Raw genomic sequence first — 57,426 nt, forward strand, 5'->3', positions numbered from 1 at the left:
GCGGGTCAGGCTTCGCGCGACTCCCACCAGGCGCGCAGCTCCGCCGTGGCTCGCTCCTCGCCCAGCGGGCCGTGCTCCATGCGCAGCTCGAGCAGGTGCTTGTACGCCTGACCCACCTCGCGGCCCGGCGCGATGCCGAGGATCGCCATGATCTGCGTGCCGTCGAGGTCCGGGCGGATCGCGTCGACCTCCTCCTGCTCGCGCAGCTCGGCGATGCGGTGCTCGAGGTCGTCGTAGGCGAAGGACAGCCGCTCGGCCTTGCGGCGGTTGCGGGTGGTGACGTCCGCCCGCGTGAGCCGGTGAAGCCGCTCGAGCTCCGCTCCCGCGTCGACCACGTACCGCCGCACGGCCGAGTCCGACCACCGGGCGTCCGCGTAGCCGTGGAAGCGCAGGTGCAGGAACACCAGGTGCTCGACCGCCTTGACCGTGTCCTTGTCGAAGCGCAGCGCCTTGAGCCGCTTGGCCGCCATCTTCGCGCCGACCACCTCGTGGTGGTGGAAGGAGACCCCGCCGCCCGGCTCGAGGCGCTTGGTGGGCGGCTTGCCGATGTCGTGGAGCAGCGCGGCGAGGCGCAGCACCAGGTCCGGGCCGGGCACCGGCCCTTCCGCCGGAGTCTCGAGCGCGATGGCCTGCTCGACCACCGTAAGGGTGTGCTCGTAGACGTCCTTGTGATGGTGGTGCTCGTCCACCTCGAGCTTGAGGGCGGGCAGCTCGGGCAGCACATGGGCGGACAGCCCCGAGTCGACGAGCGCCGCGAGTCCCTCCCGAACCGACCTGCCGAGCATGAGCTTGACCAGCTCGTCCCGCACGCGCTCCGCCGAGACGATCGCGAGCCGGTCCGCCATCTCCGCCATCGCGGAGAACGTGCCCGGCTCGATCTCGAAGCCCAGCTGCGAGGCGAAGCGCGCGGCGCGCATCATGCGCAGCGGGTCGTCGCCGAAGGACACCGCGGGGTCGATGGGCGTGCGCAGCAGGCCCCCCGCGAGGTCGGAGAGCCCGTCGAACGGATCGACGAACTCCATCGACGGCAGGCGCACCGCCATCGAGTTGACGGTGAAGTCGCGGCGGGCGAGGTCTCCCTCGAGCGAGTCGCCGAAGGCCACCACGGGCTTGCGGGTCTCGCCGTCGTACTCGTCGGCGCGGTAGGTGGTGATCTCGACCACCAGGTCGCCCCGCCGTCCGCCGATGGTCCCGAACTCGCGCCCCATGTCCCAGGTCGCCCTGGTCCAGCGCTTGAGGAGGCGTTCGATCTCGTCCGGACGCGCGGACGAGGCGAAGTCGAGGTCCGCGCTCGAGCGGCCGAGGAACGCGTCGCGCACCGGTCCGCCGACGAGCGCAAGCTCGTGCCCGGCGTCGGCGAAGGACTGCGCGAGCGCACCGATCTCCGGCGGCAGCGCGGCCCACAGTCCGGCGGCGCGACGGCGCAGCACGTCGAGCGTGGGCGGGGTGGCGGAAGCGGCGGTCACCGCACCAGTGTCCCAGACGGGGAGCGCCCGGACCCGGTCCTGCCTCCCTGCACGCACCCGCGGGGTCGTTAGAGTTGCCCCATGCCCACGCCCCCCGTCCCGCGTCCCGGCCCCATGCCGATGCCTCCGCAGGGAGCCGGCGTCCGGCCTCGTCGCGACGGGGTGGCACACCGTGCCCCGCACCTTCCGGTGAGCAACGAGACCTCGGCGGGCGGCATCGCCGTGCGCGTCGAGGACGGCGTCGCGTACGCCGCGTGCATCGGCCGCCGCAACCGCGCGGGACGCCTCGAGTGGTGCCTGCCCAAGGGCCACATCGAGGAGGGCGAGACCCCCGAGATCGCGGCCGTGCGCGAGGTCGCGGAGGAGACGGGGATCACGGCGGAGATCATCCAGCCCCTCGGGATCATCGACTACTGGTTCACCGGCGACGACCGCCGCGTCCACAAGGTGGTGCATCACTACCTGCTCGAGGCGAAGGGCGGGATCATCACCACCGAGAACGATCCCGATCACGAGGCCGAGGTCGCCCGATGGATCGCGGTGAACGAGCTCACCCGCGAGCTCGCTTACCCCAACGAGCGGAAGATGGCGCAGGCGGCCGCGCGCCTCCTCGCGATCGCGCCGTGACCGCTCGGACGATGCGCGGCACCCGCGCGCGTCCCGCGACGCGGCGGACGCTCGCCGCCGTCGCGACGCTCGCGCTGGCGATGCTCGGCACCTCCGCGGCCGCAGGCGCGCCTGGCCCTACCGAGGTTCCCGACGAGCTCGGTCTCGAGGCCGAGGTGCTCGCCGCACCCGCCGCGCTGCTCGAGGACGGCGACGACGTCTCCGCCACGGTCGCGGTCGAGAATCTCGGCACCACCGACGTCGACGACGCGCTCGTGGTGCTGCGGCTCACCCGGCAGCCGTTCGCGGACCGCGCCGCGCTCGCCCAGTTCCTGGCAGGCGAGCCCGCGGCCATGAAGGACGTCGGCCGGCAGGAGCTGGGCCTTGAGGTCACCCTCGAGCCGGCGACCGACGAGACCGAGGCCGAGACGGTCACGCGCTTCCACGCGGGCTCGTCGACCACGGTCGAGGTGGACGCCAACCCCGAGCGCCTGCCCTTCGAGACCGACGCCTGGGGCGTCCACGGCGTCCAGGTCGAGCTCCGCACCGAGACTGACACGTCGGTCGTCTTCACCGGCGCCGTCACCTGGAGCGACGCCGAGGTCCCCGAGCTCGAGCTCGCGACCCTGGCCACGGCCTCGGGGCTCAGCACCCGCGCCCGCGCGGTGGCGTCCGCCTCGAACATCGACGGTGTGACCCTCGCGGTCGACGGCACGGCGTTGTCGGTCCTCGGGACCAGCACGTTCGACGCCAAGGCTCGCGACATCCTCACGCTCCCCGCTCAGGATCCCGACCTCGTCTCGCTCGCTCATGCGGAGGACTCCGCGCTGCTCGAGTACTCCCTGGAGCGCTCCGCCGAGGCCGGCTCGGGCGCGCTCGCCGGCCTGCCGTGGCTCGGCATCGTCGGCACGGTCGATCGCGACACGATCGCCCTGGCCGCGGCGCAGGGCGCTCGTGCGCTGCTCGTGACCGAGGACGCCGTGGACGGCCAGGCGGGCGACGTGACGCCCGCGGCTCGGCTCGGGCGCGGAGGAGGCAGCCGGCTCCCGCTGCTCTCTCCCGACTCCTTCCTGTCCGGCTACGCGGTCGCGGACGCCTCGCTCTCCCCCGGCGCGGTGGGGCTCTCGGTGGCCGCCGGCGCGCTCACCGCCGCGGGCGCGGACGGTCCGGTGCTCGTGTGGACGGGCGACACCTGGACACCGGGCGATGCTGGGGCCACCGAAGCCCTGACCGCGCTCCTCTCCGCGCCCTTCGTCGCGCCGGTGAGCGTGACAGCGCTGGCGCGCGAGGAGGACCTGGCCACGTACCGACCCGAGCAGACGCTCGACGCCGGCGACGATCTCGGCGCACCCGCGATCGCGGGGCTCCGCACCAGGCTCGCCGACCTCATCGAGCTGAGCGCGGTGGCCGAGGACCCCGACGCGATCATGGGGCCCGGCGGGCAGGCCGTGCTCTCTCCGCTCACGCGCTCCCTGCGCGGCGACGAGGTGGCACGCGACCTTCGCCTGACCGAGGCGACCACCTCGATCGACGAGACGCTCGACGCGCTGCACGTCGCGGCGGGCTCCGACATCAACTTCATCGCGGACAAGGGCGCGCTCCCCGTCACGGTGGTCAACGACCTCGACGTCGAGGCGACCGTGGTGGTCGACATGACCTCGTTCTCCCCGAACCTGCAGATCCGGGACGCGCCGACCGTTACGGTCCCGCCGCGCTCGACCACGACGGTCCCCGTCGAGGTGTCGGCGGTGTCGACCGCGAACGTGCGCGCCCGCACCGTCCTGCGCAACGTCGAGGGAGCCGCCATCGCGGCGCCGGTGACGATGTCGGTCCGCGTCCGCGCGGACTGGGGCACCGCGGTCACGGCGGTCTTCACCGTCGGGCTGATCGCGATGCTCGTGCTCGGCGTGATCCGCACGATCCGCCGCGGCCGCAAGGACACCCGCACGGCGCAGACGGGCGACGGGGAGGCCTGACATGACCGAGGACAACGCCGTGGCCCCCGGGACCGAGGAGCCGCCGCGCCCCGCCTCGCTCCGCCGCAACACCCTGGTGATGGCCTCGGGCACGTTCGTGTCCCGCGCCCTCGGCTTCGTACGCAACGCGATGCTCGCCGGGGCGATCGGCGTCAACACCATCGCGGCCAACGCCTACGACGTCGCCAACAAGATCCCCAACGCCCTCTACGCCGTCATCGCGGCGGGCGTCCTCAACGCGGTGCTCGTCCCGCAGATCGTGCGGGCGTTCCGGCGTCCGGACGGCAAGCGCACGGTCGACCGCCTGGTCACGCTCGGCGTCTTCGGCTCGCTGGGCCTCACGGCCGTGCTCACCCTCGCGGCCCCCGTGTTCGTCGCCCTCTACACGCAGGACTGGAGCGCGGAGCAGCGCCAGCTCGCGGTGGGCTTCGCCTTCTGGGTCATCCCCCAGCTGTTCTTCTACAGCCTCTACACGATCCTCGGGCAGGTGCTCAACGCGCGCGAGCAGTTCGGGCCGTACATGTGGGCGCCGGTACTCAACAACATCGTGTCGATCGTCGGCCTCGCCGTGTACCTGGTGGCCTACGGCGGGTACCTGGCGGACGATGCGTTCGTCGCGGGCGCGGAGTTCGGCGGGTGGGGACCGACGCAGATCGCGATCCTCGCCGGCACCGCCACGCTCGGCATCGCGGCCCAGTCGCTCATCCTCATCTGGCCGCTCATGCGGGGCGGGTACCGCTGGAAGCCGGTGTGGACGGGCCCGAAGGGGGAGCTCCGCGGCGTCACCTCGGTCGCGGGATGGGCGCTCGGCGCCGTGCTGCTCGACCAGGTGGGCGTCATCATGGCGACCCGCATCGCGTCCTCCGCGAACGCGGGCGGCGCCGATGTCGACATCGCCGGGAACGCCGCCTACTTCAACGCGATGATGCTGTACCTGGTGCCGCACTCGCTGGTGACGGTGTCGCTCGTCACCGCGCTCGCCACCCCCATGGCTCGGCACGCCGCGGCGAAGGACACGGATGCGCTGCGCGAGACCACGGTGCGCGGCATGCGCATCGTCACGGTGTTCTCGCTGTGGTCGACCGCGGTCCTCTTCGCCCTCGCCCCCGCCATCGTCCGCATCGCGCTGCCGGTGCAGCCCAACGCCGAGGTCATGTCCGTCGCGTACGTGCTCATGGGCCTCTCGCTCGGCGCGGTGCCGCTCGCGCTGCTGTCGGTGTTCAAGCGCGTGTTCTTCGCGCTCGAGGACGGTCGCGCGGTCTTCTACATCCAGATCCCCGTCACCGTGGCCTGGCTGGCCGGAATGATCCTCGCGCAGGATCTGTTGGCGCGGGAGTGGTGGACGGCCGGGGTTGCGCTGACGTTGAGCCTGTCGAACGTGGTCGGCGTGGCGCTGCGCGCGGCAGGCGTCCGGCGTCGCATCGGCGGTCTCGACGGGCGCCGCACCGCCTCGGTGATGCTGCGCGCCACGCTCGGGGCTGTGGTCACGGGTCTGGTCGGCTGGTCGCTGCTGCGCTTCATCCCCGCACCGGACCCGGACGACAGGATGGGCAGCCTGCTCGTCGCGTTCGGCGCCCTCGCGGTGCTCATCCCGCTCATGGGCTTCGTCTACTGGCTGCTGCTGCGGCTGCTGCGGGTCCCCGAGGCGGGCGAGCTGTTCGCCCCCCTCACCCGCCGTCTGAAGCGCACCGTACGATAGTGACCGAAACGACCAGAGGGGTACGACGCAGGTGAAACCGGGCACGATTCTGGGCGCGCGTCTCACGCTGCTCGAGCAAGTCGACCACGACATCCCCGGCATCCAGCGGTACCTGGCCCAGGACTCGCGGCTCGGTCGACGCACCCTCGTCGACATCGTCGACGGAGAGCTCGCGGGAGACGTCCGTACCGAGGCGGCCCGTGCCTCGCGGCTGCGCGACCCCCGCCTCGCCCGCATCGTCTCCGCGGGCCAGGAGGACGCACCCGACGGACCCGTGACGTACGTCGCTGTCGAGCACGTCCCCGGCGCACGCCTCTCGGACGTGCTCGCGCGGCATCGGGTGGAGCCGCGCCGCGCCCTCGCGATCGCCGCGGGTGCCGCTCGCGCCCTCACCGTCGCCCGCGCCACCGGCATGTCGCACGGATTCGTCCGTCCCGCCTGCGTGACCGTGTCGCCGCGTGGACGCGTGGTGATCGCCGGCCTCGGCGTCGACGGTCACGTGGCGGCGCATGCCGGCCTGGTCCCGGCGCCCTCCGAGAAGGCCGATGCGCGCGCCGTCGCGGCCATCCTCGTCCGCGCGCTCACCGGCATCGACGTCGGCGAGGCCACCGCGGACGACCTTCCCGACGGGATCCCCGCCTCCGCACGCGGTCTCGTGCTCGAGACGCTCCAGGGCACCGGCCCCGACACGTTGGCGGAGCTGGTCTCAGCGCTCTCGGGCGCCGATTCGCGCGCGCTCGTCGACTTCGCCTCGACGGTCGACACGCTCCCCCTCACCCCGCGCCTCGAGCGCGAGGCCGCCGAACGCGCGCAGCGGGAGGCCGAGGAGGCCGCACGGCGCGAGGAGGAGGCACGCGCCGCCGCACGCGCGCTGGTGGCCGCGGAGACGCTCGTGGTCGCGCAGCGGTCCGCCGACGAGGCGATCGCGGAGGCGCGGTCGGAGCCCGGCCTTCACGAGGGTCTGCGCACCGTCGTCGCGACGGTGGTCGGGCCCGCCGAACCGGAGCAGGAGGTCGAGGAGGAGCCGCTCCCGCTCGACGAGCCTGAGCCCGTGACGGAGTCGATCCCCGAGGTCGCCCGGCCCGCGGACCGCCACGAGGCGGCCTTCGACACCCTCGAGATCATGGTCGCGGAGCAGAACCGGACGCGCGAGCCCGGCACCTGGGAGTCGGTGCTCGCCGCGCTCCATCGGCGCTGGCCCGGCAATCCGCTGGTCGCCCGGAGCCTGCGCCGCGCTCGGGAGCGCGCCATCCATGGCGGACCGCTCAACGGCGCGCGCGTGGTGATCGCGATCGCGCTCTTCTCGCTCGTGCTCGCGGTGCTGCTCGCCTTCGGGTGGCTCGACTCGCCGCTGGACCCTGCCATCGTGATCGAGCAGGACCCGTCCAGCATCCCCAATCCGGCCGTGACGGCGACCCTCACGCCCTCGCCCGACCCATCCGCCTGATCACCCGCGGCGAACGCCATGGGGAACGGGAACATCGTCCGCCTACCATCTGTTCTGAGAACGCCGCCTCGCCGTCACCGGTGAGGCCCCATCGAACGAGGAATCATCGTGAGCGACATCCGCAACGTCATCATCGTCGGGTCCGGTCCTGCCGGGTACACGGCTGCCATCTATGCCGCGCGTGCGGGTCTGTCGCCGTTGGTGGTGGCGGGGTCGGTCACGGCGGGTGGGGCGTTGATGAACACCACGGAGGTGGAGAACTTCCCGGGCTTCGTCGAGGGCGTTCAGGGTCCGGAGCTGATGGAGACCCTGCAGGCGCAGGCGGAGCGTTTCGGTGCCGAGGTGATCTTCGACGATGCGACGTCCCTGGACCTGGAGGGGGATGTGAAGTCGGTGGTGACGGGCATGTCGGGCACGTTCACCGCGAAGGCGGTCATCCTGGCCACGGGGTCGGCCTACCGTGAGCTGGGGTTGGACGATGAGAAGCGTCTGTCGGGCAAGGGTGTGTCGTGGTGCGCGACGTGCGACGGGTTCTTCTTCCGTGATCAGGAGGTCGTGGTCGTCGGCGGTGGCGACAGCGCGGTCGAGGAGGCCACGTTCCTGACCCGGTTCGCGTCCAAGGTGTACCTGGTGCATCGTCGGGACGAGCTGCGGGCGTCGAAGATCATGGCCGACCGTGCCTTCGCGGATCCGAAGATCGAGTTCGTGTGGAACTCCGAGGTGACCGGCCTGGACGGCGAGGACAAGCTGTCCGGCGTGCGGGTGCGCAACCGGGTCACCGGCGAGGAGTCGACGCTGGCCGCGACGGGCCTGTTCGTCGCGATCGGTCATGAGCCGCGCTCGGAGCTGGTCAAGGGCGTCATCGACACCGACGCCGAGGGGTACGTGCAGGTCCTGGGACGCACCACCGCGACCAACATCTCCGGTGTGTTCGCGTGCGGCGACCTGGTCGACAACCGCTACCGCCAGGCCATCACCGCCGCAGGCTCGGGCTGCGCCGCGGCGCTGGACGCCCAGCACCACCTCGACACGCTCACCGACGTCACGACCGAGACCGTCGAGGTCGCGAAGGAGGCCGCCGCCGAGGCCGAGCTGCCCACCGCGCCTGTCGACGCGACCGTCGACTCGTTCCCGGCCGAGGTGCTGCAGTCCTCCGTGCCCGTGGTGGTCGACTTCTGGGCCACGTGGTGCGGTCCGTGCCGCGCCGTCGCACCGCTCCTCGACGAGCTCGCGCAGGAGTACGCCGGCCGGCTCAAGGTGGTCAAGGTCGACACGGACGCGAACCCCGAGCTCGCGATGGCCTACGGCGTGACCTCGATCCCGACCATGAGCTTCTTCAAGGACGGCCAGGTGGTGAAGTCCGTCGTCGGCGCGCGTCCCAAGCCCGCGCTGATCCAGCTCTTCGACGAGGTCCTGGGCGCGCCCGTCTCCTCGTAGCCGGCGTCGCCGGGGTCCACCCGCCTGCGGGCTGGACCCCGGCGTCCGTGCCAGACTTGCGCCATGAGCGACGGCACTCCCACCCCTCGTGAGGGCACCCGCCTCGACCCCTGGTACGGGTCGTACGCGCAGCGCGCGCACCAGATGCGCGCCTCGGAGATCCGAGCGCTCTTCGCGGTGGCGAGCCGCCCCGAGGTCGTCTCCCTCGCCGGCGGCATGCCGTTCATCGGCGGCCTCCCGCTCGAGGAGCTCGGCGAGATGACCCGACGGCTCATCGTCGAGCAGGGCGAGGTCGCGCTGCAGTACGGCTCCGGCCAGGGCGATCCCCTGCTCCGCGAGAAGATCCTCGACGTCATGGCCCTCGAGGGCATCTCCGCGCATCCGGACGATGTCGTGGTCACCACCGGCTCCCAGCAGGCGCTCGACCTGGTGACCACCGTCTTCATCGACCCGGGCGACGTGATCGTCGCCGAGGCGCCGTCATACGTCGGTGCGCTCGGGGTGTTCCGGGCGCACGAGGCCGAGGTGGTGCACGTGCCCATGGACGCGCACGGGCTCGTTCCCGAGGCGCTCGAGGAGACGCTCGGCCGCCTCGCCGCCGCAGGCAAGCGCGTGAAGTTCCTCTACACGGTCCCCAACTTCCACAACCCCGGCGGCGTCACGCTGTCCCTGGAGCGCCGCCCGCGGGTGCTCGAGATCTGCCAGCGTTACGGCGTCCTCGTGCTCGAGGACAACCCCTACGGACTGCTCGGATTCGATACGGAGCCGCTGCCGGCGATGCGCTCGATGAGCACCGAAGGTGTGATCTACCTGGGGTCTTTCTCGAAGACCTTCGCACCCGGGTACCGCGTCGGCTGGGCCGTCGCCCCGCACGCGGTTCGCGAGAAGCTGGTGCTGGCCTCCGAGGCCGCCATCCTCTCGCCCTCCAACGCGTCCCAGATGGCGATCGCCTCGTACCTCGAGCACTTCGACTGGCAGGGCCAGATCAAGAAGTTCCAGGTCCAGTACCGCGAGCGTCGCGACGCCATGATCTCCTCGCTCGGCGAGCACATCCCCGAGGCGTCGTGGAACGTGCCTGACGGCGGCTTCTACGTCTGGGTGAAGCTCCCGGAGGGCCTCGACGCCAAGTCCATGCTCCCCCGCGCCATCACCGCGCGCGTCGCGTACGTGTCGGGCAGCGCGTTCTACATCGACGGCTCGGGCACCGACCACCTGCGGCTGTCGTACTGCTTCCCCACCCCGGACCGCATCCGCGAGGGCGTGCGTCGCCTCGCCACCGTGGTCGACGCCGAGCTCGAGACGGTCCAGATCTTCGGCACCGCCGGCGGCGGCCGCGCGGATGCCGTCGATTTCCCGTCACCCGACCTCTTCTGAGCACGAAGGGACATTCATGCATGCCTTGATCCTCGCTGGGGGGCTCTCACACGAGCGGGACGTGTCCATCAGGTCCGGCCGTCGCGTCATGGAGGCGCTGCGCACCACGGTGGACAAGGTGACGATGGTCGACGTCGACACCGAGCTCATCCCCACGCTCCGCCACGGCGACATCGACGTCGTCTGGCCCCTTGTTCATGGTGCCACCGGCGAGGATGGGTCGCTTCAGGCGCTCCTCGAGCTGGTCGGCGTGCCTTTCGTCGGCACCGCCTCGCCCTCGGCGCGCGTCGCCTGGAACAAGGCGGTCTCCAAGGCCGTGATGGCCCGGAGCGGCATCTCCACGCCCGATCACGTGACGCTGCCGCAGTCCCTGTTCCGGGAGGTCGGAGCCGAGCAGGTGCTCGACACCGTGGTCGCGCGTTTCGGACTGCCCGTGGTGGTGAAGCCGGTCCGCGGCGGCTCCGCGCTGGGCGTCTCCATCGTCCACGACCGCGGCGACCTCGCACGCGCGATGGTGCACTGCTTCGCCTACGGCGACACCGCGCTGGTCGAGAAGCACATCCCCGGCACCGAGGTCGCGATGAGCGTGCTGGGCACCGGGGACGATGCGCGGGTCCTGCCGGCCGTCGAGACCGTCACCGACGGCGCCTACGACTACGACGCCCGCTACAACCCGGGACGCGTCGAGTACTTCGCTCCCGCGCGCCTCACCGAGTCGCAGGCCGCCGAAGCCGCGACGACCGCGCTCGCCGTGCATCGTTCGATGGACCTCCGCGACCTCTCGAGGATCGATCTCATCCTCGACGAGACCGGCGTCGCCCAGGTCATCGATATCAACATCACCCCTGGTATGACCGAGACTTCGCTCTTCCCGCAGGCCGCGGAGGCCGCGGGCCTCGACCTCGGTCGCGTGTACCGCGAGGTGGTCGACACGGCGGCGGCGCGCGGCGCGACCCGCTGAATCGGGCACGAAGAAGCCCCCGGCGCCGTTGGCACCGGGGGCTTCTTCTCTGCTGTGCGGGTCAGCCCTGCGCGAGGACGCCTGGGTCCTGAGGGTCGATCATGTTGACGATCCTGTTGAGGTCGTCGACGGTCGCGAAGTCGATGGTGATCGATCCCTTCGAGCGGCCCAGCTTGATCTTCACGCGGGTGTCGAAGCGATCGCCCAGCCGGCCCCCGAGCTCGTCGAGCGCCTCGGTCCTGCCCCCCGGTCGCGTCGCGCCCCGGCGCGCCTTCGGCGCCTCGACGCCGAGAGCGACGGCCTCCTCCGTCGCGCGAACGGAGAGGCCCTCGGCCACGATGCGGTTCGCGAGGTGCTCCATCGCCTCGTGAGAGTCGAGTCCGAGCAGCGCGCGGGCGTGGCCGGCGCTCAGCACACCGGCGGCGACACGTCGCTGCACCGTCGCGGGCAGCTTGAGCAGGCGCAGCGTGTTCGAGATCTGCGGACGCGACCGGGAGATCCGCGTCGCGAGCTCCTCATGCGTGATGCCGAAGTCCTCGAGAAGCTGCTGGTAGGCGGCCGCCTCCTCGAGAGGGTTGAGCTGGCTGCGGTGCAGGTTCTCCACGAGCGCGTCACGGAGCATGTCCGTGTCGTCCGTCGAGCGGATGATGGCAGGGATCTCGGTGAGCCCGGCCTCCTTGGTCGCGCGCAGACGGCGCTCACCCATGATGAGCTCGTAGCCCTCCCCCGCGGGGTTGGGGCGCACCACGATGGGCTGCAGGACGCCGATCTCCTGGATCGACGCGACCAGCTCGGCGAGGGCGTCCTCGTCGAAGACCGTGCGCGGCTGACGAGGATTCGGCACCACGGCGTGAGGATCGATGTGAGCGAACGACGCACCCGGGACCGGCACCAGCTCCCCGTCCTCCGAGACCTCGGTGATCGTGGGGATCTGCGAGGTCGACGTGTCGGAGAAGAAGACGTCGCGCGGACGCTCGCGCGCCGGCGGCGCCGCCGGATCCGCTGTCGCGACCGCAGAGGACTCCGCTTCCGTCGGGATCAGTGCGCCCAGACCGCGTCCGAGACCGCGCTTCGCCTTGCTCACTTGCTCTCCGCTCCCGCGGCGCCCCGCACCGCGATGTCCCGTGCGATCGACGTGTAGGCGACCGCCCCCGAGGAATGGGGGTCATGTGTGATGACAGTCTGGCCGAAGCCGGGCGCCTCCGAGACGCGCACCGAACGCGGCACGGTCTGCTCGAGCGTCTCGGTCGGGAAGTGCGAGCGCACCTCGTTCGCGACCTCGCGCGCGAGGTTGGTGCGGCCGTCGTACATCGTGAGGACGATGGTCGACACATGGATGCCCTGATTGAGGTGCTTACGCACCATCTCGACGGTACGCATGAGCTGGGTCAGCCCCTCGAGCGCGTAGTACTCGCACTGGATGGGGATCATCACCTCGGTGGCGACGACCATGGCGTTGAGCGTGAGGAGCCCCAGGCTCGGAGGGCAGTCGATGAAGACGTAGTCGAGATCCTTGCCGTGACCCTCGAGCAGCTCCTTGAGCGCATCGTGGAGCCTGAACTCGCGCCGCACCACCGACACGAGCTCGATGTCCGCGCCCGCGAGATCGATCGTGGCCGGCACGCACCACAGGGTGTCGATGTCGGGGCATCGCTGCGCGACCTTGTGCATGGGGGTGTCGTCGAGCAGCACCTCGTAGATCGAGGGGGTGCCGGAGCGGTGCTCGACACCCAGCGCCGTCGAGGCGTTGCCCTGCGGGTCGGCATCGACCACGAGCACGTTCGCGCCGCGCTTGGCCAGCGCCGCAGCCACGTTGACGGAGGTGGTGGTCTTCCCTACCCCGCCCTTCTGGTTGGACACGGCGATGATGCGGGTGCGAGGGGGCTTCGGGAAGTCGGCCGCCTCCAGCTCGCGCCTGTGCCGCTCGGTGGCCATCATCTCGGCTGCCAAGGGGCTGCCGGCATCGTCCGCGAGGCCATCGAACGGATCTCCCGTTTCACGTGAAACAGCGGTGGCGCTGCCGCCCAGTGGGTCACCTGACACGATCGGATCGTGCATGTTGTCGCTGGACACCCAGTTCCCTTCTGCGTACGGCGGTACTGACATGCGTGGCGTTGTTCGTTTCACGTGAAACACGAGCCCCATTCGAGACGTAGAAGAGCCGCGTCGGAATCGTGGACGAGCCTGCCGGAGTCCCCGACTCTACCCCAGCGGTGCGCGTGGGAACAGGCCTCCACGCCGCGGGTCGGAGCGGTGTCGGAGCGCCTCCGAGCCGACGCCTCACCTGTGGAGAAAACGGTCAGGAAGCGCGATTCCCCGCACAGATGACTGTGGAGAGCGCTGTGGAGACCCCTTGTGGAGATCACGCGCGCGAGAGCACCACGACGGTCGTCGCCTCGACACCCGGCACCGTGCCGGCGCGATGCACCTCGCCCGTGAACCGGTGCTTGCGGAGCGTGTACTTCGCGCGCTCGAGCTCGTCGGGAGCGCTGCGTCCCTTGAGGAGCACCATGCGTCCGCCCTCGGACAGCAACGGGGTGCACCACTTCACGAGCTTGTCGATGGCAGCCACCGCACGTGCGGTCACCACCTCGACCTCGACCGACTCCGCGACCTCCTCGGCGCGACCGCGCACGACGATCGCGTTGTCGATCCCGCACTCGCGCGCGGCCTCGAAGAGCCACTGCGTGCGGCGCTCCATCGGCTCCACGAGGACGTAGTCGCGCTGCGGGTCCATCGCGGCGAGCACCAGACCAGGAAGACCGGCACCGGAGCCCACATCCGCCACCCTCCCCTCGCCGAGGTAGGGCAGCAAGGCGGCGGAGTTGAGGATGTGACGCTCCCAGAGCCGCGCCACCTCGCGCGGTCCGATGAGCCCCCGCTCGACCCCCTGCTCGGCGAGCATCTCCGCGAACGCGAGCACGCGGGGATACGTGTCCCCGAAGTACTCGCGGACATCCGCGCTGCCGTGCAGCGGGTCGTCGCTCAGATTCGCCTCGGTCATCGCTGTTTCACGTGAAACGTCAGGAGGGCAGCACCACGACGTAGCGCTGCGGGTCCTCGCCCTCGGACTCCGAGGACAGGCCGGCCTCGAGCACGACGTCGTGGACGACCTTGCGCTCGAACGCGTTCATGGCGGGCAGGGAGACCTTCGCGCCGGACTCGCGCACCTGGGCGACGGCCTCGCGGGCCTGCTCCGCGAGACGCTCACGGCGTCCCGCACGGAAGTCGGCGATGTCGAGCATGAGGCGGCTGACCTCGCCCGTCTCCGACTGCACGGCGAGGCGCGTCAGATCCTGGAGAGCCTCGAGCACCTCTCCCTCGGGCCCGACCAGGCGCTTGAGGTCCTGGCTGGGACCGTCAGCGACGATCGCCACCTTCGCACGACCGGCCTCGACGGAGATGTCGATGTCCCCGTCCATGTCGAGGATGTCGAGCAGCTCCTCGAGGAAGTCGGCTGCGACGTCGCCCTCGGCGTCCAGCTTCTTGATGTTGTCGGTCATGACGGGTCCTTGTCGTCGTTGGCGGGCAGCGCCTGAGGCTTGCCTCCGCCGCGGTTCTTCCGCTTGGGCTGTTGACGCTGGCCGGAGCGCTTGGTCTCGGTGGCGTCCTCCTCGGAGGCCTCGATCTCGGGCTTCGCGTACGGGTCCTCACCCTTGCGCAGCGCACGCTTCACGCGCTTCGCCTCCATGCGCTCCTTGTAGGCGCGGTCCGCCTCGGAACCCGGCGTCGGGTTGTTGCGGATCACGTACCACTGCTGCCCGAACGTCCACACGTTGGTCGTGGTCCAGTAGATGAGCACGCCGACCGGGAAGTTCGGGCCGGTGATGACGAAGATGAACGGCAGCGCGTACATGAGGATCTTCTGCTGCTGCGCCATCGGACCCTCGAGAGCCGAGGCCGGCAGGTTCCTGCGCGTGAGCTGGTGCTGCGTGAGGAACGTGGTCGCGACCATTGCGACGATGAGCACCACCGAGAGGACCTTGGCGGCCGCGCCCTCGGAGTTGAAGAAGCTGTCGGACAGCTGCGCTCCGAAGAGCGTCGCGTTCTGCGCCTGCTCGGCGAGCTGGTCGGTCAGCAGACCGATGCCAGCGGACTGCTCCGCGGTGCCTCCGCCCTCGAGGCGATAGTTGAGCACGCGGAAGAGCGCGAAGAAGATCGGCGCCTGGACCAGCATCGGAAGGCACGAGGCGAACGGGTTCGTCTTGTGCTTGGAGTAGAGCTCCATGGTCTCGCGGCTCATCGCCTCGCGGGACGCCTGGTCCTTCTTGCCCTTGTACTTGTCCTGGATCTTCTTGAGGTCCGGTGCGATCACCTGCATCGCGCGCGAGGCGTTGATCTGCTTGACGAAGAGCGGGATCAGCGCCGCGCGGATCGTGACCACCAGGCCGACGATGGCGAGGGCCCAGGTGATGCCGGAGGCCGGATCCAGACCGATGAAGGTCCAGATCTGGTGCCAGATCACCATGACATTGGCGACGACCCACTCGAGCGGGTAGAGGATGGTGTCAAGCATGGAGGCGCTGTTCCTTAGATCGGACGTGCAGAGGTCTGGTCGGTAAGCATCGCGGCATTATTGCGCGTCAGGCGGAACAGGCGCTCCCCCTTCGCCGGCACGTCGTCGACGCCGCCGTTGCTCCACGGGTTGCAGCGCAGCAGCCGCCAACCCGCGAGACCCGCGCCCACGAACGCGCCGTGCACCTGGATCGCCTCGATGGCGAAGTGCGAGCACGACGGGTGGTACTTGCAGCGGGGGCCGGTGAGCGGGGAGACGGTGAGCTGGTAGCCACGGATCGCTCCGGTCAAGGCCCTGCTCGCGACGCTCATCGGGCCGTCTTCGACATCGCGTGCCGCAAAGCACCTGCGACATCGCTCTCGAGCTCGGCGTAGGACGCGTCGGCCGCAGGCGGCAGCGCGCGCACGACGACGATCGCACCGTCCGGAAGCGCGTCGAGGCGCGTGGACATGATCGCGCGCAGGCGTCGCTTGACGCGATTGCGGACCACCGCACCTCCTACGGCCTTAGAAACAGCGAAACCGGCCATGCGTCGAGCATCGCCGGTCAGCGCCATGTGCACCACGACGGTGCGCCGGCCGCTTCTCGCCCCCGATCGCATCGCGGAGCGGAACTCCGCGGACGATCGCAGGCGTGCGTCGGCCGGCAGCAACCTCAGGCCGAGAGCTTGCCGCGGCCCTTGCGACGGCGCGACGCCATGATGGAGCGTCCGGCGCGCGTGCGCATACGCAGACGGAAGCCGTGCGTCTTAGCACGCTTGCGGTTGTTCGGCTGGAAAGTCCGCTTGCTCACGGGTAACTCCAAGTTTCAGGGCATGGTCAAATCAGCGCACTCACGTTACGCGACGGCACCACGGTGGTCAAATCGCGGCGCGCCCTTGGGACGTGCCACCCGAACAGGATAGGCTCCACCATCACGGCCCCGCACCATGTGAGCGACACGCGTCATCGCGGTAACGAGCAGGTGACGGGCCATGCACCGACTGTGAGCAACTCTGTGGAAACAACTTGGGGGTGACGCCAGTGGCGGCAGAGCCTGCCCCGGAATCGATCGACGCGGTGTGGCGAGGAGCACTCGACTTCCTGACGGAGGACGGGTCGCTGAGCGCACAGGCGCGATCGTTCCTTCGGCTCGTGAAGCCGCTGGCGGTGGTCGAGGACAACGTGTTCCTCGCCGTCGCCGAGGACTTCACCAAGAACTATGTCGAGACGACCCTGCGCGGCCCGGTCACCGAGGCGCTGAGCGAGGTCATCGGCCGCGACGTGCGCATCGCCGTGACCGTCGACGCGTCGGTCACCCCTCCGGCCCCGGCCGAGGACGGTGCCGCAGCTGAGGATGTCCCGCGTCCGCCGATGCGTCGCCCCGAGCCGGCGCCAGCGCCTGTGGTCGAGGACCCGCACCTCAACCCGAGGTACACCTTCGACACGTTCGTCATCGGTCCCTCGAACCGCTTCGCGCACGCAGCCGCTCTGGCCGTGGCCGAATCGCCTGGTAAGACCTACAACCCCCTGTTCATCTACGGAGGGTCCGGGCTGGGCAAGACGCACCTGCTGCACGCGATCGGGCACTACACGCGGCACCTCAAGCCGCAGACCCGGGTGCGCTACGTGAACTCCGAGGAGTTCACCAACGACTTCATCAACTCGATCCGTGACGACCGTTCGCTCAGCTTCAAGCGCACGTACCGCGAGGTCGACGTCCTCCTCATCGACGACATCCAGTTCCTTCAGGGCAAGGAGCAGACGCTCGAGGAGTTCTTCCACACCTTCAACGCGCTTCACAACGCCGGCAAGCACGTGGTCATCACCTCGGACGTGAGCCCGCGCTATCTCGACGGCATCGAGGAGCGCATGCGGACCCGCTTCGAGTGGGGCCTCATGACCGATGTCCAGCCCCCGGACCTCGAGACCCGCGTCGCGATCCTCCGGAAGAAGGCCGCAGCCGATGCCGTCCAGGCGCCGTCGGACGTGCTCGAGTACATCGCCTCGAACATCACGAGCAACATCCGCGAGCTCGAGGGCGCCCTGATCCGTGTCACGGCCTTCGCCGCCCTCAACCGCCAGCCGGTCGATCTCTCGCTGGCCCAGGTGGTGCTCAAGGACCTCATCTCCGACGACGACTCCGAGATCACGGCGGCCGCGATCATCGGCAAGACGGCCGAGTACTTCGACATCTCGCTCGAGGAGCTCACCGGCACCAGCCGATCCCGTGTCTTCGTGACCGCGCGACAGATCGCCATGTACCTGTGCCGGCAGCTCACCGACCTCTCTCTTCCCAAGATCGGCGAGCACTTCGGCGGCAAGGACCACACCACGGTCATGTATGCGGTCAAGAAGGTCGAGGACCAGATCGCGCAGCGTCGCCAGATGTACAACCAGGTCAACGAGATCCACGCCCGCATCAAGCAGTCGCGCGCGTAACCTCCCCACCTTCCCTCTCGATCGTTCCTGACGAACGTTTCGAGCGCTTCGGCGCGCCCGCGAGGCACCGCGCGGCTCCCGAGCGCCCGAAACGGTGCTCAGGAGCGATCCTCCCGGGCGCCCCGGCGCATCGTCCCCGCGGCCCCGCCGCGACGTCGCCTTGAGGACGTTCGCGCATCGTCGCTGTGGTGCCGTCCTGACGCACGAATCGGGGAGCCGGCGGGCCGGGACGATGCCCGGAGCCCCGGAACGGCCCGAAACGTGCGTCAGAACGGGTTCTGCGGGCGATAGACCCGTCCCCGCCTCGCTCGGCCCGACCCGTACGGCTCGTCGCCCCCGGCGTCGCCGGCTGTCGACGCATGCGGGAGCGCCTCCCACCCCACCGGCCACGTCGCCCGACCCGAGCTGCCCGCGCGTTCCCTGGTCGCTCGCCACGGCGCCTTCCGTCCTGCCGCTGCGCCGGGCCCGCGCCGCGCCGTGCGCGCCTCAGGAGAACGGTTCCCCACGGAGGATTCGCGGCACTCGGGCTGCGCGACGCGTCGCGCGCGCCCGACGGGGTCGAAACCGTCGTCAGGAGCGGTCCTCAGCGTGCTCAGGGACCACCGTCGACGCGACCGCCCCTGAGCACGCCGCATGCGCGCGCACCGTGCCCTCGTACGCCGGAGAGGCCTTCCACCGACGACATCGCTCAGAGCGGCTCCTGACGAACGTTTCGGGGGCTCCGACGGATGAAGGGGCCGAGGAGCGCGCCGAGGACCCGGATTCGTTCGTCAGAAAGCGATATGACGCGACCTATCGCCCGAGGGCGCACGCCGATGGTCGAGGCGACGGGCGCGAGCTCCCGCGGCCGGGCATTCCTGAGGCGTCCTGACGAAGGAATCAGGCCGTCTCTCACCGCGACACGCGCGCGACGCGCCGGGACGACCGAAACGTTCGCCACAACGGATCCTCCCGGCGCGAGCGTGATCAGGGCGGCACCATCCGCGAGGCCGCGACGCACCCGATACGTCCCCTCACCCGCGCGCACGAGGACCGACGCCGCCTCCGGAGCGGACCCTCATGGGCCGCTACGTCCCATCTGAGGCCCTGAGAGCCCTATTTCCCTCACAAATGTGGAAAACTCTGTGGACGCCCGTGGACAGCATGCTCAGTCCACAGGGGACGGCCTGTGAAGAATTACAGGAATCCCGGGGTGGTCGATCCGCCCGTCCCAAGCCCGTCCCCAGACGCAGCTGGACTCGCCCTCAGGATTCGCACATGATGAATCACAAGTTTTCCAGGCGCGACGCGAGAACTCCACAGAATCCACGGTCCCTAATACGACTATGAGACCAACTTCTTGTGATTCTCCACATGGCCTTCATCTGAGCCCGCGCGCCGACGCCCGCCCGCCGGGTGGAAGGGCCTCCCGGCATCGTCGGACCCGTGGCATAGTCTGTGTTCGGAATCAGAGGAGCAAGCATGAAGTTCACCGTCGAGCGCGACGTTCTGGCAGACGCCGTCGCATGGACGTCGCGTGCCGTGCCGGCACGCCCCCCGGTCCCCGTACTCGCGGGCGTCCGCATCACCGCGGACGCCGAGGGTCTCGTGCGTCTCGCGAGCTTCGACTACGAGGTGTCCGCGCGCGGTGAGTTCCCCGCCGATGTCGAGGAGGCCGGCGAGGTCCTCGTCAGCGGGCGTCTCCTGCGCGAGATCGCGAACGCGCTCCCGCACAAGCCGGTCGAGCTGTCGCTCGAGGGCACCAAGGTGTCCGTGACGTGCGGCGCCTCGCGCTTCACGCTCGCGACGATGCCGGTCGACCAGTACCCCTCGCTTCCCGAGCTTCCCGAGCACTCCGGCACCATCGACGGCGCAACGCTGCAGCAGGCGGTCGCGCAGGTGACCTCGGCAGCCTCGCGTGACGAGACGCTCCCGATCCTCACCGGCGTGCGGGTCGAGATCGAGGGCTCGCACATCTCGCTGCTCGCGACCGATCGCTACCGCCTCGCGCTGCGCGAGCTCGAGTGGACGCCGTCGCAGCCCGACATCAGCGCCGTGGCCCTGGTGCGAGCGAAGACCCTGGCAGACACCGCGAAGGCGCTCGGTGCCGGTGAGGTCACCGTCGCGCTGAGCTCCGGTCAGGGCATGGACCTCATCGGTTTCGAGGCCGGCGGCCTGGTCACCACGTCGCTGCTCATGGACGGCGATTACCCGCAGGTGCGCCGCCTGTTCCCCGACTCGAGCCCCATCACGGCGACCGTCCGCACGCAGGACCTCATCGACGCCACCCGACGCGTCGCGCTCGTCGCCGAGCGGAACTCGTCGGTGCGGCTGGCCTTCGCCGAGGGCGAGGTCACCCTCGACGCCGGGCAGTCCGACGACGCCCAGGCCTCCGAGGCGCTCACCGCGCACCTCCACGGCGAGCCCATCACCGTCGCGTTCAACCCGCAGTACCTGCTCGACGGCCTCTCGGCGCTGGGCAGCGACTTCGTGCAGCTGGGCTTCACTCAGGAGACCAAGCCCGTCGAGTTCGTCGGGCTCTCCGAGCCGGGTGGCGAGGTCGCGGCGGACTTCCGCTACCTCCTCGTGCCCATCCGTATCGCCTCGTAGTGCGCGTCACCCATATCCAGCTCGCCGACTTCCGCTCGTATCCGCAGGCAGAAGTCGAGCTGGGTCCGGGCGTCACCACGTTCGTCGGCCGCAACGGCCAGGGGAAGACCAACCTCGTCGAGGCGGTCCGCTACCTCTCGGTGCTCGGCTCGCACCGCGTCGCCTCCGACGCGCCGCTGATCCGGTTCGGTGCCGAGCGGGCCATCGTGCGCGCCAAGGTCGAGAAGGCGGGGAGGTCTCTCGGTCTCGAGGTCACGCTGACGAGCGGTCGGGCGAACACCGCGCGTCTCAACCGCGGGGCGGCGCGACCGCGCGACCTGCTCGGGATCCTCCGCACCGTGCTGTTCGCACCCGAGGACCTCGCCCTGGTCAAGGGCGACCCGTCGGGACGTCGGCAGCTGCTCGACGAGCTCTGCGTCGCGCTGCAGCCCGCCGTCGCCGGTGACCTCGCCGACTACGAGCGGGTGCTGCGCCAGCGCACCTCGATGCTCAAGACCTCGCGCAATGCACGCGGCGACCTCACGATGCTCGACATCTGGGACGAGAAGCTCGCGGAGCTGGGCAGCCGCATCGTCGCCGCGCGGCTGCGCGCGGTCGCGGCGCTCGCCCCGTACGTGCAGGCCGCGTACCAGGACGTCGCCCCGGATGGCGGGGACTGCGCCATCTCCTATGCGTCGTCCCTGGCCGAGACTCTTCCGAAGGAGGCGTCCGAGCTGTCGGAGCTGCTCCTGGCGAAGCTCCGCGAGGTCCGACCCAAGGAGCTCGAGCGCGGGGTCACGCTCGCAGGTCCGCAACGGGACGACCTCGAGATCCGGCTCGGCGGGATGCCGGCGAAGGGCTATGCGAGCCACGGCGAGTCGTGGTCGTGCGCCCTCGCCCTGCGTATCGGCACCTACGACCTCCTCACCTCGGAGACCGGACCCGACTCGGATGAGGACGGCGAGCCGGTGCTGATCCTCGACGACGTCTTCGCGGAGCTCGACGCGGGGCGACGCACGGCGCTGGCGGCGCGCCTCGAGCGCGCGAGCCAGGTGCTCATCACGGCGGCGGTGGCCGAGGACGTCCCCGCAGCCCTCGCCGGACGGGTGATCCCGGTGACCAAGGGACGGGTCGGCGATGAGTGACGACCGGGAGGATGCGGTGCCGGACCTCGGTGAGGCCGAGGGCGCCGGCGAGCAGCCGGATCCGATCATCGCTCCTGATGAGAAGCAGGATTCCGCGGAGGAGCCGCTGGTCCCCGTCGACGCCGCGCGCATGGCTCGCGAGGCGCTCGAGCGCGCGCGAGCAGCGGCTCGGCAGCGGGGCGCCATGCGGACCAGTCCCAAGCGCGGTCGTAAGCAGCGCGCGGAGGCCCGCCGCTCGACCGAGCCGTATACCAACGGTCGCGACCCGGCTCCGATGAGCGACGCGGTGGCCTCGCTGCTCCGCCGCATGGGCTGGACCGAGCAGATCGAGGTCTCGTCGGTGACCGGCCGGTGGCGCGAGGTGATCGGCGACCGGATCGCGGATCATTGCGAACCGCTCGGCTTCGACGAGGGCGTGCTCACCGTCAAGGCCACGTCGACCGCGTGGGCGACGCAGCTGCAGATGATGTCGGGCCAGATCCGGCACCGCATCAACGAGGAGTTCGGGCGGGAGATCGTCACGGAGCTCAAGGTGCTCGGCCCGACCGCGAGGTCGTGGACCAAGGGACCGCGCACGGTGAAGGGCCGCGGTCCCCGCGACACCTACGGGTGATCGACGGACGGAGCACCCCGGTGCCCCCATAAATAAGGGCACCATGTGACATTACGCACATCTGTTTCGTCGAGAGTGCCCGTTTCCGTCTGCCTACGCTTCTCGGGCCGCACGCGGCGGAGGCGCGCTGGGGGCGTGTCCGCTGCAGTGTCAACCGACGTCGCGCATCGCGCGTCCAGGTGACTGAGCGGCTCTAGACACCGAGACGACACACCCGAGCCGAGGGGCCTGGGCTGAGGGAGAAGCGATGACCGACCAGACCATCACCGACGAGAACGAGACCGTCACCGACGCGCCCAAGAAGCAGAACTGGTTCGCGCGCCACAAGATTCTCACCGGAGTCGGAGCCGTCGCCGTCATCGCGATCGCCATGAACACCGGCGGCGGCGACGAGGCTCCCGCCGAGGACGATGCAGCGACCGTCGAGCAGCAGATCGAGGACGCGGCGGACGCCGAGGTCGACGAGGTCGACGAGGCCCAGCCGGCGGCCGACGCCGAGGCTGACGAGGCCGATGCGGCCGCCGAGGTGGTCGTCGAGGATGAACCCGAGAACGCGAAGCCGGAGGCGCCGAGCAAGGAGGCCGAGCAGGCCCTCGAGCAGGCGGAGTCCTACCTCGAGTTCTCCTCCTTCTCCGAGGCGGGCCTCTTCGATCAGCTCACGTCCGACTACGGCAGCCAGTTCACCGACGAGGCCGCCACCTGGGCGCTCGAGAACGTCGAGGTGAACTGGAAGGACGAGGCCCTCGAGCAGGCGCAGTCGTACATCGACACCATGCCCTTCTCGGAGGCGGGTCTCTACGACCAGATGACGAGCGAGTACGGCAGCCAGTTCACTGCGAAGCAGGCCGAGTACGCGGTCGCGAACGTCGAGGTGGACTGGATGGCCGAGGCGGTCGAGCAGGCCGAGTCCTACCTCGACACGATGACGTTCAGCCGCGCGGGCCTCATCGACCAGATGACGAGCGAGTACGGCAGCCAGTTCACCCAGGCGCAGGCGGAGCACGCCGCGAACCAGGTCGGGTTCTGATCTGAGCGAGTCAGGGCGCGTCCCTGGCGCATGCACGCCGCCGCCGGCCTTGGGTCGGCGGCGGCGTGCGTCGTTCTCCGGCAGGCGACGGGCTGGGACCGAAGTCGGATCACAACCCAGGGGAACCTGCCGTAACGTGATTACGGCACCAAGTGCCGGATGCGCGCTGAGGACGCAGCCGGACCGGTGCGCGCCCGGGTGGGGCGGCGCGGGACTCCTCTCCCGCGAAGCCCCACCCCGGAGCCAGGGTCGCACCGGGCATCGACGCCCTGGCGAGCTCCTGGCGGGCGTCGACCGCACGGCCGCCCCGTCTGCAGGGGCTCGACTTCCCCCCACATGCCCCTGAAACGCGCGATATCGCCCCTCAGAGCCACTAGAATGGGTCGGGATAGGACGGGACTTGTGCACGGTCCCGTCCGTGTCTTGAAAGGCGAATCTGTGGCGAATAGCGAGGAGCGGGCGAACGAGCCCGCCTACGGCGCCGAGAACATCACCGTCCTGGAGGGCCTCGAGGCCGTCCGCAAGCGACCCGGCATGTACATCGGGTCGACGGGCGAGCGTGGTCTCCACCACCTGGTCTACGAGGTCGTGGACAACTCGGTCGACGAGGCCCTGGCCGGCTACTGCGACACCATCACGGTGACCCTGCAGGAGGACGGCGGCGTCAAGGTCCAGGACAACGGGCGCGGCATCCCGGTCGACATGCACCCGACCGAGGGCAAGCCCACGGTCGAGGTCGTCATGACGATCCTCCACGCCGGCGGAAAGTTCGGAGGCGGCGGCTACGCGGTCTCCGGCGGTCTGCACGGCGTCGGCATCTCCGTGGTGAACGCGCTGTCCTACAAGGTCGAGACCGAGGTCAAGCGCCAGGGTCACGTCTGGCGTCAGAGCTTCGCCGAGGGCGGCAAGCCGCAGGGCACGCTCGTCCAGGGCGAGGCCACCGAGGAGACCGGCACGCAGCAGACGTTCTACGCGGACCCGCTCATCTTCGAGACGACCGAGTACGACTACGAGACGCTCCGCGCCCGCTTCCAGCAGATGGCCTTCCTCAACAAGGGCCTGTCGATCACGCTGATCGACGAGCGCCCCGAGCACATCGCCGTCGAGGACGATGCCGAGGCCGACGAGCAGCCGACCTCCCGCGCCGTCACGTACAAGTACGACGGCGGCCTGGTCGACTACGTCGCCCACCTCAACGCCGCCAAGAAGGCCGAGCTGGTCCACGCCGAGGTCATCTCGCTCGAGTCCGAGGACACCGAGAAGAAGATCTCGCTCGAGATGGCCATGCAGTGGACGTCCGCCTACTCCGAGGGCGTGTTCACCTACGCGAACACCATCTCGACCACCGAGGGCGGCACCCACGAGGAGGGCTTCCGCGCGGCGCTCACCACGCTGGTGAACAAGTACGCGCGCGAGAAGGCGATCCTCAAGGACAAGGACGACAACCTCACGGGCGACGACGTCCGCGAGGGCCTCACCGCCGTCATCTCGGTCAAGCTGGGCGAGCCGCAGTTCGAGGGCCAGACCAAGACCAAGCTGGGCAACACCGAGGCGAAGACCTTCGTGCAGCGCGTGGTCAACGAGCAGCTCACCGACTGGTTCGACGCGCACCCGAACGAGGCCAAGGACATCATCCGCAAGGCCATCCAGGCCTCGCAGGCCCGCATCGCCGCCCGCAAGGCGCGCGAGGCGACCCGCCGCAAGGGGCTGCTCGAGTCCGGCGGCATGCCCGGCAAGCTCTCGGACTGCCAGAGCCGCAACCCCTCCGAGTGCGAGATCTTCATCGTCGAGGGCGACTCCGCCGGCGGCTCCGCCAAGGCGGGCCGCGAGCCCTACAACCAGGCGATCATGCCCATCCGCGGCAAGATCCTCAACGTCGAGCGCGTGCGCCTCGACCGGGCCCTCTCCAACCAGGAGGTCCAGGGCCTCATCACCGCGTTCGGCGCGGGCATGGGCGAGGACTTCGACATCTCGAAGGCGCGCTATCACAAGATCGTGCTGATGGCCGATGCCGACGTCGACGGTCAGCACATCCGGACGCTGCTGCTCACGCTGCTGTTCCGGTACATGCGCCCGCTCATCGAGGCCGGCTACGTGTACCTCGCGCAGCCGCCGCTGTTCAAGCTCAAGTGGACCAACGCGGACCACGAGTACGTGTACTCGGACCGTGAGCGCGACGCGCTCCTCAAGGACGGGCTCGCCAACGGCAAGCGCATCCCCAAGGACAACGGCGTCCAGCGCTACAAGGGTCTGGGCGAGATGAACCACGAGGAGCTGCGGGTCACCACCATGGACCCCGCGACCCGCACCCTGCTCCAGGTCACCATGGACGATGCTGCCGCCGCGGACGAGATCTTCTCCGTGCTCATGGGCGAGGACGTCGAGTCCCGCCGCAGCTTCATCCAGCGCAACGCGAAGGACGTGAGGTTCCTTGACATCTGAGACCCCCGAGATGGACCACGGGAAGATCGAGGCGGTCGACCTCAACACCGAGATGCAGCGGTCCTACCTGGACTACGCCATGTCGGTCATCGTCGGCCGCGCCCTGCCCGACGTGCGCGACGGCCTCAAGCCCGTGCATCGTCGCGTGCTCTACGCGATGTTCGACGGCGGCTACCGCCCCGACCGTGCGTTCTCCAAGTGCTCCCGCGTCGTCGGCGACGTCATGGGCAAGTACCACCCGCACGGCGACTCGGCGATCTACGACGCCATTGTCCGCATGGTGCAGCCGTGGTCGCTGCGCTACCCGCTCATCGCCGGCCAGGGCAACTTCGGCTCCGCCGGCAACGACGGCGCCGCGGCCTCGCGATACACCGAGTGCAAGATGGCGCCGCTGGCCATGGAGATGGTCCGCGACATCGACAAGGACACCGTCGAGTTCGAGGACAACTACGACGGCCGCGAGCAGGAGCCCAGCATCCTGCCTGCGCGCTTCCCCAACCTGCTCGCGAACGGCTCGGCCGGCATCGCGGTCGGCATGGCGACCAACATCCCGCCGCACAACCTCCGCGAGCTCGCGGACGGCGTGCAGTGGCACCTCGACCACCCGGAGGCGAGCCGCGAGGAGCTGCTCGAGGCGCTCATCGAGCGCATCCCGGGTCCCGACTTCCCCACCGGCGCGACCATCCTCGGCCGCAAGGGCATCGAGGACGCGTACCGCACGGGCCGCGGCCTCATCACGATGCGCGCCGTGGTGAACATCGAGGAGATCCAGGGCCGCATGTGCCTGGTGATCACCGAGCTGCCGTACCAGGTCAACCCCGACAACCTCGCGATCAAGATCGCCGAGCTGGTCAAGGACGGCAAGGTCTCCGGCATCGCCGACATCCGCGACCAGACGTCGGGCCGCACCGGCCAGCGCCTCGAGATCGTGCTCAAGCGCGACGCCGTCGCCAAGGTGGTGCTCAACAACCTCTACAAGCACACGCAGCTGCAGGAGACGTTCGGCGCGAACATGCTCGCCATCGTCGACGGCGTGCCCCGCACGCTGTCCCTCGACGGCTTCATCCGCTACTGGACCGCGCATCAGCTCGAGGTCATCCAGCGTCGCACCGCGTACCGCCTCCGTGAGGCCGAGCGCGAGGCCCACATCCTGCAGGGCTACCTCAAGGCGCTCGACGCGCTCGACGAGGTCATCGCCCTGATCCGCCGCTCCCCCACCGTGGAGGAGGCGCGCGAGGGCCTCATGGAGCTGCTCGACGTCGACGAGGTCCAGGCGACCGCGATCCTCAACCTCCAGCTGCGCCGCCTCGCGGCCCTCGAGCGTCAGAAGATCACGGACGACTACAACGCCCTCATGGTCGAGATCGCGGACCTGCGCGACATCCTCGCGAACGAGCAGCGTCAGCGCACCATCATCTCGGAGGAGCTCGCGGAGGTCGTCCGCAAGTACGGCGACGACCGCCGCACGGTCATCCACCCCTTCGACGGCGAGGTCTCGATCGAGGACCTCATCGCCGAGGAGGAGATGGTGGTCACCATCACCCGCGGCGGCTACGTCAAGCGCACGCGCTCGGACCAGTACCGCGCGCAGAAGCGCGGCGGCAAGGGCGTCCGCGGCGCGACGCTGCGCAACGACGACGTGGTCGAGCACTTCTTCGTCACCACGACGCACCACTGGCTGCTGTTCTTCACCAACCTCGGTCGCGTCTACCGCGCCAAGGCGTACGAGCTGCCCGAGGGCGGCCGCGACTCCAAGGGCCAGCACGTCGCGAACATGCTCGCGTTCCAGCCGGGCGAGGAGATCGCCCAGGTCATGGACCTGCGCAGCTACGACGATGCGGACTACCTGGTCCTCGCGACCAAGCGCGGCCTGGTCAAGAAGACCGAGCTCAAGGCCTACGACTCCAACCGCACGGGCGGCCTCATCGCGATCAACCTGCGCGAGGTCGAGTCCGAGGACGGCGAGCTCAAGTCCGACGAGCTGGTCTCGGCCCGGCTGGTCTCCGCCGAGGACGACCTCATGCTGGTCTCCCGTCTCGGCCAGTCGCTCCGCTTCAACGCCAAGGACGAGGAGCTGCGCCCCATGGGTCGCGCGACCTCGGGCGTCAAGGGCATGAGCTTCCGCGGCGACGACGAGCTGCTCGCCATGGACGTCATCCTCGCCGGCACCGCGGTCGCGGGCGACGAGGACGTCGAGGGCGACGACGAGGCCCCTGCGGTCTCCGACGGCCCGTTCTCCTTCGTGGTGACGCGCCACGGCTACGCCAAGCGCACCAGCGCCTCGGCGTGGAGCGCGAAGCACCGCGGCGGGCTCGGCGTGAAGGTCGCGACCCTCACCGAGGAGCGCGGCGACCTCGTGGGCGCGATGCTCGTCGAGGACACCGACGAGGTGCTCGTCATCATGGAGTCCGGCAAGGTCGTGCGCTCCGCGGTGTCGGAGGTCCCCGTCAAGGGTAAGAACTCGATGGGCGTGATCTTCGCGAAGCCCGGCAAGGGCGACCGCATCATCGGCATCGCGCGCAACGTCGAGCGCAACCTCGACGGCGATGAGCCTCTCGAGGGCGAGGAGGCCGAGGAGGGTGCGGACGTCGCGCCCGCCGCCGAGGCGACCGCGCCCGAGGCGGCTGCCGAGCCGACCCCGGAGGCTCCCGCCGCGGAGTGATCCCGAGCCGAACAGGAGGGGCCGGTCGCATCGCGCGACCGGCCCCTCCTGCATACCCGGCCCCTCCTGCATACCGGCCCGCCTCTCCTCCGCCGCTCCCCGCATCGTCCCGCCGGAATGGGGCATCGACGGACGCCTCAGCGACATCGATGCTTCGCATGGGGCGCTCACCGTCGCTCCCCGTCCCCGTCGCGAGAGGCGTAGCGTTCTTCCCGGGGGAGCACGGGGCGTCCGAGGCGGGGACATGGCCGATGCGATCGTGGTGGAGGGGCTCGAGAAGTCCTTCGGTGACCAGCGCGTGCTGGACGGCATCCGGTTCTCCGTGGCGCGCGGCAGCATCGTGGCGCTGCTCGGCGAGAACGGGGCCGGCAAGACCACCACGCTGAGGATCCTCACGACCGTGACGCCGGCGGACGCCGGAAGGGTCGCGGTCGCGGGCCATGACGTGGCGTCCGCGGGCCGCGAGGTGCGCCGGCGCATCTCCGCCACGGGGCAAAACGTCTCCGTCGACGCGACACTCACCGGCGCCGAGAACCTCGAGCTCATGGGCGAGCTCCGGGGTCTGAGCAGGCGCGACGCCCGAGTGCGCGCGCAGGAGCTGCTCGAGCGGTCGGGCCTCAGCGACGCGGGCCGCAAGCGCGTCCGCACCTACTCGGGCGGCATGCGCCGGCGGCTCGACCTCGCGCTGTCGATGGTCGCGCCCGCCGACGTGGTGTTCCTCGACGAGCCCACCACCGGGCTCGACACGCGTGCACGCTCGGCGCTGTGGGAGCGGGTCCGCGAGCTCGCCGAGGCGGGGGCCGCCGTGCTGGTCACCACGCAGTATCTCGAGGAGGCGGACGCCCTCGCTGATCGGGTGCTCGTGCTCCACCGCGGGCGCATCGTCGCCGAGGGGACACCCGCGGAGCTCAAGGCACGGATGGGAGGCGCGACCGTCGCGGTGGTCGACGGCGACGGCGCGGAGGTCGACTCGGAGGGATCCGACGGCACGGCCGCAGGCCTGCGCGATGCGCTCGCGCGGCTCGAGGCGCGCGGAGCCCTCGGTGCGGACAGCGTCATCGCGGTCCATGCCGCCACGCTCGACGACGTGTTCCGTCGCCTCACCGACGACGATGGCGATGAGGCCCCGCGGTGAACGCCGTCCTGCCGTTCACCCGCCGCGCCGTCCTTCACGCGGTCCGCGATGTGGAGACGCTGATCGAGTCGGTGCTGCTCCCCGTGGTGCTCATGCTCATGTTCGTCTACGTGTTTGGAGGGGCGCTCGCGGGCCGCAGCGAGGCGTACCTCGACTTCGTGGTGCCGGCCGTGGTGCTCGTCTGCGCGGGGTTCGGCGCCGCGACCACGGCCGTGTCGGTAGCGCGGGACATGAACGAGGGCATGATGGATCGCTTCCGCACGATGGACGTGCCGCGTTGGGCGCCGATGCTGGGCCACGTCCTGTCCTCGGTGCTGCGCAACCTCGTCGCGACAGCGGTGGTGATCGCGGTCGCCATGCTGCTCGGCTACCGCCCGGGGGCAGGTCCGCTCGACTGGCTCGGATTGCTCGCGGCGGTGACGATGTGGGTCCTCGCGATCACCTCGGTCTTCGCCGCGATCGGCGTCGCGGCCCGGTCGGTCGAGGCGGCGAGCGGTTACGGCTTCGCCCTGCTCTTCCTCCCCTACGCGTCGAGCGCCTTCGTGCCGATCGAGACGATGCCGACGTGGCTCCAGGGCTTCGCCCGCCATCAGCCCATGACGCCGGTGGTCGACACGATGCGCGCCTTCCTCGGCGGCGAGAGCCCAGGCTCCTCGGCGGGGGTGATGACGGTGTGGTGCGCAGCGATCACGCTGCTGGGCCTGGCCGGCGCCGGCTGGGCCTTCGCGCGGCGGCAGCCGCGGATCTGACCGGGGCGCGTCCCGGCCCCTCTTGATAGATTCCGAGGAGCGCACGAACGGAGGCACACGTGGCTGGTCGCGGTTTCTGGTTCGGCGTGGGCGGGCTGGTGTGCGCGATCATCGCGCTCGTGCTGTTCTGGGTGCCCGTCGCCGGCGTCATCGTCGCGGTGATCGCGACGGCGCTGTCCGTCACCGCGCTCGTGCTCGGCGTGCGGGACCGCAGCGGCTCGGGTATCGCGCTCGGGGTGATCGTCACCCTGGCGTCGCTGATCGCGCTGCTCCTCGGGATCGCCTTCACGGGGATCTTCGGCGAGGGCGTGACCCCCACCTCGGACGAGGTGACGGAGCAGGCGGCGGCCTTCGGCTGACATGACGACGCCGCACCGCCCCCCGAAGGGACGATGCGGCGTGTCGGTCCGTAGGGGCGTCAGATGAAGAGCGTGGTGCCGCTCTCGTTCGCCTCGCCCAGGAAGGTCGCGACGCCCGCGAGCTCGACGCCGTCGAGCAGGTCGGACTGCGCCATGCCCAGCAGGTCCATCGTCATCGTGCAGCCCAGCAGGCGGGCGCCGCCGTCCTGGGCCGACTTGATGAGCTCGGGCAGCGACGCCACGTCGTTCTGCTTCATGACGTTCTTGATCATCGCGGTGCCCGCGCCGGCCATGTGCATCTGCGACAGCGTGAGCTTCTCCGCTCCGCGCGGCATCATGGCGCCGAACATCTTGTCCATCATCTTCTTCTCGCGCTTCGGCGGCTCGGCCTTGCGCAGGGCGTTGAGTCCCCAGAAGGTGAAGAACATCGAGACCTCGTCGCCCATGGCGACCGCGCCGTTGGCGATGATGAACGCCGCGAGCACCTTGTCGAGGTCGCCGCTGAAGACCACCATCGAGGTCTTGTTGGCGCCGGTGGACGATGCTCCGGTCGAGACCGGGACCACGCCGCCCTTGCGGAAGGTGCCCACAAAACCAGGGCCCTTCGGCTCGAGCGTGACGAGGGTGTGGCCGTTCTTGGACGCCCAGGCCGGACCGTCGAGCGCGAAGCCCGGGTCGGAGACGGTCACGCGGACCTCGTCGCCGGCGTTGGCCTTCTTCATCGCGTCCGCGAGGCGCATGATCGGTCCGGGGCACGCCAGCCCCGTGCAGTCGAGCTCGGTCAGCTGCCCGGTGGCGGCGGCGACGGCCGAGGCGACCGAGACCTTCTCCGCGTAGTTCTCCATCGGCGGCTGCGCGACGTACTGGTCGGCAGGGTTGTCGTGGACATGGCCGAAGGTGGTCGAACCGCCGGAGAGGGTGGCGACGTCGGTGAAGCCGTTCTGGACGAGGATGCGGTGCGCGAGGTACGAGCGGAAGCCGACGGCGCAGTACAGGCGGATGGGCTGGTCCTTGTCCTCCCACCCCTTCACCGCCTCGCGGAACGTGGCCAGCGGGACCGACTCCGCGCCGGCGAGGTGGTGGATGCCGTACTCCTCGGGCGTGCGCACGTCGATGAGGCGCGTGCCCTGCGGCAGCGGCCACTCCTGGGCGTACCAGAGGGTGAAGTCGCCGCGGATGGTGTTCGAGGCGACGAAGCCCGCCATGTTGACCGGGTCCTTCGCGGAGCCGAAGGGCGGCGCGTACGCGAGCTCCTGCTCCTCGAGGTCGAAGACGGTGAGGCCGGAGCGGACCGCCATCGCGAAGAGGTCGAGGCGCTTGTCGACGCCGTCGAAGCCGCAGGCCTGCGCGCCGAGCACGCGGCCGTCGGTGGGCGAGAACAGCAGCTTGATGTGCATCATCGCCGTGCCGGGGTAGTAGCCGGCGTGGCCCGACGGGTGGACGTGCGCGACGCGGTACTCGACGCCCGCGGCGTCGAGCTGGCGCGAGGTCGCGCCGGTGCCGCCCGCGGTCATGTCGAAGACCTTGACGATGCTGGTGCCCTGGGTCGACTTGTACTCGGTGTCGCGGCCGCAGATGTTCTCCGCGGCGACGCGCGCCTGGCGGTTGGCGGGTCCGGCGAGAGGTGCGAGGTAGTTGCCGGGGAGCACGGGGTGCGGCGTCTCGACGGCGTCGCCCGCGGCGTAGATGTCGGGGTCGGAGGTCTGCATGTGCGTGTCGACCTTGATGCCGCCGCGCTCGCCCAGCTCGATCCCGGCGGCCTTGACCAGCTCGACGGCAGGCTTGACGCCCGCGGCGAGGATGACGAGGTCGGCCTTGAGCACGGTGCCCGAGTTGAGCTCGACGCTCACGCGGTCGGCGCCGTCGCTGTCGGAGAGGGGCTGGAAGGCCGCGGCCGCCGTCGAGAGGTGGAGGCCGATGCCGCGCATGCGGAGGTGCTGCTCGACCGGGGTGGCGATCTCGTGGTCCACCGGCGGGAGGATCTGGTCGGAGAGCTCGACGACGTCGACGTGCACGCCGCGGTGGTGGAGGTTCTCGGCCATCTCGAGGCCGATGTAGCCGGCACCGACGACGACGGCGGTCACGGTGCCGCGCTTGCCGGCCTTCTGCTCGGCGATCGCGTAGTCGAGGCGGGACTTGATGCGGTCCATGTCGCCGATGCGGCGCAGCACCTCGACGGCGGGGTGGTCGATGCCGGGCAGGGGCGGGCGGACAGCCTCGGCGCCCATGCAGAGGGCGAGCTTGTCGTAGGACTCGGTGTACTCGCGGCCGCTGTCGACCTCGCGCGCGGTGACGGTCTTGGCCTCGCGGTCGATCGACACGACCTCGGTGGCGATGCGCACGTCGAGGTCGAGCGACTCGCGCAGGCTCTCGGGGGTCTGCAGCAGGAGGCGCGAGCGCTCCGAGATGACCTCGCCCACGTGGTACGGGAGCCCGCAGTTCGCGAACGAGACGTGGTGGCCGCGCTCGAAGACCACGATCTCGGCGGACTCGTCGAGACGCCGCGCCCTCGCGGCGGTGGATGCTCCGGCGGCGACACCACCGATGACGACAAGCTTCATGACATACCTCCAGGGGTACTCGATCCTGCGCACCAAGATATCCCCCGGGGTATCCACACCTGGGGGTATCAAGTCCCGACTCCATTGTCGGAGCGCGGGCGCTCGGCCGCGCGTTATGTCCATGGTCCAGACGGCACGGAGCGATTCATTTGAATGATTCAAAAAAAGCGCGTACGCTGTCCGTCATGACCCTCAGCGACGCCACCGGACTGCTCCGCGGAGCGGGCCTGCGCGTCACCGAGCCCCGACGTGCGGTCCTCGAAGCGCTCGAGGGTCTCCCGCACGCCTCGGCCGATGCGATCCACGCGCAGGTCGTGCGCACGCTCCCCGACGTGTCCCTCCAGACCGTCTACAACGTGCTGCGCGACCTCACGGGCTCCGGCCTCACCCGTTCGATCGAGCCCGGGGACCACCCGGCTCGCTACGAGCTCCGGGTCGGAGACAACCACCACCACCTCGTCTGCACGCGATGCAGCGCGATCGTCGACGTGGACTGCGTGGTCGGCCACGCTCCGTGCCTGACCCCCAACGAGAGCCACGGCTTCGTCCTCAACGAGGCCGAGGTCACGTTCTGGGGCCTGTGCCTCGACTGCCAGGCCGCCGTCGGCCTCGCATCGGATCCCGTCCCCTCCACCCACTGAACGCCACATCCCAAGGAGGAGCCTCCATGTCGGAGAAGTTCACCACCACCAACTCCGGCGCCCCCGTCGCCTCGGACCAGCACTCGCTGACCGTCGGCAACAACGGCGTCACCGCGCTGACCGACCACTACCTGGTCGAGAAGCTTGCGCAGTTCAACCGTGAGCGCGTTCCGGAGCGTGTGGTCCACGCCAAGGGCGGCGGTGCGTTCGGTACGTTCACCACCACCAACCCCGAGATCGCGAAGTACACCCGCGCGGCGCTGTTCCAGGACGGCGTCCAGACCGAGATGCTCGCGCGCTTCTCCTCGGTGGCCGGCGAGCACGGCTCGCCCGACACGTGGCGCGACCCCCGCGGCTTCGCGCTGAAGTTCTACACGACCGAGGGCAACTACGACCTCGTCGGCAACAACACCCCGGTGTTCTTCATCCGCGACGGCATCAAGTTCCCCGACTTCATCCGCTCGCAGAAGCGCCTCCCCGGCTCGCACATGCGCGACAACGACATGCAGTGGGACTTCTGGACCCTGCAGCCGGAGTCGGCGCACCAGGTGACCTGGCTCATGGGTGAGCGCGGTCTCCCCCGCTCGTGGCGCGAGATGCAGGGCTACGGCTCGCACACCTACCAGTGGATCAACGCCGAGGGCGAGCGCTTCTGGGTGAAGTACCACTTCAAGAGCCAGCAGGGCGTGCACGGCCTCACCATCGAGGAGGCGGGCCAGCTCGCCGGCTCGGACGGCGACCACCACATCCGCGACCTCTACGAGCACATCGAGGCCGGCGACTTCCCGCGCTGGGACCTCTACGTGCAGGTCATGCCCTACGAGGACGCCAAGACCTACCGCTTCAACCCGTTCGACCTCACCAAGGTGTGGCCGCACGGCGACTACCCGCTCATCCCCGTGGGCGTCATGGAGCTCAACAAGAACCCCGAGAACTACTTCGCGCAGATCGAGCAGGCGACCTTCGCCCCGTCGAACTTCGTCCCCGGCATCGGCGCCTCGCCCGACAAGATGCTGATGGCGCGCATCTTCTCCTACGCGGACGCGCACCGCTACCGCGTCGGCACCAACCACGCCGACCTCCCGGTCAACTCGCCGCACGCCGCGGACGCGAACGGTCACTCGTACGCCAAGGACGGCGCGATGCGCTACTCGTTCGCCTCGCCCGACACCCCGGTCTACGCGCCCAACTCGCACGGTGGCGCGCACGCCGACGCCTCCCGTGCCGGTGACGCGGGCAACTGGGAGTCGGACGGCGAGATGGTCCGCGCCGCCGCGACCCTGCACGCCGAGGACGACGACTTCGGTCAGGCCGGCACCATGTACCGCGAGGTCTTCGACGACGCGGGCAAGGCCCACATCCTCGAGCAGATCACCGGTCACGTCGGCGCGGTGAAGTCCGACGCGATCCGCGAGCGTGCGATCCAGTACTGGACCAACGTCGATGCCGACCTCGGCGCCAAGCTCCGTGCGAACCTCGCGGGCGAGGCGCCCGTCGAGGCCGGCGAGCCCGGCACCGGCGTGGAGCCCGTCACCGTCTAAGCAGGACCCGGAAGGCCCGGTCCGCGCTCCTCCCCCTCGGAGCACGGGCCGGGCCTTCGTCATGCCCGCCCGCCCCCGCCGATTGCCAATGACAAAGGTGACGCATGTGCCTCCCGGGACGATGCGTCGGTCCCGTGCGTCACATGCGACGCGGCATTCACATTCGCCATTGGGAGTCGACGGACGGGGTGCAGGTACCCTGGTCGCGGCCGATGCCGGCCTCCCCTTCACGCACGTGGCGCCGCCGCGCGCTCGCACCTGCCCCGGATGGAGAGCACCATGTCCGCGCCCACCCGCACCGCGACCGGCGTCCCCGAGGCGACCGTCGCCTCGTCCTGGCGCGCCGCGCTCAAGCCGCGCACCCTCCGCATCGAGCTCGTGTCGGGCCTCATGGTCGCGCTCGCGCTCATCCCCGAGGCGATCTCCTTCTCCATCATCGCAGGCGTCGACCCGCGCGTGGGCCTCTTCGCGTCCTTCACCATGGCGGTGTCGATCGCGATCCTCGGCGGCCGCCCGGCGATGATCTCCGCCGCGACCGCCGCGGTCGCGCTCGTGGTCGCGCCTCTCGCGAAGGAGCACGGCCTCGACTACCTGGTGCTCGCCGTGATCCTCGGCGGGCTCATCCAGGTGGCGCTCGGCCTCCTGGGCGTCGCCAAGCTCATGCGCTTCATCCCGCGCTCCGTCATGGTCGGCTTCGTGAACTCGCTCGCGATCCTCATCGCGATGGCGCAGCTGCCGCACCTCGCGGGCAAGGGCTGGGTGGTCTACGCGCTGGTCGCCGCGGGCCTGGCGATCATCTTCCTGTGGCCGCGGATCACCACGGTGGTGCCTGCGCCGCTCGTCGCGATCGTGATCCTCACGCTCGTCACCGTGGTCGCGAGCATCGCGGTGCCCACGGTCGGCGACGAGGGCGCGCTGCCCGAGGGCCTGCCCGGCCTCTTCATCCCCGACGTGCCGTGGACGCTCGACACGCTGCGCATCGTCCTCCCCTACGCGCTGGGCCTCGCGCTCGTGGGCCTGCTCGAGTCGCTCATGACCGCGAAGCTGGTCGACGACATCACGGACACCCACTCCGACAAGACCCGCGAGGCCTGGGGCCAGGGTGCGGCCAACATCATCACCGGCATGTTCGGCGGCATGGGCGGCTGCGCGATGATCGGCCAGACGATGATCAACGTCAAGGCCGGCGGCGCGCGCACCCGCCTGTCGACGCTGTCCGCAGGCGTGTTCCTGCTCATCCTCATCCTGCTGCTCGGCGACGTGGTCGCGATCATCCCCATGGCGGCGCTCGTCGCGGTCATGCTCTTCGTGTCGTGGGCCACGTTCGACTGGCACTCGATCCGGCCGTCGACGCTGCGCCGCATGCCGCGCTCGGAGACGTCGGTGATGCTGCTCACCGTCGCCGTGGTGGTCGTGACGCACAACCTCGCGTACGGCGTCGTCGCGGGCGTGCTGCTCGCTTCGGTGCTGTTCGCGCGCCGCGTCGCGCACCTCGCGGAGGTCGCGGGCGGACCGGTCGAGGACGGCGTGCGCCGCTACACCGTCGCCGGCGAGCTGTTCTTCGCCAGCTCCAACGACCTCTACAGCCAGTTCGACTACGCGGGCGACCCCGAGAAGGTCGTCATCGACATGACGCACTCGCACGTGTGGGACGCCTCGACCGTCGCGGCGCTCGACGCGGTCGAGCACAAGTACGCCGCGCACGGCACCGAGGTGGAGATCGTGGGCCTCAACGAGGCCTCGCGCGAGTTCCACGGGCGGATGACCGGGCACCTCGGGGCAGGGCACTAGCCCCGAGGGCAGGTGGGCGTCCCGTGGGGCGCGAGTATCGCCGGATTGGCGTGGTGAGTGTCCCGGCCGAGTGGTGAGGGGTCAGTCGGGGCGGGTGACCGCCGCCTTGACCAGGTCCGTCGCTGTCGCGTCGGGGAGGTAGGCCCGCAGGATCGCGAGGGCGATCGCGGGCAGCTGGGCCTCGTCCGGGTACATGAGGAACAGCGGACGATGCTCGGGCTTGAACTTCGCCTTGTACCGCTCGAGGCTCGCGAAGCCGTAGTAGGGCTCCATCGCGTCCGCGAGGACGTCGAGCATGCGCTCGACGCTGCCCTCGACCTCGCCCGAGTAGCTCAGCGGCGCGGCGGACAGCGAGATGAACTCGTAGCCGGCCTCCTTGAACTCCACCGCCGACTGCGCGATGAGGAACTCCATGACGCCGCTCATCACGCCGTCGTCGAGGCGCCGCTTCATGATGTCGATGGTCCAGCCGACCACGTCGCCCTCCCGGTAGACCGGCATCCAGCTGGTCATGCCGTGCACGGTGCCGTCCGCGTCGACCGCGACGTGCATCTCGACGTTCGGGTCGTCGGCCTCGCGGAGGTCGCCCAGCGTGAAGCCCATCTCGGGCAGCGACTTGTCGCCCGCCCACTGCGCCGAGATCGTCTCGAGCTGGTCCTTCATGCCGCGCGGCGCGTCCGAGAACCGCACCGTCCGCATGGTCACGCCCTCGCGCTTCGCACGGTTGATCGCCGAGCGCACGTCCTGCCAGGCCTTTCCCGTGAAGGCGAGGTCGGGCAGCCGTACCACCGTGTCCTCGGCGACCTGGATCGCGCGCCAGCCCGCTCCCTCGAGCGTCGCGCGCGCCTCCTCGCTCACCCCGAAGTAGCACAGCCGCCACCCGCGGGAGCGGCAGAAGTCCGCGAACTCGAGGTGGGCGCGCTCGACGGCTCCCGCCGGACCCACGGGATCCGACAGCACCACCACGGTGCTCCCGACCTGCTTGAACCCGATGCCGACGTCGCCCTCGTCCGAGATCCAGTGGTCGATGCCCTCCCAGCGGGTCATGTAGCCGATGCTCGTCATGCGGGCGGTGCCCCGCTGGATCTCGATGAAGCGCTCGCGCACCGACTCGTCGGTGCGGTGCTGCCGCGAGACGAGCAGCAGGCTCGTGAGAAAGATCGCAAAGGCGAGGAACCAGATCACGCCGATGCTCGCGAGCAGCGCGCGCGCGAGGGGCGTCGTGCCCTCGATCCCGGTGGTGCCGCCGAACACGCGGACCGCGGCCTCGCCCACCGCCGTCCCCAGCGTGGGGGCGGGCTCGAGCTGGTCCTGCAGCGCCATGATCGCCACGACCGTGAACGTCATGAGCGCCGCGAGGGTGACGAGCCCGCGCTTCCACACGCGGCCCCGGCTGGACCGGTCGCCCTTGACCGAGAAATGGCGCCGCCACCCGATCACGAGGACCAGCAGCGCGACGTCGAGCGCCAGGTCGAGCGCGCCGGACGGCGAGAGGCCGTCGAAAATGGCGACCGCGACGAGCGCGAGCACCGTGAAGCCCGTGAGGATCACCACGTACCACCAGGCTCCCCGCCGCCCACGATGGAGCGCGTATGCGAAGGCGAGCGAGACCACCGCCCCGCCGACGAGCGCGAGGGTGGTGAGGCCGCCATCGTCCGGCGCCTCGCCGTAGCCGAGGATCCCCCCGTGCCCGGGCCAGATGCGCACCAGCAGCTGGTGCAGGCTCCCGAAGGCGAGGAGCACCGCCGCGGTGTCGCGCACCTCCTGCGGGCCGAAGCGCCAGTCGAAGGGCTCTCGCGCGCGGCCCACGATCCACGGGCCCACGAGGATGCCGACGCCGAAGGCCATCGCGTGCGTGAAGTCCCAGATCTCGGCGGCGTAGAGGATCATCGCGGCGCAGTACAGCAGCCCGATGAGCCTCACCCGTCGCCGCCACAGCAGCGGGAACCCGGCCGTCGCCGCGCCCACGGCTCCGAAGCCGCCGTTGCTGAGGCCCACGTCGGGGACGTGCGCGAGCTCCTCGGCCCAGCCGACGCCGAGCGCCCCGAGGCCGAGCAGCAGGAGCGCCGTCCCGAGCACCGCGGCCACGTGGGTGCCGAGCACCGCGATGAGCATCCGGAGCGTGCCGTAGTGCAGTTCGAGGTAGCCGCCGCCGAGGCAGAACGTGCCGAGGATGAGCGCGTACATCCACGGCTCGGGGGCGATCGCGGCGCCGGCGAGCAGGTTGATCCAGCGCCCGTCGGCGAACTCGTCGACGCCCCAGCCCCAGCGCTCGACGAGCCCGCTCGACTCCGCGGATCGCCAGAGCGCGCCGGTGAGCGCGCCGACCGCGAGCACCAGCACGGTGACGGCGATCGTGCCGGGCACGCGCGCTGCGAGGGCGAGCGCGCGTGAGAGTCGTGACGAGGGCTCGGAGGCGGGAGCATCGGGCGCCATGAGGTCACGCTAGCCCGGGACGCGCCGTCGCGGCAGGGTGAGGAGCGCCACGCGACCAGGGGGAATGACCTCCGCACGCGCCTCGGTTACCCTTGACGATGATGCCTGCATGCCTGAGCGTGCGGGAACGGCCCGCTGAAGAGCGCGTCACACGACAGGGAGCATGAATGAACGCGGACGACCGCACCACCTCGACGGCCCGCGGGCTGTACACGCCGCGACCGACCGAGCCGACCACGGGCCAGGTCCCGTCGCGTCGGGCGTTCATGCCGGTGGGAGCGGAGACACCCGCCCAGCCCCAGACCCCGTCGACGCAGGTGCCGACCACGCGACCCGCCTCCACGCAGACGCCCACGTCGCGCACCGCGGCGCCGCAGACCCCCGCCGCGCCGGCGCCCGCGCCGCAGCGCACGCCCGTGACCGGCCAGACGCCCACCGCGCCGTCCGCAGCCCCCACGTCGACCGGCTCGATCCCGACCCGCACGGCCTTCCGTCCGCAGAGCGCGCCCGACGGCATCTCCACCACGCGCGCCGCTCAGCCCCAGCAGCCCCAGGCCTTCGCGCCCACGGGCGTGCCCGCGCCCGCCGCGACCCCCGCCGAGGCGCCCGCAGCTCCGCAGGCACCCGCGGACTCCCCGAACCGCCGTGACGCGGCCAAGGTCACCAGCACCGCCGCGATCGGCGCCGGCGCCGCCAAGGTGCGCGACCTCGCCGGCCGTGCCGCGGACAGCTTCAAGGCGGGCGACGACCTCGGCATGCCCGCGAGCAAGGGCGGCCCGCGCAAGGCGCGCGTCCTGCTGTCGCGCATCGACCCGTGGTCGGCCCTCAAGCTCGGCTTCCTGCTCTCGATCGCCGCGGGCATCATGTTCGTGGTCGCGGTCTTCGTGCTGTGGACCGTGCTCAACCAGGCCGGCGTCTTCGCGCTCGTCAACGAGTGGGTGGTCAAGCTCTTCTCGACCGACTCCGAGATCGACATCATGCAGTTCGTCGACCCGAACAAGGTCATGGGCGCCGCGACCCTCGTCGCGGTCATCAACGTGGTGCTCCTCACCGCGCTGTCGACCATCGGGGCGTTCCTCTACAACGTGGTCTCGTCCGTGGTGGGCGGCGTCTACGTGACCCTCACCGACGACTGATCGTCGCCTGAACGAGGCCGCGCCGGCCGCGATTTTGTTTCGTGGCCGGCGTCAGGTATCGTTTAACGCCGCAGCAGGGATGCTGCGAGGGGCCCATAGCTCAGGCGGTTAGAGCGCTTCGCTGATAACGAAGAGGTCGGAGGTTCAAGTCCTCCTGGGCCCACCACGGTGATTCGATGGCAGACACGACGTCGCTCATCACCTTCAGATCGACACCCGAGATGTGGGATGATGACCATCTCCCGCGCACGGGGCCTTGGCGCAATTGGTAGCGCACCTGCTTTGCAAGCAGGGGGTTATGGGTTCGAGTCCCATAGGCTCCACCACTGATGAAGGCCCTCGCCCACCGGCGGGGGCCTTCTGCGTTCCCCGGACGATGCGGGGCGCGCGCCCGCGCGGCTCCTACCGCCCGAGCGTGCGCACCAGCAGGCGCAGCGCCTCCGCGCGCTCCCAGGCCGCGGCGGCGTCCTCGTGCAGCCCGCGCTCGAGGCGCCACTGCCGCACGCCCTCGTACGAGCGGATGTGGGCCATGATCGTCTGGATGGTCTGGCCGAGCGGCGTCACCGGGATCGGCGACGTGAGAAGCTCCGCGCCGCCGGTCTCCGCCCAGTCGCTGAGGACCTGGGCACCGAGGTTGTCGTGGTCCGTGCCGGCGTGCCCGTGGTCGCGCGTGCAGCGCAGCACGCGCCCGCTGAGCTCGTCGATGTGGACCACCGCGCCGCACAGGATCCGGCGGGCCGGGGGCGCCACGCGCTTGAGCGGCGGCGACAGCAGCCGGTCGAGGCGCGCACGATGCGCGACGGGGTTGTCGTCGAGGTCCGGCTCCGCGACCGGCGGGCGGGAGTGGCCCCGCGTGGCGGTCGGCCAGGCCCTCATCGCGGCGCTCCCATGGACCGCGTGGCGACCGGGTGTCGCGACTGGACGGGAGCGGGCATGCACACCTCCTGGACGATGACCCCTCGGAGGTCTCATCGGCATCCAGGGGCGGCGGTGAACCCTGTCAGGCTGTGCGATATCCCACATTTCGCACGGCGGACGTCCGGCCCGGCCGTGACGCGATGGCGGCTCAGGAGCAGCAGCTGCCCGTCGCCGCGCAGCAGTTCGCCGGGAGGTCGTCGTGCTCGGTGAGCGTGGCGCAGGCAGCGGTCTCGGCCCGATCCGCGCCGCAGCAGCCCTCGCCGCTCGCGCGGTCGCCCGCGGCCGCGGCGGTGGCCGTGACGTGCGCCGACTCGAGGGTGTAGCCCGCATCGTGCACCGCGGCGTCGGCCTCGAAGGCGAAGTCCTCCGCCACGACCTCGGGGGCGAGCAGCACGACCGCGCGGCCGGTCGCATGGTCCACCGACGCGGATCGCACGCCGGGGAGGGCCACGAGCGCATCGTGCACGCTCGAGGAGCAGCCGTCGCAGGTCATGCCCGAGACGGCGAGGTCGAGGACGGTGCCGGAGGTGCCGGCGAGGGAGAGATCGGTCATGCCCCGACCGTAAGCCTTCCCCTCGGGTGGAAGGTCAACCCTTGGTCCCGGTTGTCGCGGATCTGCCAGGCGTCTCAGCGCGAGACGGCCTGCGCGTCCTTGGCCGTGAGCCGCTGGGCGATCGCGAGCGGGACCACCGACACGACCGCGAGGATCACGGCGATCACCGCGACCACCGGCGCCTGGTTGGGCCGGAACATGTTCTGGAGGATCCACAGCGGAAGCGTGGTGACGCCAGGGCCGGCGGTGAACGTGGTGACGATGATCTCGTCGAAGCTCAGCGCGAAGGCCAGCAGGCCGCCGGCCAGCAGCGCCGACTTCAGCCGCGGGAAGGTGACGAGCCGGAACGTGGTGAACAGCCCCGCGCCGAGGTCCATCGAGGCCTCCTCGAGGCGCGTGCCCGAGGCGTTGAGCCGTGCGAAGGCGTTGTTGTAGACGGTGACGATGCAGAACGTCGCGTGCGCGACGATGAGCGTCCACACCCCGAGCTGCACGCCCACGATGGTGCGGAAGGCGTTGTTGAGCGCGATGCCGGTGACGATGCCGGGCAGCGCGATCGGCAGCACGATGAGCAGGTTCACGCTCTCCTTGCCGAAGAACCGGTGCCGCGACAGGGCCATCGCCGCGAGGGTGCCGAGCACCAGCGCGATCGCGGAGGCGACCAGCGCGACGAGCACCGAGGTGCCGAGCGCGTGCAGCGCGCCCTCGCTCTGCAGCGCGCGCCCCCACCACTCGAGCGTGAAGCCCGGCGGCGGCCACGAGAGGCTCTCGGACGTGCTGATCGAGTTGAGGAAGACCACGCCGAGCGGCAGGTAGATGAGCGCGAGCACCACGGCGGTGACACCGCCGAGCACCCAACGTGCGGCACGACCGAGCTGCATCAGAGGCTCCTGAGGGCCCCGGTCCGGCGGACCGCGGCGAGGTAGACGAGGATGATCCCGATGGGGATCAGGGAGATCGCGGCGGCGAGCGGGAGGTTGTTCGCGGCGCCGACGTTCGTGTAGACGAGGTTGCCCAGCATCTGCGTGGTCCCGCCGACGATGCCGGTGGTGATGTAGTCGCCCAGGCTGAGGGAGAAGGCGAAGATCGAGCCCGCGATGATCGCCGGCCGGATCATCGGCAGCACCACCGCGGTGAGGGTGCGCCAACCGCGCCCGCCCAGATCAGCGGAGGCCTCGAGCAGGCGGTCGGGGACGCGGTCGAAGCCCGCGTAGATCGGCATGATCACGTACGGCAGCCACAGGTAGGACAGCGCGAGCACCACGCCGATGATCCCGTAGCCGGGGGTGTGGAGGCCGAACGGCGACAGCACCCATTCGATGATGCCGTCGGAGGACAGCAGCGCGCGCCACGAGTAGACCTTCACCAGGTAGGACGCCCACAGCGGCGCGAGCACCGCGATGACGAGCAGGTGCCGCAGCCGCGGACCGGCGACCTTCGCCATGAAGAACGCGACCGGCACCGCGATGAGGACGTCGATCACCGTGACGAGCGCGGCGATCCCTAGCGTGCGCAGCGTGACGGTCCGGTAGAGGGCCTCGGTCACCACCTCGACCACGTTCTCGGTGGTCCACTCGATCTGCACCTGACCGGTGAGCTCGTCGACCGTCCAGAAGGCGGTGACGAGCAGCGCCGACAGCGCGACCACGTAGACGAGGCCGAGCCACAGCACGGGCGCGGTGAGCAGACCGGCGAGCCGGAGGCGCCGGCGAGGGGCGAGAAACGCGGAGACGCGGTGCGTGGTCATGGTTCCTTAGGGGTGTCTCGGGTGCGTCCGGCGACCGCCGGGCGGCGGCGCGGGGGGACGATGCGCATCGTCCCCCCGCGCCGGGGCATCAGCCCTTGATCTCCTGCCAGGCCTTGGTCCACTCGGAGTAGTCGACGCACTCGACGTCCTCACGGCCGTCGACGCAGTCGCTCACGGGGGTGGTCCAGTACCAGATCTGCGACGCGTACTCCTCGTCGCCCGCGTGGTACGCCTCGCAGTCGTCGCGGAAGTCGCACGCGGCCTCGGAGGACGGGGCCTCGCCGAAGTACGCGGTCGCCGTCGCGTTGATCTCGGGGCTGGCGATGTGGTCGAGCCACGCGTACGCGCAGTTCGGGGCCTCGGTCTCGGACGCGATCATCCAGGTGTCGGACCAGCCGGTCGCGCCCTCCTCGGGCAGGACCACGTCGGTGGTGCCGGTGCTGATCGAGTTCTGGATGACCTGCCACGTGGTGCCGACCACGGAGTCGCCGGACTCGAAGGCCTGGATCTCCTTGAGGTAGTCCGACCAGTACTCGCCGACGCTCTCCTTCTGCGTCTTCAGCAGCTCGACCGCGGCCGCGAACTGGTCCTCGTCCAGCGCGTACGGGTTCTCGATGCCGAGCTCGGGCGAGTGCGTCATGAGGTAGACGGCCGCGTCCGCGATGTAGATCGGGGAGTCGTAGGCCGTGACCTTGCCGTCGTAGTCCGAGGCCTTGTCGAAGACCACGTCCCAGCTGGTGGGGGCCGGGGAGACCTCCTCGGTGTTGAACATGAGGAGGTTGGCGCCGTAGCCGTGCGGGACGCCGTAGGCGACGCCGTCGACCGAGTTCCACTCCTTGTCCTTGAGGAAGCCGAAGATCCCCTCGTAGCTCTCGAGCAGGTCGGTGTTGACGGGGGACACGAGGTCCGCCGCGACGAGGCGCAGCGTGAGGTCGCCCGAGGCCGCGACCACGTCGTAGCCGCCGCTCTGCATGAGCTGGTACGCCTCGTCCGAGGTGCCGTAGGTCTTGGCCTCGACCATGCAGCCGGTGGCCTCCTCGAAGCTGGACACCCAGTCGACCGCGGGGTCGTTGGTGCCGTCCTCGACGTAGCCGGGCCACGCGAGGATCGAGACCGAGCCCTCGGTGTCGCCGAGCGACTCGAGGGCCTCGGAGCCGGAATCGGAGCTGCTGGTGCCGCACGCGGCGAGCGATGCGACCGCCATGGAGGCGATGCCGGCCCTCAGGGCCGTGCGGGGCAGGGACTTCTGCACTGGTGCTTCCTTTCGTCGGGTGGTGCTGGGGTGCTGCGGTGGGTGGTGCGGGTGGTGCGGTCTCGGGGTGCGCCGGGTCAGGCCGCCTCGTCCTCGAGCGGCGCCGCGGAGGCGGGCTCGACGGAGACGGTGACGCGGTCGCCGCGCGTGCGGCGGTGGCCGGCGCCGATGTTCGGCTCGAGCGCGGTGATGCGGGCGCCCAGGCCGTCCAGGTCGACGACGATCCGGTGCTCGGGGCCGGTGTAGATGACCTCGGCGATGGTGCCGGGGACGCCTCCTGCGGGGGCGTCGAGCAGGACGCGCTCGGGGCGCACGGCCATGGGGGCGCGGGCGAGGCCGAGCGCCTCGGCCACCTCGGGCTCGAGCAGGGTCGCGGAGCCCACGAACGAGGCGATGAAGCGGTTGCGCGGGTGGTCGTAGACCTCGCGCGGGGTCCCGAGCTGGACCACCTCTCCGGCGTCGAACACCGCGACGCGGTCGCTCAGGGTGAGCGCCTCGTCCTGATCGTGGGTGACGAAGACGAACGTGATGCCCAGCGAGCGCTGGAGCTCCTTGAGCTCGACCTGCATCTGCTCACGCAGCTTGAGGTCGAGCGCGCCGAGCGGCTCGTCGAGCAGCAGCGCCTGCGGGCGCAGCACGATCGCCCGGGCGAGCGCGACGCGCTGGCGCTGGCCGCCGGAGAGCTCATGCGGGCGCCGGTCCTCGAGGCCCGCCAGCCTGACCTGCCCGAGCGCCTCCTCGGCGCGGGCGCGGCGCTCCTTGCGGGCGACCCCGGCGACCTTGAGCCCGTACTCGACGTTCGCGATGACGCTGAGGTGGGGGAAGAGCGCGTAGTCCTGGAAGACCGTGTTGACCGGGCGTGCGAAGGGTGCGAGGGCGGTGACGTCCGCGCCGAAGAGCTCGACGGTGCCGCTGGTCGGCTGCTCGAAGCCCGCGATGCACCGGAGCACGGTGGTCTTGCCGGAACCCGACGGTCCGAGCATCGAGAAGAACTCCCCCGGCTCGATGTCGAGGTCGAGATCGGCGACCGCGACGGTCTCGCCGAAGCGCTTGTGCAGGCCCCTCAGGCGGATGGCTGAATCCATGCGGACTATTCATCTGGTTCCAGATGTCTTTCACAAGACCCCTCGTGTAACGGTTCCATTAAATCTCTGGATCCAGACCTTTCCGGTGGCGCGGCCCACCGTCACAATGGCGGGATGGGACTCACCTGGGGCACGGGCGCGCATGCCGCCCGCTCCGCCACGCACGCCGCGATCTTCGCGCCGCTCGCGCCGCTCGGGCGCGCGGAGGCCGTCGCCCAGCGCCTCGCCGACGCGATCCACCTGGGGCTCCTCGAGCAGGGGGAGCGCCTCCCCACGGAGCAGGACCTGGGCAGGCAGTTCGGCGTCGCGACCGTGACCGCGCGCGAGGCGCTCGAGTCGCTGCGCGCCGCGGGCCTCATCGAGACGCGCCGCGGACGTGCGGGCGGCAGCTTCGTGTGCGGCAGCGGGGACGATGCACGTGCCGTGCTCATCTCGCGGCTCGCGATGCTCTCGCGCGTCGAGCTGCGCGACATGGGCCTGGTGTACGGCGTGATCGCGGGGGCGGCGGCGGAGCGCGCGGCGCTCTTCGCCACCGCCGATGAGGTCCGCTCGCTGGGCACGCTGGTCGAGGACGGCGCGGTCTCGAGCGGCGCGGCCGCGCGGCGCGCGGAGAACGGCATCCGCATCGAGGTCGCCGCGCTGTCACGCTCCGCGCGGCTCGTCGCGGAGCAGGTCCGGCTGCAGTCCGAGTTCGGCCCGCTGCTGTGGATCGCCCTGCAGGAGCACGGAGTGGTGACCGGCAACGCGGCGCGTCACCGACGCCTGGTCGAGGCGATCGGGAACGAGAGCCCCGAGGAGGCCCGCGGCATCGTCACGGAGCAGGTGGGCTGGCTGCTCGACCGCCTGCTCGCGATCCGCGAGGGCATCGAGCGATGATCGTCACCGCCATCGTCGAGATCGCCGACGTGCTCGGCGCGGCCCTCGCGCCCGTCTTCGCCGAGGTCCTCGACTGGCGCACGCGGCTCGAGCGCTCCCTGGGAACCGAGAGCCCGAGCGGCGGCGCGGTCGACGAGGCGGTCGAGTGGCTGGTCGCACCCGCGCTCGATGATGCGCGGCCGATGCTCGGCGCCGGCTTCGTCGCGGCCCCGGGCTACCTCGAGGACGCCCCGTGGCACCTCGCGTGGTGGCTCAGCGCGGCCAACGGTGTGGGCCTCGGCGGGCGCGAGGGGTCGCTGCGCCGCCTCGCTTCCGTGGAGAACCCGCTCGACGCCTCGTTCCACGACTACACGCGCCTCGAGTGGTGGCGGGGAGCGGTGGAGTCCGGCGGGCTCTACCTGACGGGTCCGTACATCGACTACCTCTGCACCGACGAGCTCACGCTCACGCTCACCGCGCCGGTGACGGTGGACGGTCGGCTCGCCGGCGTGGTCGGCGCCGATCTCTCGGTCGCGCGCCTCGAGCGCCTCACCGACGGCGTGCTGGGGCGTGCGCCTGTGCCCGCCGTGCTCGGGACCGCCGCGGGACGCGTGATCGCCGCCACGGATGCGGCCGTCGAGCCGGGCACGCCGGCGCGCCGGCTGGGCTCGACCGGCGAGTGGCATCCCGTCCCCGGCTGCGGCGGGACGCTCGCCGTCGCGCGCAGCGCGTGACGCGACCCACGTCCCGCATCGTGCTCGCGCACGCGCCGTTACGATTGATCCATGGCAGCTTTCCAACGTTGTAACAGCACGCCTGCACGGTCCTTCCCGCGCGGTTCCGTCGCCCTCACCGGCGGCCCGCTCCTCGCAGCGCTCGACCGGTCGATCGCGACCGCTCTCGCCCACGACCCGCAGCGGTTCCTCGCCCCCTACCGCCGCGAGGCGGGCCTGCCCGCCGTCGCCGAGTCCTACGGCGACTGGGAGTCGCGAGGCCTCGACGGGCATATCGGCGGGCACTACCTGTCCGCGCTCTCGCACCTCTACGCCGCGACGGGCCGCGAGGACATCCTCGAGCGCCTGCGCGCGATGCTCGACGGCCTCCAGGAGTGCCAGGACGCCGTCGGCACCGGCTACCTCGGCGGCACGCCCCGCGGCGTCGCGCTCGGGGAGGAGCTCCGCGAGGGTCGCATCGATGCGGAGCCCTTCGCGCTCAACGGCCGCTGGGTGCCGATGTACAACCTCCACAAGGTGTTCAACGGGCTCATCGACGCCTACGACGCCGCCTGCCAGGACGATGCGCTCACCATGGCGATCGCGTGGGCGGACTGGTGGATGGGCATCAGCGCGCAGCTCTCGGACGCGCAGATCGAGCAGATCCTCACCGCCGAGTTCGGCGGCATGAACGACGCCTTCTTCCGGCTCGCGACCATCACGGGGCGCGAGGACCTCGTCGCCGAGGCGCGCCGCTGGTCGCACCGCCTGCTCCTCGACCCCCTCATCGCGGGCGAGGACCGGCTCAACGGGCTCCACGCGAACACCCAGGTGCCCAAGGTGGTCGGGTACGCGCGCTCGGGCGCCCCGGACCTCGTCGACGCCGCGCACGTCTTCTGGGACGAGGTGGTGGGCGACCGCACCGTGTCGATCGGCGGGCACGGCGTGCGCGAGCACTTCCACGCGCTCGACGACTTCCGTCCGATGATCCTCGACCCCATGGGCCCCGAGTCGTGCAACACGTTCGGGATGCTCGCGCTGACCGACCTGTTCCGTCAGGACTCGAGCCGGCTCGACCTGGTCGAGTACGCGGAGCGCGCGATCCTCAACCACGCCCTCACCGCGCAGCACCCCGAGCACGGCGGCTTCGTCTACTTCTCCCCGATGCGCCCCGCGCACTACCGCGTCTACTCGAGCCACGGCGAGTCGATGTGGTGCTGCGTGGGCAGCGGCCTCGAGGGCCACTGCCGCTACGACCGCTTCCTCTTCTCCCGCGACGGCGACAGCCCGCGCGTCGAGATGTTCGAGCCCGCGGTGCTCGACTGGGACGGCCTGCGCGTCGAGGTCCGCGCCGATCTCACGCGCGAGTGGCGCGTCGAGATCGACGTCGCCGCCGAGGCGCCGCACCGTCGTCCGGTGCGCGTCCGCATCCCCGACTGGACCGATGGCGCGGTGCTCGCCGTGGACGGCGAGACCGAGGACGTCGCCCCCGGCGTCGGCGAGGTCGCGCTCGATCGGGTGTGGGAGGGCACCACGCGCCTCGTGCTCGAGCTGCGCCCGCGTCTCACCATCGAGCGGCTGCCCGACGGCTCGCCGTGGGCGTCGTTCCGCTACGGGCCCTTCGTGCTCGCGCATCGTGACGGCGCCGACGACCTCGAGGGGATGATCGCGACCGGCGACGGCGCACCCCACCTCGCGCTCGGGCCCAAGCGCCGCATGATCGAGACCCCCGCGGTGCTCGCGAACGGACCTGACGGGGTCCTCGAGCTCGCGGCTCAGGGCGCGACGGCGACGCTCACCGCGTGGCGCCTCGACGGCGACGAGCCGGTCGAGGTGACGCTCGCGCTCGAGCCCTACGCCGGCATCCACGACGAGCGCTGCACCGTGTACTTCCCGGTGGGCGAGTCGGCCGAGGAGCCGCGCGAGATGCTGCGCCGCCTCGACCTCGACGAGCAGGAGGACGCGGACGTCGTCGACCTGGTCGCGCCGGGCGAGCAGCAGTCGGAGATGGACCACGGGTACGTCTCGGAGGCCTCGCGGATCGAGTGGATCTACGCGGCGCGCTGGCGCATGGCCGAGGGCTGGTTCTCGTACGTCCTCAAGCCGCGCACCCCCGGCGCGCACGTGGTCCGGATCCGGACCCTCGTCGACCGGCCCGACGGCACGGAAGGAGCGGTCGTGCGCCTCGCGGGCGAGGTCGCGACGCCGGTCGCGACCGAGCAGCGCAACATCCCGCTCTACGGCGACATCGTCGAGGCCCTCTACGCGGTCGACGTCCCGGCCGAGGGCGTCGAGGTGCGCTTCGAGGCCGGTTCGGGCGGGGCCACCGCGGGCGTCGTCGCGGTCGCGCTCATGACGCCCGCCTCCTGACGCGCGCGGCCACGGCCGCAGACGACGAGGGGCCCGGCCGAACGGCCGGGCCCCTCGTCGTGCGACGGGTTACTTCTCGTCGCTCTTGAGCTCCTCGGCGGCGTCCTCCCAGACATCGCCGGCGTCGTCGATGGTCGAGACGACCTCCTCGGTCGCGCGGGCGCGGGCCTCGTCGGCCGCCTCCTTCACCTTCTTGGCCTCGGACACCGCGGTGTCCTTGACCTTGGTGAAGGCCGGACCGGCGACGTCCGCGACCTTCTTCGCCTCGGTCACCGCGGTGTCCTTGACGTGCTCGGCGGCCGGCACCGCGGCCTCCTTGACCTTCTCGTACGTGGGCCCGGCCTTGTCGGTGATGACCTCGGCGGCGGCGTTGGCGGCGGCGGTCGCGGCGTCCGCGGCCTTCTTCGCGGCGTCCGCGGCGGCGTCGACGGCCTTGTTCACGTTGCGGCGGACCTGGTCCTTGAGGTCGCCCTCGGCGGCGAACTCCCACTCCTCGTCCTCGCCGGCCCAGGCGTCGCGACCCTGGTCGCGGCGGGCCCACACGACGACGGCCGCGGCGGCGGCTCCCGCCAGCATGATCGGGATGAGCACCTTGCCCCACGAGCGGCCCTTCGGCTCGTCCGCGTCCGTGTACGCCGCATCGTCCACCGCGGCCAGTACGGCCGGGATGGCCGCGCCGACGATCGCGGCGTGCGCGACGTCCGTCCACTCCGACGCCTTGACGCCGGCCTTGTGGACGTAGGGCGAGGCCTTCTTCGCACCCGAGTGGTACGCGTCCTGGACCTTGGGCGAGGCCCAGTCCTTCGCGTGCTCGACCTGCGGGCCGGCCCACTCCTTCGCCCGGGCAGCAGCCTTGCGCGCGGCGACCGACGCCTCTCGTGCCGCCTCCCGCGCCGCCTTGGCCGCATCGGCCGCCTGGTCGCGCGCCTTGTCGGCGTCAAAGCTCTGGAAAGTCACCTTGCTCATCCTGCGCTCCTCCTGGTCCGTGCCTGTTTCATCCTTCTCATCGGACAACAGCCACGCGTCCTCAACCCTTCCGTCCATCGTGCCACTTGCGGCGCGCACATGCGAGGGCCATGGAACAATGGCGGGCATGATCGCAACCCTTCAGACCACCGCCGGGGACATCCGCATCGAGCTGTTCCCCAACCACGCGCCCGTGACCGTGAAGAACTTCGTGGGCCTCGCCACCGGCGAGAAGGAGTGGAAGAACCCCCAGACCGGAGAGAAGTCGACCGAGCCCTTCTACGACGGACTGGTGTTCCACCGCGTCATCGACGGCTTCATGGTCCAGGGCGGCTGCCCGCTCGGCACCGGCACCGGCGGACCCGGCTACAACTTCGACGACGAGATCCACCCGGAGCTCCGCTTCGACGAGCCCTACCTGCTCGCCATGGCGAACGCCGGCCAGCGCCTCAACCCCATCACCGGCCGCCCGGGCGGCACCAACGGCTCGCAGTTCTTCATCACCGTGGACAAGCCGAGCTGGCTCAACGGCAAGCACACCATCTTCGGCAAGGTCGCGGACGAGGAGTCCAAGGCCGTTGTGGACAAGATCTGCGCCGTCCCGACCGACGGCCGCGACCGTCCGCTCGAGGACGTGATGATCACGTCCGTCACCATCGCCGAGTAAGACTCGATGGCTCACGATCCGGGTGCCGCGGCGCCCACGTGCCCGCGGCACCCGGATCGGGTGTCCTACGTCCGCTGCCAGCGCTGCGGACGCCCCACCTGTCCCGAGTGCCAGCGCCCGGCGTCGGTGGGCATCCAGTGCGTCGACTGCGTGCGCGAGGCGGCAGCCCAGCGGCGACCGCTGGTCAACCGTCTGGGCTTCACGAGCGCGCACGGGACGCCCTATGTGACGTACGCGCTCATCGCCGCCAACGTGCTCGCGTTCCTCTACGGCACCTACGTGCTCGGCACGGGTCACTGGCGCGTCGACTGGGCCCTGATCCCCAATCCCGGGGTCTACCAGGAGTTCATCGCCGGCGGCGGAGACGAGTGGTACCGCTGGATCACGTCCGGCTTCCTGCACTTCGGGCTGTGGCACCTGGGCATGAACATGTTCGTGCTGTGGCAGTTCGGCACCCAGCTGGAGCCGATCATGGGCCGCCTGCGCTACGGGCTGCTCTACCTGGCGGCGCTGCTGGGCGGCTCGGCTTCGGTCATGCTGCTGGCGTCGGGCGGCATCCACGGCGGTGCGTCGGGGGCGATCTTCGGGCTCATCGCGGGCTACGCGGTCGTCCTGAAGAAGCTGCGGCTCGACTACCGCTCGCTCATCACCACCGCGGGCCTGTGGCTGGTGCTGGGCTTCGTCATCCCGGGCGTCTCGTGGGAGGGCCACCTGGGAGGCGCGGTCGCCGGCGCGGCGACGATGCTCGCGATGCTCCACTGGGTGGACCGCAAGCCGGCCGTCCGGCAGTAGCGGCTCCGCCCTTCGCGGCCCGCCCGCGCCCTTTCACCGAGGCCCCGTCGCTCCAGCGGCGGGGCCTTCGTGCTGCGCTGGCGCGCCCATCTCGTGATGGGGCATCTACGGTCGCTTCCCGCGCCCACGTGCACGCCATGGGGCGCACACGGTCGGCTCGCGCGGCGACCCCCATCGCCCCATGGGAGGCGGCGCAGGCGGCGAGGCGACCGTCAGCGCCCCATTCCGCATGGAGAGGCGGCACGCCCCGGACTGCCGCCGCGGGCCTGCGGAACGGCTGTCCACATGCCGGACCGGGGTTATCCCCGGATCCGCCCCGGTTCATCCACAAGCGGAGCCTGTGGACAAGTACGTGGGCGAATGCCGTAATCCCCACACTCATCCACAGATGTGAATGACATCCGTGTAGTTATCCCCATCGTTGTGCACACCCTGGGATAACTACACGGATGTGTTTTTGTCCACCGCTGTGGAGGAATCTGGGGAGAACTACAGGGGTGTGATTCCTACTTCCAGCGGGTGAGGAGCCCCATGCCCACGGCCATGAGCACGAAGCCCACGATGAGGTTCATGTCGCCGATGCCCGGGATGGGCCAGTTGGCCTTGGTGACGTAGTAGACGACGATCCACACCGGACCCGCGACGAGCAGCGTCAGGGCGGTCGGCAGCAGCCACTTGGGGTTGTCGGACTGGGGCTTGCCCAGGTTGCGGGGGGCCTTGTAGACCTTCGCGTCGCTCTTCTTCGATCTCGCCACTGCAGTACTCCGTCGCTCAGCCATGCCCGCGCACCCGCGCGGGGGACCCCACCAGGGTACCGAGCGTGTCGCACGGAACGGGATTCCCGGACGATGCCCCCTCCCGTAGGCTGGTGCATCATGTCGTCCTCGCTGGAAGCCCCCGCCCAGCCCGAGGCCTCGGAGCCGGCACGCGCCACCCGCGGCCCGGGCGTCGGCACGCGCCTCGTCTCGCTCATCGGCGAGCTGTGCATCATCGCCGGAGCCGTCGTCGGCCTCTACGTCGTGTGGCAGCTGTTCTACACGGACGTGGTCGCGGACCGCGAGCAGGCCGAGGTGGTCGACGAGCTCGACTGGGCCTACACGGGTGCCATCACCGCGGACGAGGCCGAGCCCGACACGGGCCCGCAGATCCTTCCGGACGAGCTCCACCTGTCGCCGGACACGGCTCCCGTGATGGACGAGCCGGCATTCACCGAGACCTTCGCGACGTTCTACGTCCCGCGCTGGGGCACGGACTACGTCAAGCCCATCTCGCAGGGCGTGACGCGCCTGGACGTGCTCGACGTCCTCGGCATCGGCCACTACCCCGGCACCGGGATGCCCGGCGCGTACGGCAACTTCGCCATCAGCGCGCACCGCACCACCTACGGCAAGCCGTTCAACCGGATCGCGGAGCTCCAGGCCGGCGACGCGCTCGTGGTGCAGACCGAGGACGCCTGGTACGTCTACCGCATGACGGACCACCTCATCGTCACCCCTGAGCACGTCGAGGTCATCGCGCCCAACCCTTACGTCATCGGCGGCGAGGCCGACGGTCACTACATCACGCTGACGACCTGCCACCCGATGTTCTCCGCCGCCGAGCGGTACATCGTCCACGGCGAGCTCGAGTACTGGGCTCCCACCGGCAACGGCGTCCCGCCCGAGATCCTCGAGGAGATCCCCCAGCCATGATCTTCCCCGCCGTCTGGCGCATCCTGCCCGGCCCCGCGTGGCTGCGGGTGCTGTTCGTGCTGCTCATCATCGCGGCGGTCGTCGGCGCGCTGTTCCAGTGGGTCTACCCGTGGTTCTCGGTGACCTTCGACATCGAGGAGGCAAGCGTGGAGGCTGTCCCGTGACGCGCATCCTGGTGGTCGACAACTACGACTCGTTCGTCTACACGATCGTCGGATACCTGCGTCAGATGGGCGCGGAGACCGTGGTCGTGAGGAACGATGCGGTGGCGGACGCCGGCGCGGTCGGCGACTACGACGGCGTCCTCATCTCCCCCGGCCCCGGAACGCCCGCGGAGGCCGGCGCCTCCATGGACGTCATCCGGCAGTGCGCCGAGGCGGGTGTCCCGATGCTCGGCATCTGCCTCGGGCATCAGGCGCTGGCCGAGGTCTACGGCGGCGTGGTCTCGCACGCCCCGGAGCTCATGCACGGCAAGACGTCCGCGGTGACCCACGACGGCGCCTCGGTCCTCGCCGGGCTCGCGTCGCCGTTCACCGCGACGCGCTACCACTCGCTGGCGGTCGAGAACCCGACGGTCCCGGACGAGCTCGAGGTCACGGCGTCGACGGCGAACGGCATCATCATGGGCCTCAAGCACAAGGAGCTGCCGCTGCACGGCGTCCAGTTCCACCCCGAGTCGGTGCTGACGGAGGGCGGCCACCGCCTGCTCGCCAACTGGCTCGAGGTCTGCGGCATGCCCGACGCCGAGGGGCGATCGGCGGGCCTCAGCCCGCTCGTGCGGCGGTAGCGGTCCGGGCCGGGCGGCCGGTCAGCGCCAGCGCGCCCGCCGCGACGGCCGCGCATGCGAGCATGACGAGCGCGAGCGGCACGGCGGACGTGCCGCCGCCCAGGCTCACCAGCGGCGAGACGAGCGCGGCGAGCCCGAACTGGAGCGCGCCGAGCACGGCCGAGGCGACGCCCGCGGCGAGCGGGACGGCGCCGAGCGCCAGCGCCGTCGCGTTGCCGAACACGAGGCCCATGCTCGACACCGCGATGAAGAGCGGGAGCGCGAGCCAGCCGGCCGGGACGGCCAGCGCGACCATGGCGGCGAACAGGACCGAGGCCCCGACGACGGCGACGATGCCGGCGGTGAGCAGGCGTCGCACGTCGTGGGTCGCCGCGAGCTTCGCGGAGACACCGCTCACCACCATGAGGCCCAGCGCGTTGACGCCGAAGGCGAGTCCGTAGGCGGCCTCGTCGAGCCCCATCATGCCCTGGTAGAGGAAGGGCGAGGCGGAGATGTAGGCCATCATTACGCCGAAGGCGAAGGAGAACGCGGCGGCGTAGCCGAGGAAGGCGCGCGAGCGCAGCGCGGAGAGCGCCGATCCGGAGGCGACGCGCTCGGCGCGGTCGGCGACCCGGCGCTCGGCGGGGTAGGACTCGCGGACCACCGCGACGACCGCGACCAGCATCGCGACGGAGAGCGCGGCCACCACGGCGAGGAGCCCGCGCCAGCCGATGCGGTCGACGAGCACGCCGCCGAGCACGGGCGCGACCACCGGGGCCACGCCGCCGACGATCATCATGAGGGAGAACGCGCTCGCCGCGGCCTTGCCCGTGGCGCGGTCGGAGATGATCGCGCGTCCGATCACCATCCCGGCGGCGCCGCCGAGGCCCTGGAGCAGGCGCGCACCGATGAGCACGCCCGCGGTCGGGGCGAGCACCGTCGCGATGCCCGCGACCACCATGAGCACCGCGCCCGCGATGAGCGGGGGCACGCGGCCGAAGCGGTCGGACAGTGGGCCGAACACCAGCTGGCCGGCGGTGACGCCGAGGAGGAAGGCGGTGAGGCTCAGCTGGACGGTGGTCGCGCCGACGCCGAGGTCGGTGGCCATCTGCGGGAAGGCGGGGAGGTAGAGATCCGTCGCGAGGGGTGCGATCGCCGAGAGGAGGCCGAGCACCGCGAGCAGCGCGGCGGTGATCCCGGTGCCGACGGACGGGGTGGACGAGGCGGACGTGGCGTCGTGCGTCCGGGACGTGGTCGGGGGCGCGCTCGGGGCAGCGGGCATGGTGGGATCCTCTCGGCAGGGGCGATTATGAAATCATAACTGAATTCCCGACGCGGCGGTAGCCTCTGTCGCATGACCCAGGACGACGCGACCGCGGATCAGCAGCTCGCCGAGCTCGCCGAGCGCATCCTGCGCCTCGCGCGCGAGCTCGACCCGCACTCCGCGGGCGGCGTCGACGTGGTGCCGCTCACCGGAACCGAGACGGCCGTGCTGCGCTGGATCCACCGCAATCCGGGCACCTCGCCGAGCGCCGCGGCCGAGGCGACCGGGCTCAAGCGCCCCAACCTGTCGGCGGCGCTGCGGGGCCTCGAGCACAAGGGTCTGGTGCAGCGGTCGGAGGATCCCGACGATCACCGCCACACGCGCCTCCAAGCGACCGACCTCGCGGACCAGAGCATCGCGCGCCTGCGGGCCTTCTGGGCGGCGCGGCTGCGCTCCGCGCTCGCGGACGTGGATCAGGACGCCGGTGCTGCGCTCGACCTGCTCGACCGGCTCGACGCGGGGCTGCGCGGCGGCCGCCGCTCCTGAGTCAGCCCCAGCCCTTCCAGGCCCCGATGACGAGCATCGTCACCGCGAAGCCCGCCGGCTGGTTGAGCCACAGGAAGGTCCGCCAGCCGCGGTTGGCCTCCTCGCAGGTCTCGTCGTCGACGTGCAGGAAGCGCGCGACGGACGCGACGTAGGCGAGCGGCAGCAGCGCGGCGAGCGTCGCGGGCCACGGCAGCAGCGCCAGCAGCAGGGACGATGCGGCGTAGAGGGCCAGGGACAGCCGCACCGTGGCGCGGGCCCCGATCACCGTCGCGACCGAGCCGATGCCGCCGGCGCGGTCCGCACGGACGTCCTGCACCGCGCCGAAGGCGTGGCTCGCCATGCCCCACAGGATGAAGGCCGTCCACACGGGCCACGTGGTGCGCGCGAGCAGCGGCGTGTCCGCGAGCACGAGCGCATAGAGCAGCGGGCCGCAGAAGTGCAGCGCCGAGGTCAGCGAGTCGAGGAAGGGCCGCTCCTTGAAGCGCAGGCCCGGCACCGAGTACGCGAGCACCCCGGCGAGGACCAGCAGGAGC

At 70.7% G+C, this 57,426-nt stretch carries 51 protein-coding genes and 2 tRNA genes (1 of these 53 running past the window's edge); 32 read left to right on the plus strand and 21 right to left on the minus strand.

What is annotated here, in order from left to right; genetic code table 11:
• Window positions 1-5 precede the first annotated feature (5 nt).
• Window positions 6-1,466 carry a CCA tRNA nucleotidyltransferase gene (locus tag TR42_RS08145; protein ID WP_042214767.1) on the minus strand — a complete coding sequence of 487 codons (1,461 nt, stop codon included), beginning with the start codon at window positions 1,464-1,466 and terminating at the stop codon, window positions 6-8.
• A gap of 189 nt (window positions 1,467-1,655) precedes the next feature.
• Between TR42_RS08145 and TR42_RS15220 the strand changes: the two genes are divergently transcribed.
• The 7 genes from TR42_RS15220 to TR42_RS08180 all read left to right on the plus strand — a co-directional run bounded on the left by TR42_RS15220 (window position 1,656) and on the right by TR42_RS08180 (window position 10,966).
• Window positions 1,656-2,093 carry an NUDIX hydrolase gene (locus TR42_RS15220; protein ID WP_342341833.1) on the plus strand — a complete coding sequence of 146 codons (438 nt, stop codon included), beginning with the start codon at window positions 1,656-1,658 and terminating at the stop codon, window positions 2,091-2,093.
• Complete coding sequence (locus tag TR42_RS08155) at window positions 2,090-4,048, plus strand: DUF6049 family protein (protein WP_042214768.1); 1,959 nt, start codon at window positions 2,090-2,092, stop codon at window positions 4,046-4,048. The genes TR42_RS15220 and TR42_RS08155 overlap by 4 nt, the downstream gene beginning before the upstream one ends.
• Before the next feature lies 1 nt (window position 4,049).
• Window positions 4,050-5,747: a murein biosynthesis integral membrane protein MurJ gene (gene murJ, locus TR42_RS08160; protein ID WP_042214770.1), complete on the plus strand. Its 1,698-nt coding sequence runs from the start codon at window positions 4,050-4,052 to the stop codon at window positions 5,745-5,747.
• A gap of 31 nt (window positions 5,748-5,778) precedes the next feature.
• A complete protein-coding gene (locus TR42_RS08165; RefSeq protein ID WP_042214771.1) occupies window positions 5,779-7,194 on the plus strand; it encodes a protein kinase family protein in 1,416 nt (471 codons plus the stop codon).
• Window positions 7,195-7,302: 108 nt separating this feature from the next.
• On the plus strand, window positions 7,303-8,631 hold the full coding sequence (gene trxB / locus TR42_RS08170) for a thioredoxin-disulfide reductase (RefSeq protein ID WP_042214774.1): 1,329 nt from the start codon (window positions 7,303-7,305) through the stop codon (window positions 8,629-8,631).
• 63 nt (window positions 8,632-8,694) lie between these two features.
• On the plus strand, window positions 8,695-10,005 hold the full coding sequence (locus tag TR42_RS08175; RefSeq protein WP_042214776.1) for an aminotransferase-like domain-containing protein: 1,311 nt from the start codon (window positions 8,695-8,697) through the stop codon (window positions 10,003-10,005).
• A 16-nt stretch (window positions 10,006-10,021) separates the two neighbouring features.
• A complete protein-coding gene (locus tag TR42_RS08180) occupies window positions 10,022-10,966 on the plus strand; it encodes a D-alanine--D-alanine ligase family protein (protein ID WP_052405829.1) in 945 nt (314 codons plus the stop codon).
• A 61-nt stretch (window positions 10,967-11,027) separates the two neighbouring features.
• On the opposite strand, the gene TR42_RS08185 is transcribed toward TR42_RS08180, so the two are convergent.
• The 8 genes from TR42_RS08185 to rpmH form a co-directional block, all read right to left on the minus strand.
• Window positions 11,028-12,050 carry a ParB/RepB/Spo0J family partition protein gene (locus tag TR42_RS08185; protein WP_042214779.1) on the minus strand — a complete coding sequence of 341 codons (1,023 nt, stop codon included), beginning with the start codon at window positions 12,048-12,050 and terminating at the stop codon, window positions 11,028-11,030.
• Window positions 12,047-13,009, minus strand: a complete 963-nt coding sequence (locus tag TR42_RS08190) for a ParA family protein (protein ID WP_425305734.1) — start codon at window positions 13,007-13,009, stop codon at window positions 12,047-12,049. Before TR42_RS08190 ends, TR42_RS08185 begins: the two co-directional genes overlap by 4 nt.
• 319 nt (window positions 13,010-13,328) lie before the next feature.
• On the minus strand, window positions 13,329-13,970 hold the full coding sequence (gene rsmG, locus TR42_RS08195) for a 16S rRNA (guanine(527)-N(7))-methyltransferase RsmG (protein ID WP_042214781.1): 642 nt from the start codon (window positions 13,968-13,970) through the stop codon (window positions 13,329-13,331).
• Window positions 13,971-13,989: 19 nt separating this feature from the next.
• The gene (locus TR42_RS08200) at window positions 13,990-14,469 is read right to left on the minus strand and encodes a Jag family protein (RefSeq protein ID WP_042214783.1); all 480 of its coding nucleotides are present in this window, start codon (window positions 14,467-14,469) and stop codon (window positions 13,990-13,992) included.
• On the minus strand, window positions 14,466-15,482 hold the full coding sequence (gene yidC / locus TR42_RS08205) for a membrane protein insertase YidC (RefSeq protein WP_042214785.1): 1,017 nt from the start codon (window positions 15,480-15,482) through the stop codon (window positions 14,466-14,468). The genes TR42_RS08200 and yidC overlap by 4 nt, the downstream gene beginning before the upstream one ends.
• Window positions 15,483-15,496: 14 nt before the next feature.
• Window positions 15,497-15,772, minus strand: coding sequence for a membrane protein insertion efficiency factor YidD (gene yidD / locus TR42_RS08210; protein ID WP_236623404.1), 276 nt, complete (start codon window positions 15,770-15,772; stop codon window positions 15,497-15,499).
• Between the two features lie 17 nt (window positions 15,773-15,789).
• The gene (gene rnpA / locus TR42_RS08215) at window positions 15,790-16,134 is read right to left on the minus strand and encodes a ribonuclease P protein component (RefSeq protein WP_042214787.1); all 345 of its coding nucleotides are present in this window, start codon (window positions 16,132-16,134) and stop codon (window positions 15,790-15,792) included.
• 2 nt (window positions 16,135-16,136) lie between these two features.
• A complete protein-coding gene (rpmH, locus tag TR42_RS14610) occupies window positions 16,137-16,274 on the minus strand; it encodes a 50S ribosomal protein L34 (RefSeq protein ID WP_062382720.1) in 138 nt (45 codons plus the stop codon).
• Between the two features lie 257 nt (window positions 16,275-16,531).
• Between rpmH and dnaA the strand changes: the two genes are divergently transcribed.
• From dnaA to TR42_RS08265, 10 genes are all read left to right on the plus strand, one after another.
• Window positions 16,532-17,902, plus strand: a complete 1,371-nt coding sequence (gene dnaA, locus TR42_RS08220) for a chromosomal replication initiator protein DnaA (RefSeq protein ID WP_042214903.1) — start codon at window positions 16,532-16,534, stop codon at window positions 17,900-17,902.
• Window positions 17,903-19,363: 1,461 nt separating this feature from the next.
• Window positions 19,364-20,491, plus strand: coding sequence for a DNA polymerase III subunit beta (dnaN, locus tag TR42_RS08225; RefSeq protein WP_042214789.1), 1,128 nt, complete (start codon window positions 19,364-19,366; stop codon window positions 20,489-20,491).
• Window positions 20,491-21,615 (plus strand): DNA replication/repair protein RecF, encoded by a 1,125-nt coding sequence (recF, locus tag TR42_RS08230; RefSeq protein WP_042214792.1) that lies wholly within the window; start codon window positions 20,491-20,493, stop codon window positions 21,613-21,615. Before dnaN ends, recF begins: the two co-directional genes overlap by 1 nt.
• Entirely contained in the window at window positions 21,608-22,228 is a 621-nt protein-coding gene (locus TR42_RS08235; RefSeq protein WP_236623405.1) for a DciA family protein, read from the plus strand. The genes recF and TR42_RS08235 overlap by 8 nt, the downstream gene beginning before the upstream one ends.
• 247 nt (window positions 22,229-22,475) lie before the next feature.
• Entirely contained in the window at window positions 22,476-23,255 is a 780-nt protein-coding gene (locus tag TR42_RS08240) for an Ltp family lipoprotein (RefSeq protein WP_042214793.1), read from the plus strand.
• Window positions 23,256-23,693: 438 nt separating this feature from the next.
• Window positions 23,694-25,697: a DNA topoisomerase (ATP-hydrolyzing) subunit B gene (gyrB, locus tag TR42_RS08245; RefSeq protein ID WP_236623406.1), complete on the plus strand. Its 2,004-nt coding sequence runs from the start codon at window positions 23,694-23,696 to the stop codon at window positions 25,695-25,697.
• A gap of 10 nt (window positions 25,698-25,707) precedes the next feature.
• Window positions 25,708-28,359, plus strand: a complete 2,652-nt coding sequence (gene gyrA, locus TR42_RS08250) for a DNA gyrase subunit A (RefSeq protein WP_042214795.1) — start codon at window positions 25,708-25,710, stop codon at window positions 28,357-28,359.
• A 244-nt stretch (window positions 28,360-28,603) separates the two neighbouring features.
• Window positions 28,604-29,494, plus strand: coding sequence for an ABC transporter ATP-binding protein (locus TR42_RS08255; protein ID WP_042214798.1), 891 nt, complete (start codon window positions 28,604-28,606; stop codon window positions 29,492-29,494).
• A complete protein-coding gene (locus TR42_RS08260; protein ID WP_042214800.1) occupies window positions 29,491-30,243 on the plus strand; it encodes an ABC transporter permease in 753 nt (250 codons plus the stop codon). Before TR42_RS08255 ends, TR42_RS08260 begins: the two co-directional genes overlap by 4 nt.
• Before the next feature lie 59 nt (window positions 30,244-30,302).
• A complete protein-coding gene (locus tag TR42_RS08265; protein ID WP_143058994.1) occupies window positions 30,303-30,602 on the plus strand; it encodes a hypothetical protein in 300 nt (99 codons plus the stop codon).
• A gap of 59 nt (window positions 30,603-30,661) precedes the next feature.
• Here TR42_RS08265 and TR42_RS08270 read toward each other — a convergent pair whose 3' ends face one another.
• Complete coding sequence (locus TR42_RS08270) at window positions 30,662-33,163, minus strand: FAD-dependent oxidoreductase (RefSeq protein ID WP_042214805.1); 2,502 nt, start codon at window positions 33,161-33,163, stop codon at window positions 30,662-30,664.
• Window positions 33,164-33,348: 185 nt separating this feature from the next.
• On the opposite strand from TR42_RS08270, the gene TR42_RS08275 reads away from it, so the two are divergent.
• The 3 genes from TR42_RS08275 (at window position 33,349) to TR42_RS08285 (ending at window position 37,136) form a co-directional block, all read left to right on the plus strand.
• Window positions 33,349-33,804, plus strand: a complete 456-nt coding sequence (locus TR42_RS08275) for a Fur family transcriptional regulator (RefSeq protein WP_042214808.1) — start codon at window positions 33,349-33,351, stop codon at window positions 33,802-33,804.
• A 26-nt stretch (window positions 33,805-33,830) separates the two neighbouring features.
• A complete protein-coding gene (locus TR42_RS08280; protein ID WP_042214810.1) occupies window positions 33,831-35,345 on the plus strand; it encodes a catalase in 1,515 nt (504 codons plus the stop codon).
• Between the two features lie 279 nt (window positions 35,346-35,624).
• Entirely contained in the window at window positions 35,625-37,136 is a 1,512-nt protein-coding gene (locus tag TR42_RS08285; protein ID WP_143058993.1) for a SulP family inorganic anion transporter, read from the plus strand.
• Window positions 37,137-37,217: 81 nt separating this feature from the next.
• Here TR42_RS08285 and TR42_RS08290 read toward each other — a convergent pair whose 3' ends face one another.
• Window positions 37,218-39,572 carry a bifunctional lysylphosphatidylglycerol flippase/synthetase MprF gene (locus TR42_RS08290; RefSeq protein ID WP_042214814.1) on the minus strand — a complete coding sequence of 785 codons (2,355 nt, stop codon included), beginning with the start codon at window positions 39,570-39,572 and terminating at the stop codon, window positions 37,218-37,220.
• A gap of 167 nt (window positions 39,573-39,739) precedes the next feature.
• Here TR42_RS08290 and TR42_RS14615 point away from each other — a divergent pair, with 167 nt between their 5' ends.
• From TR42_RS14615 to TR42_RS08305, 3 genes are all read left to right on the plus strand, one after another.
• A complete protein-coding gene (locus TR42_RS14615) occupies window positions 39,740-40,708 on the plus strand; it encodes a DUF3566 domain-containing protein (RefSeq protein ID WP_081953255.1) in 969 nt (322 codons plus the stop codon).
• A gap of 89 nt (window positions 40,709-40,797) precedes the next feature.
• A tRNA-Ile gene (locus tag TR42_RS08300) sits at window positions 40,798-40,874 on the plus strand.
• 84 nt (window positions 40,875-40,958) lie between these two features.
• Window positions 40,959-41,034, plus strand: a tRNA-Ala gene (locus TR42_RS08305).
• A 76-nt stretch (window positions 41,035-41,110) separates the two neighbouring features.
• On the opposite strand, the gene TR42_RS08310 is transcribed toward TR42_RS08305, so the two are convergent.
• The 6 genes from TR42_RS08310 to TR42_RS08335 all read right to left on the minus strand — a co-directional run bounded on the left by TR42_RS08310 (window position 41,111) and on the right by TR42_RS08335 (window position 46,263).
• Window positions 41,111-41,584, minus strand: a complete 474-nt coding sequence (locus tag TR42_RS08310; protein WP_042214815.1) for a hypothetical protein — start codon at window positions 41,582-41,584, stop codon at window positions 41,111-41,113.
• Window positions 41,585-41,774: 190 nt separating this feature from the next.
• The gene (locus TR42_RS14300) at window positions 41,775-42,179 is read right to left on the minus strand and encodes a heavy-metal-associated domain-containing protein (RefSeq protein ID WP_052405837.1); all 405 of its coding nucleotides are present in this window, start codon (window positions 42,177-42,179) and stop codon (window positions 41,775-41,777) included.
• 74 nt (window positions 42,180-42,253) lie between these two features.
• Window positions 42,254-43,060, minus strand: coding sequence for an ABC transporter permease (locus TR42_RS08320; RefSeq protein ID WP_042214816.1), 807 nt, complete (start codon window positions 43,058-43,060; stop codon window positions 42,254-42,256).
• Window positions 43,060-43,926: an ABC transporter permease gene (locus tag TR42_RS08325; protein ID WP_042214818.1), complete on the minus strand. Its 867-nt coding sequence runs from the start codon at window positions 43,924-43,926 to the stop codon at window positions 43,060-43,062. The genes TR42_RS08320 and TR42_RS08325 overlap by 1 nt, the downstream gene beginning before the upstream one ends.
• 88 nt (window positions 43,927-44,014) lie before the next feature.
• Window positions 44,015-45,178, minus strand: coding sequence for an extracellular solute-binding protein (locus tag TR42_RS08330; RefSeq protein WP_236623407.1), 1,164 nt, complete (start codon window positions 45,176-45,178; stop codon window positions 44,015-44,017).
• A gap of 77 nt (window positions 45,179-45,255) precedes the next feature.
• Complete coding sequence (locus tag TR42_RS08335; RefSeq protein ID WP_042214819.1) at window positions 45,256-46,263, minus strand: ABC transporter ATP-binding protein; 1,008 nt, start codon at window positions 46,261-46,263, stop codon at window positions 45,256-45,258.
• A gap of 114 nt (window positions 46,264-46,377) precedes the next feature.
• Here TR42_RS08335 and TR42_RS08340 point away from each other — a divergent pair, with 114 nt between their 5' ends.
• From TR42_RS08340 to TR42_RS08350, 3 genes are read left to right on the plus strand one after another with little or no spacing between them, the layout of a single operon-like run.
• Window positions 46,378-47,139 (plus strand): FadR/GntR family transcriptional regulator, encoded by a 762-nt coding sequence (locus tag TR42_RS08340; RefSeq protein WP_042214820.1) that lies wholly within the window; start codon window positions 46,378-46,380, stop codon window positions 47,137-47,139.
• Window positions 47,136-47,852: a cache domain-containing protein gene (locus TR42_RS14305; protein ID WP_052405839.1), complete on the plus strand. Its 717-nt coding sequence runs from the start codon at window positions 47,136-47,138 to the stop codon at window positions 47,850-47,852. The genes TR42_RS08340 and TR42_RS14305 overlap by 4 nt, the downstream gene beginning before the upstream one ends.
• A gap of 51 nt (window positions 47,853-47,903) precedes the next feature.
• Complete coding sequence (locus TR42_RS08350; RefSeq protein WP_052405841.1) at window positions 47,904-50,201, plus strand: beta-L-arabinofuranosidase domain-containing protein; 2,298 nt, start codon at window positions 47,904-47,906, stop codon at window positions 50,199-50,201.
• Window positions 50,202-50,270: 69 nt separating this feature from the next.
• Here TR42_RS08350 and TR42_RS08355 read toward each other — a convergent pair whose 3' ends face one another.
• Window positions 50,271-51,167, minus strand: coding sequence for a hypothetical protein (locus TR42_RS08355; protein ID WP_042214822.1), 897 nt, complete (start codon window positions 51,165-51,167; stop codon window positions 50,271-50,273).
• Between the two features lie 127 nt (window positions 51,168-51,294).
• On the opposite strand from TR42_RS08355, the gene TR42_RS08360 reads away from it, so the two are divergent.
• Both TR42_RS08360 and TR42_RS08365 read left to right on the plus strand, forming a co-directional pair.
• Window positions 51,295-51,834 (plus strand): peptidylprolyl isomerase, encoded by a 540-nt coding sequence (locus tag TR42_RS08360; protein WP_042214823.1) that lies wholly within the window; start codon window positions 51,295-51,297, stop codon window positions 51,832-51,834.
• Between the two features lie 6 nt (window positions 51,835-51,840).
• Complete coding sequence (locus TR42_RS08365; protein WP_074789459.1) at window positions 51,841-52,626, plus strand: rhomboid family intramembrane serine protease; 786 nt, start codon at window positions 51,841-51,843, stop codon at window positions 52,624-52,626.
• Between the two features lie 506 nt (window positions 52,627-53,132).
• Here the strand turns inward: TR42_RS08365 and TR42_RS08370 are convergent.
• Window positions 53,133-53,381, minus strand: a complete 249-nt coding sequence (locus tag TR42_RS08370; protein ID WP_052405845.1) for a cell division protein CrgA — start codon at window positions 53,379-53,381, stop codon at window positions 53,133-53,135.
• A gap of 120 nt (window positions 53,382-53,501) precedes the next feature.
• On the opposite strand from TR42_RS08370, the gene TR42_RS08375 reads away from it, so the two are divergent.
• Genes TR42_RS08375 through TR42_RS08380 form a run of 3 tightly spaced genes read left to right on the plus strand, consistent with a single transcriptional unit; the run spans window position 53,502 to window position 55,104 of the window.
• Window positions 53,502-54,317, plus strand: a complete 816-nt coding sequence (locus TR42_RS08375; RefSeq protein WP_042214827.1) for a class E sortase — start codon at window positions 53,502-53,504, stop codon at window positions 54,315-54,317.
• Window positions 54,314-54,481 carry a hypothetical protein gene (locus TR42_RS15095; protein WP_162473313.1) on the plus strand — a complete coding sequence of 56 codons (168 nt, stop codon included), beginning with the start codon at window positions 54,314-54,316 and terminating at the stop codon, window positions 54,479-54,481. The genes TR42_RS08375 and TR42_RS15095 overlap by 4 nt, the downstream gene beginning before the upstream one ends.
• A complete protein-coding gene (locus TR42_RS08380; RefSeq protein WP_042214829.1) occupies window positions 54,478-55,104 on the plus strand; it encodes an aminodeoxychorismate/anthranilate synthase component II in 627 nt (208 codons plus the stop codon). The genes TR42_RS15095 and TR42_RS08380 overlap by 4 nt, the downstream gene beginning before the upstream one ends.
• Here the strand turns inward: TR42_RS08380 and TR42_RS08385 are convergent.
• Entirely contained in the window at window positions 55,082-56,365 is a 1,284-nt protein-coding gene (locus TR42_RS08385) for a multidrug effflux MFS transporter (RefSeq protein ID WP_042214831.1), read from the minus strand. The two genes, TR42_RS08380 and TR42_RS08385, sit on opposite strands and share 23 nt — an antisense overlap.
• Window positions 56,366-56,437: 72 nt before the next feature.
• Here TR42_RS08385 and TR42_RS08390 point away from each other — a divergent pair, with 72 nt between their 5' ends.
• The gene (locus tag TR42_RS08390) at window positions 56,438-56,893 is read left to right on the plus strand and encodes a MarR family winged helix-turn-helix transcriptional regulator (RefSeq protein WP_042214832.1); all 456 of its coding nucleotides are present in this window, start codon (window positions 56,438-56,440) and stop codon (window positions 56,891-56,893) included.
• Window position 56,894: 1 nt separating this feature from the next.
• Here TR42_RS08390 and TR42_RS08395 read toward each other — a convergent pair whose 3' ends face one another.
• Window positions 56,895-57,426: the 3' portion of a prenyltransferase gene (locus tag TR42_RS08395; RefSeq protein ID WP_042214834.1), read on the minus strand. The gene runs 392 nt beyond the window's last position; 532 of the gene's 924 nt are visible here — the last part of the coding sequence; its start codon lies off the right edge, out of view — the gene reads right to left on this strand; the stop codon is at window positions 56,895-56,897.

Source organism: Demequina mangrovi (assembly GCF_000759715.1).
Taxonomy (GTDB): domain Bacteria; phylum Actinomycetota; class Actinomycetes; order Actinomycetales; family Demequinaceae; genus Demequina; species Demequina mangrovi.

What these genes read in the sequence shown, in the direction of transcription:
- murJ (WP_042214770.1), top strand. Translation starts at nt 4,050, where the DNA reads ATGACCGAGGACAACGCCGTGGCCCCCGGGACCGAGGAGCCGCCGCGC.
- TR42_RS08175 (WP_042214776.1), top strand. Translation starts at nt 8,695, where the DNA reads ATGAGCGACGGCACTCCCACCCCTCGTGAGGGCACCCGCCTCGACCCC.
- TR42_RS08180 (WP_052405829.1), top strand. Translation starts at nt 10,022, where the DNA reads ATGCATGCCTTGATCCTCGCTGGGGGGCTCTCACACGAGCGGGACGTG.
- rsmG (WP_042214781.1), bottom strand. Translation starts at nt 13,970, where the DNA reads ATGACCGAGGCGAATCTGAGCGACGACCCGCTGCACGGCAGCGCGGAT.
- TR42_RS08200 (WP_042214783.1), bottom strand. Translation starts at nt 14,469, where the DNA reads ATGACCGACAACATCAAGAAGCTGGACGCCGAGGGCGACGTCGCAGCC.
- yidC (WP_042214785.1), bottom strand. Translation starts at nt 15,482, where the DNA reads ATGCTTGACACCATCCTCTACCCGCTCGAGTGGGTCGTCGCCAATGTC.
- dnaN (WP_042214789.1), top strand. Translation starts at nt 19,364, where the DNA reads ATGAAGTTCACCGTCGAGCGCGACGTTCTGGCAGACGCCGTCGCATGG.
- TR42_RS08235 (WP_236623405.1), top strand. Translation starts at nt 21,608, where the DNA reads ATGAGTGACGACCGGGAGGATGCGGTGCCGGACCTCGGTGAGGCCGAG.
- TR42_RS08240 (WP_042214793.1), top strand. Translation starts at nt 22,476, where the DNA reads ATGACCGACCAGACCATCACCGACGAGAACGAGACCGTCACCGACGCG.
- gyrA (WP_042214795.1), top strand. Translation starts at nt 25,708, where the DNA reads ATGGACCACGGGAAGATCGAGGCGGTCGACCTCAACACCGAGATGCAG.
- TR42_RS08255 (WP_042214798.1), top strand. Translation starts at nt 28,604, where the DNA reads ATGGCCGATGCGATCGTGGTGGAGGGGCTCGAGAAGTCCTTCGGTGAC.
- TR42_RS08270 (WP_042214805.1), bottom strand. Translation starts at nt 33,163, where the DNA reads ATGAAGCTTGTCGTCATCGGTGGTGTCGCCGCCGGAGCATCCACCGCC.
- TR42_RS08275 (WP_042214808.1), top strand. Translation starts at nt 33,349, where the DNA reads ATGACCCTCAGCGACGCCACCGGACTGCTCCGCGGAGCGGGCCTGCGC.
- TR42_RS08280 (WP_042214810.1), top strand. Translation starts at nt 33,831, where the DNA reads ATGTCGGAGAAGTTCACCACCACCAACTCCGGCGCCCCCGTCGCCTCG.
- TR42_RS08285 (WP_143058993.1), top strand. Translation starts at nt 35,625, where the DNA reads ATGTCCGCGCCCACCCGCACCGCGACCGGCGTCCCCGAGGCGACCGTC.
- TR42_RS08290 (WP_042214814.1), bottom strand. Translation starts at nt 39,572, where the DNA reads ATGGCGCCCGATGCTCCCGCCTCCGAGCCCTCGTCACGACTCTCACGC.
- TR42_RS14615 (WP_081953255.1), top strand. Translation starts at nt 39,740, where the DNA reads ATGAACGCGGACGACCGCACCACCTCGACGGCCCGCGGGCTGTACACG.
- TR42_RS08310 (WP_042214815.1), bottom strand. Translation starts at nt 41,584, where the DNA reads ATGAGGGCCTGGCCGACCGCCACGCGGGGCCACTCCCGCCCGCCGGTC.
- TR42_RS14300 (WP_052405837.1), bottom strand. Translation starts at nt 42,179, where the DNA reads ATGACCGATCTCTCCCTCGCCGGCACCTCCGGCACCGTCCTCGACCTC.
- TR42_RS08320 (WP_042214816.1), bottom strand. Translation starts at nt 43,060, where the DNA reads ATGCAGCTCGGTCGTGCCGCACGTTGGGTGCTCGGCGGTGTCACCGCC.
- TR42_RS08325 (WP_042214818.1), bottom strand. Translation starts at nt 43,926, where the DNA reads ATGACCACGCACCGCGTCTCCGCGTTTCTCGCCCCTCGCCGGCGCCTC.
- TR42_RS08335 (WP_042214819.1), bottom strand. Translation starts at nt 46,263, where the DNA reads ATGGATTCAGCCATCCGCCTGAGGGGCCTGCACAAGCGCTTCGGCGAG.
- TR42_RS08340 (WP_042214820.1), top strand. Translation starts at nt 46,378, where the DNA reads ATGGGACTCACCTGGGGCACGGGCGCGCATGCCGCCCGCTCCGCCACG.
- TR42_RS14305 (WP_052405839.1), top strand. Translation starts at nt 47,136, where the DNA reads ATGATCGTCACCGCCATCGTCGAGATCGCCGACGTGCTCGGCGCGGCC.
- TR42_RS08350 (WP_052405841.1), top strand. Translation starts at nt 47,904, where the DNA reads ATGGCAGCTTTCCAACGTTGTAACAGCACGCCTGCACGGTCCTTCCCG.
- TR42_RS08355 (WP_042214822.1), bottom strand. Translation starts at nt 51,167, where the DNA reads ATGAGCAAGGTGACTTTCCAGAGCTTTGACGCCGACAAGGCGCGCGAC.
- TR42_RS08360 (WP_042214823.1), top strand. Translation starts at nt 51,295, where the DNA reads ATGATCGCAACCCTTCAGACCACCGCCGGGGACATCCGCATCGAGCTG.
- TR42_RS08365 (WP_074789459.1), top strand. Translation starts at nt 51,841, where the DNA reads ATGGCTCACGATCCGGGTGCCGCGGCGCCCACGTGCCCGCGGCACCCG.
- TR42_RS08375 (WP_042214827.1), top strand. Translation starts at nt 53,502, where the DNA reads ATGTCGTCCTCGCTGGAAGCCCCCGCCCAGCCCGAGGCCTCGGAGCCG.
- TR42_RS15095 (WP_162473313.1), top strand. Translation starts at nt 54,314, where the DNA reads ATGATCTTCCCCGCCGTCTGGCGCATCCTGCCCGGCCCCGCGTGGCTG.
- TR42_RS08385 (WP_042214831.1), bottom strand. Translation starts at nt 56,365, where the DNA reads ATGCCCGCTGCCCCGAGCGCGCCCCCGACCACGTCCCGGACGCACGAC.
- TR42_RS08390 (WP_042214832.1), top strand. Translation starts at nt 56,438, where the DNA reads ATGACCCAGGACGACGCGACCGCGGATCAGCAGCTCGCCGAGCTCGCC.